Source organism: Autumnicola tepida, assembly GCF_031846485.1.
GTDB classification, from domain to species: Bacteria; Bacteroidota; Bacteroidia; order Flavobacteriales; family Flavobacteriaceae; genus Autumnicola; species Autumnicola tepida.
Genome location: NZ_JAVRHQ010000008.1, coordinates 115,344 through 156,213 on the forward strand (window position 1 = coordinate 115,344; position 40,870 = coordinate 156,213).

At 40.3% G+C, this 40,870-nt stretch carries 43 protein-coding genes and 1 tRNA gene (1 of these 44 running past the window's edge); 31 read left to right on the forward strand and 13 right to left on the reverse strand.

What is annotated here, in order from left to right:
- Both RM553_RS08585 and RM553_RS08590 read right to left on the reverse strand, forming a co-directional pair.
- Positions 1-404, reverse strand: partial view of a ferritin-like domain-containing protein gene (locus RM553_RS08585; protein WP_311534507.1) — the 5' end (the start) only. Its footprint begins 436 nt before the window's first position; the window shows 404 of its 840 coding nt (coding positions 1-404); the start codon lies at positions 402-404; the stop codon falls past the left edge of the window.
- Positions 405-441: 37 nt separating this feature from the next.
- Positions 442-1,278, reverse strand: coding sequence for a ferritin-like domain-containing protein (locus RM553_RS08590; RefSeq protein ID WP_311534508.1), 837 nt, complete (start codon positions 1,276-1,278; stop codon positions 442-444).
- A gap of 326 nt (positions 1,279-1,604) precedes the next feature.
- Here RM553_RS08590 and RM553_RS08595 point away from each other — a divergent pair, with 326 nt between their 5' ends.
- The 8 genes from RM553_RS08595 (at position 1,605) to RM553_RS08630 (ending at position 12,195) form a co-directional block, all read left to right on the forward strand.
- Entirely contained in the window at positions 1,605-3,410 is a 1,806-nt protein-coding gene (locus tag RM553_RS08595; RefSeq protein ID WP_311534551.1) for an OstA-like protein, read from the forward strand.
- Positions 3,407-4,588 carry an aspartate aminotransferase family protein gene (locus RM553_RS08600; protein WP_311534509.1) on the forward strand — a complete coding sequence of 394 codons (1,182 nt, stop codon included), beginning with the start codon at positions 3,407-3,409 and terminating at the stop codon, positions 4,586-4,588. Before RM553_RS08595 ends, RM553_RS08600 begins: the two co-directional genes overlap by 4 nt.
- A 104-nt stretch (positions 4,589-4,692) precedes the next feature.
- Positions 4,693-6,090 (forward strand): tetratricopeptide repeat protein, encoded by a 1,398-nt coding sequence (locus RM553_RS08605; RefSeq protein WP_311534510.1) that lies wholly within the window; start codon positions 4,693-4,695, stop codon positions 6,088-6,090.
- Positions 6,091-6,349: 259 nt separating this feature from the next.
- Complete coding sequence (locus RM553_RS08610) at positions 6,350-7,276, forward strand: DUF368 domain-containing protein (protein ID WP_311534511.1); 927 nt, start codon at positions 6,350-6,352, stop codon at positions 7,274-7,276.
- Positions 7,276-8,286 carry a DUF368 domain-containing protein gene (locus RM553_RS08615; protein WP_311534512.1) on the forward strand — a complete coding sequence of 337 codons (1,011 nt, stop codon included), beginning with the start codon at positions 7,276-7,278 and terminating at the stop codon, positions 8,284-8,286. The genes RM553_RS08610 and RM553_RS08615 overlap by 1 nt, the downstream gene beginning before the upstream one ends.
- On the forward strand, positions 8,283-9,014 hold the full coding sequence (locus RM553_RS08620; protein WP_311534513.1) for a shikimate dehydrogenase family protein: 732 nt from the start codon (positions 8,283-8,285) through the stop codon (positions 9,012-9,014). The genes RM553_RS08615 and RM553_RS08620 overlap by 4 nt, the downstream gene beginning before the upstream one ends.
- Before the next feature lie 111 nt (positions 9,015-9,125).
- On the forward strand, positions 9,126-11,558 hold the full coding sequence (locus RM553_RS08625; protein WP_311534514.1) for a DUF349 domain-containing protein: 2,433 nt from the start codon (positions 9,126-9,128) through the stop codon (positions 11,556-11,558).
- Positions 11,559-11,568: 10 nt separating this feature from the next.
- On the forward strand, positions 11,569-12,195 hold the full coding sequence (locus RM553_RS08630; protein WP_311534515.1) for a class I SAM-dependent methyltransferase: 627 nt from the start codon (positions 11,569-11,571) through the stop codon (positions 12,193-12,195).
- Positions 12,196-12,275: 80 nt separating this feature from the next.
- Here the strand turns inward: RM553_RS08630 and mazG are convergent, their stop codons facing one another.
- The 5 genes from mazG to RM553_RS08655 form a co-directional block, all read right to left on the reverse strand.
- Positions 12,276-13,049 carry a nucleoside triphosphate pyrophosphohydrolase gene (gene mazG / locus RM553_RS08635; protein WP_311534516.1) on the reverse strand — a complete coding sequence of 258 codons (774 nt, stop codon included), beginning with the start codon at positions 13,047-13,049 and terminating at the stop codon, positions 12,276-12,278.
- Positions 13,050-13,123: 74 nt separating this feature from the next.
- On the reverse strand, positions 13,124-13,522 hold the full coding sequence (locus RM553_RS08640; protein ID WP_311534517.1) for a lipocalin family protein: 399 nt from the start codon (positions 13,520-13,522) through the stop codon (positions 13,124-13,126).
- 165 nt (positions 13,523-13,687) lie between these two features.
- A tRNA-His gene (locus RM553_RS08645) sits at positions 13,688-13,763 on the reverse strand.
- A gap of 61 nt (positions 13,764-13,824) precedes the next feature.
- Positions 13,825-14,541: a bacillithiol biosynthesis deacetylase BshB1 gene (bshB1, locus tag RM553_RS08650; RefSeq protein WP_311534518.1), complete on the reverse strand. Its 717-nt coding sequence runs from the start codon at positions 14,539-14,541 to the stop codon at positions 13,825-13,827.
- Between the two features lie 21 nt (positions 14,542-14,562).
- Complete coding sequence (locus RM553_RS08655; protein ID WP_311534519.1) at positions 14,563-15,714, reverse strand: trans-sulfuration enzyme family protein; 1,152 nt, start codon at positions 15,712-15,714, stop codon at positions 14,563-14,565.
- Positions 15,715-15,885: 171 nt separating this feature from the next.
- On the opposite strand from RM553_RS08655, the gene RM553_RS08660 reads away from it, so the two are divergent.
- A complete protein-coding gene (locus RM553_RS08660; protein WP_311534520.1) occupies positions 15,886-16,263 on the forward strand; it encodes a PH domain-containing protein in 378 nt (125 codons plus the stop codon).
- A gap of 182 nt (positions 16,264-16,445) precedes the next feature.
- Here the strand turns inward: RM553_RS08660 and RM553_RS08665 are convergent, their stop codons facing one another.
- Genes RM553_RS08665 through treA form a run of 3 tightly spaced genes read right to left on the reverse strand, consistent with a single transcriptional unit; the run spans position 16,446 to position 18,476 of the window.
- A complete protein-coding gene (locus tag RM553_RS08665; RefSeq protein ID WP_311534521.1) occupies positions 16,446-16,580 on the reverse strand; it encodes a DUF1622 domain-containing protein in 135 nt (44 codons plus the stop codon).
- An 11-nt stretch (positions 16,581-16,591) separates the two neighbouring features.
- Positions 16,592-16,813: a DUF1622 domain-containing protein gene (locus RM553_RS08670; protein ID WP_311534522.1), complete on the reverse strand. Its 222-nt coding sequence runs from the start codon at positions 16,811-16,813 to the stop codon at positions 16,592-16,594.
- Positions 16,814-16,865: 52 nt separating this feature from the next.
- The gene (gene treA, locus RM553_RS08675; RefSeq protein WP_311534523.1) at positions 16,866-18,476 is read right to left on the reverse strand and encodes an alpha,alpha-trehalase TreA; all 1,611 of its coding nucleotides are present in this window, start codon (positions 18,474-18,476) and stop codon (positions 16,866-16,868) included.
- Between the two features lie 116 nt (positions 18,477-18,592).
- Here treA and RM553_RS08680 point away from each other — a divergent pair, with 116 nt between their 5' ends.
- The gene (locus tag RM553_RS08680) at positions 18,593-19,051 is read left to right on the forward strand and encodes a GNAT family N-acetyltransferase (RefSeq protein ID WP_311534524.1); all 459 of its coding nucleotides are present in this window, start codon (positions 18,593-18,595) and stop codon (positions 19,049-19,051) included.
- 137 nt (positions 19,052-19,188) lie between these two features.
- Positions 19,189-20,007, forward strand: coding sequence for an MBL fold metallo-hydrolase (locus tag RM553_RS08685; protein WP_311534525.1), 819 nt, complete (start codon positions 19,189-19,191; stop codon positions 20,005-20,007).
- A gap of 104 nt (positions 20,008-20,111) precedes the next feature.
- On the opposite strand, the gene RM553_RS08690 is transcribed toward RM553_RS08685, so the two are convergent.
- Positions 20,112-20,432: a hypothetical protein gene (locus RM553_RS08690; protein ID WP_311534526.1), complete on the reverse strand. Its 321-nt coding sequence runs from the start codon at positions 20,430-20,432 to the stop codon at positions 20,112-20,114.
- Positions 20,433-20,624: 192 nt separating this feature from the next.
- On the reverse strand, positions 20,625-21,818 hold the full coding sequence (gene sucC, locus RM553_RS08695) for an ADP-forming succinate--CoA ligase subunit beta (RefSeq protein WP_311534527.1): 1,194 nt from the start codon (positions 21,816-21,818) through the stop codon (positions 20,625-20,627).
- A 231-nt stretch (positions 21,819-22,049) separates the two neighbouring features.
- Between sucC and RM553_RS08700 the strand changes: the two genes are divergently transcribed.
- The 14 genes from RM553_RS08700 (at position 22,050) to RM553_RS08765 (ending at position 33,288) form a co-directional block, all read left to right on the forward strand.
- The gene (locus RM553_RS08700; protein WP_311534528.1) at positions 22,050-23,234 is read left to right on the forward strand and encodes an MFS transporter; all 1,185 of its coding nucleotides are present in this window, start codon (positions 22,050-22,052) and stop codon (positions 23,232-23,234) included.
- Positions 23,235-23,329: 95 nt separating this feature from the next.
- The gene (gene lysA / locus RM553_RS08705; protein WP_311534529.1) at positions 23,330-24,547 is read left to right on the forward strand and encodes a diaminopimelate decarboxylase; all 1,218 of its coding nucleotides are present in this window, start codon (positions 23,330-23,332) and stop codon (positions 24,545-24,547) included.
- Positions 24,548-24,709: 162 nt separating this feature from the next.
- Positions 24,710-25,606 carry a CHAD domain-containing protein gene (locus RM553_RS08710; RefSeq protein ID WP_311534530.1) on the forward strand — a complete coding sequence of 299 codons (897 nt, stop codon included), beginning with the start codon at positions 24,710-24,712 and terminating at the stop codon, positions 25,604-25,606.
- A gap of 143 nt (positions 25,607-25,749) precedes the next feature.
- Positions 25,750-26,298, forward strand: a complete 549-nt coding sequence (locus tag RM553_RS08715) for a 2'-5' RNA ligase family protein (protein ID WP_311534531.1) — start codon at positions 25,750-25,752, stop codon at positions 26,296-26,298.
- Positions 26,299-26,379: 81 nt separating this feature from the next.
- A complete protein-coding gene (locus RM553_RS08720; protein ID WP_311534532.1) occupies positions 26,380-27,162 on the forward strand; it encodes an NIPSNAP family protein in 783 nt (260 codons plus the stop codon).
- A gap of 8 nt (positions 27,163-27,170) precedes the next feature.
- Entirely contained in the window at positions 27,171-27,740 is a 570-nt protein-coding gene (locus tag RM553_RS08725) for a pentapeptide repeat-containing protein (protein WP_311534533.1), read from the forward strand.
- Between the two features lie 117 nt (positions 27,741-27,857).
- Positions 27,858-28,442 carry an NUDIX domain-containing protein gene (locus RM553_RS08730; protein ID WP_311534534.1) on the forward strand — a complete coding sequence of 195 codons (585 nt, stop codon included), beginning with the start codon at positions 27,858-27,860 and terminating at the stop codon, positions 28,440-28,442.
- 88 nt (positions 28,443-28,530) lie between these two features.
- A complete protein-coding gene (locus RM553_RS08735; RefSeq protein ID WP_311534535.1) occupies positions 28,531-29,607 on the forward strand; it encodes an AI-2E family transporter in 1,077 nt (358 codons plus the stop codon).
- Between the two features lie 82 nt (positions 29,608-29,689).
- Positions 29,690-30,580, forward strand: a complete 891-nt coding sequence (locus RM553_RS08740; protein WP_311534536.1) for a cation diffusion facilitator family transporter — start codon at positions 29,690-29,692, stop codon at positions 30,578-30,580.
- Between the two features lie 169 nt (positions 30,581-30,749).
- Positions 30,750-31,100, forward strand: a complete 351-nt coding sequence (locus RM553_RS08745) for a hypothetical protein (protein ID WP_311534537.1) — start codon at positions 30,750-30,752, stop codon at positions 31,098-31,100.
- A 17-nt stretch (positions 31,101-31,117) separates the two neighbouring features.
- Positions 31,118-31,531 carry a cupin domain-containing protein gene (locus tag RM553_RS08750; RefSeq protein WP_311534538.1) on the forward strand — a complete coding sequence of 138 codons (414 nt, stop codon included), beginning with the start codon at positions 31,118-31,120 and terminating at the stop codon, positions 31,529-31,531.
- A gap of 97 nt (positions 31,532-31,628) precedes the next feature.
- Entirely contained in the window at positions 31,629-32,108 is a 480-nt protein-coding gene (locus RM553_RS08755) for a DUF4168 domain-containing protein (protein WP_311534539.1), read from the forward strand.
- 164 nt (positions 32,109-32,272) lie between these two features.
- The gene (locus RM553_RS08760; protein ID WP_311534540.1) at positions 32,273-32,464 is read left to right on the forward strand and encodes a cold-shock protein; all 192 of its coding nucleotides are present in this window, start codon (positions 32,273-32,275) and stop codon (positions 32,462-32,464) included.
- Between the two features lie 257 nt (positions 32,465-32,721).
- A complete protein-coding gene (locus tag RM553_RS08765; RefSeq protein ID WP_311534541.1) occupies positions 32,722-33,288 on the forward strand; it encodes a hypothetical protein in 567 nt (188 codons plus the stop codon).
- A gap of 1 nt (position 33,289) precedes the next feature.
- Here the strand turns inward: RM553_RS08765 and RM553_RS08770 are convergent, their stop codons facing one another.
- Positions 33,290-34,816, reverse strand: a complete 1,527-nt coding sequence (locus tag RM553_RS08770; RefSeq protein ID WP_311534542.1) for a GH3 family acyl-acid amido synthetase — start codon at positions 34,814-34,816, stop codon at positions 33,290-33,292.
- 269 nt (positions 34,817-35,085) lie between these two features.
- Here RM553_RS08770 and RM553_RS08775 point away from each other — a divergent pair, with 269 nt between their 5' ends.
- The 6 genes from RM553_RS08775 to yidC all read left to right on the forward strand — a co-directional run bounded on the left by RM553_RS08775 (position 35,086) and on the right by yidC (position 40,847).
- Positions 35,086-35,673, forward strand: a complete 588-nt coding sequence (locus RM553_RS08775; RefSeq protein WP_311534543.1) for a carboxymuconolactone decarboxylase family protein — start codon at positions 35,086-35,088, stop codon at positions 35,671-35,673.
- A gap of 16 nt (positions 35,674-35,689) precedes the next feature.
- Positions 35,690-36,559, forward strand: coding sequence for a phytochrome family protein (locus RM553_RS08780; RefSeq protein WP_311534544.1), 870 nt, complete (start codon positions 35,690-35,692; stop codon positions 36,557-36,559).
- Positions 36,556-36,933: a response regulator gene (locus RM553_RS08785; RefSeq protein WP_311534545.1), complete on the forward strand. Its 378-nt coding sequence runs from the start codon at positions 36,556-36,558 to the stop codon at positions 36,931-36,933. Before RM553_RS08780 ends, RM553_RS08785 begins: the two co-directional genes overlap by 4 nt.
- Before the next feature lie 4 nt (positions 36,934-36,937).
- Positions 36,938-37,171: a DUF3820 family protein gene (locus RM553_RS08790; RefSeq protein ID WP_311534546.1), complete on the forward strand. Its 234-nt coding sequence runs from the start codon at positions 36,938-36,940 to the stop codon at positions 37,169-37,171.
- A gap of 127 nt (positions 37,172-37,298) precedes the next feature.
- The gene (pyrG, locus tag RM553_RS08795) at positions 37,299-38,939 is read left to right on the forward strand and encodes a CTP synthase (RefSeq protein WP_311534547.1); all 1,641 of its coding nucleotides are present in this window, start codon (positions 37,299-37,301) and stop codon (positions 38,937-38,939) included.
- A gap of 42 nt (positions 38,940-38,981) precedes the next feature.
- Positions 38,982-40,847: a membrane protein insertase YidC gene (gene yidC, locus RM553_RS08800; RefSeq protein WP_311534548.1), complete on the forward strand. Its 1,866-nt coding sequence runs from the start codon at positions 38,982-38,984 to the stop codon at positions 40,845-40,847.
- Positions 40,848-40,870 lie beyond the last annotated feature (23 nt).

Sequence of the window (40,870 nt, forward strand, 5' to 3'; positions counted from 1 at the left end):
GTAAAATCAAAAGTTGGTTCTGCAATAGCATCATCACCTAATGCACCCATTAAAAACTCCACATGATCGTCTTCATGTTTGGAAATTTGAGCAAAAACATCCCTGTGTTCATCTGGAATCAGACCGTCTGTATCTAAAGCCATACGATAGAAATTTCTTTCTAAATATTCCAGTGTAAGTGCAAAATTCAATACATTTGTTGGAGATGCCTGAAACATCGCACTACTCATTGCAGCAGTTGCTGCCTTTGTTTTGGAACTAGTAGCTGCCAAACCAAACGGAATAGAAGCGAGTGCTACATCTTTACCTATATTTTTAAATTGCTTAAAAGCATCCCTTCTGGAAGTATTTGCCGCGAGAGATTCTTTATCAGCTAAATTTTCTAAAAGCTTTATAAATTTCATAATTGTTTTTTAAAGTTAATAAATAATTAAATTGAGCTTATGGTAACTCATTCGCAGTAAAGTCTTCCTCAATAACATCAAGTCCTACAACAGCTGGTAAAATTTCTGAAGGATTTTGTGCTTTATCATAAGCTGGATCTCCCCCATCTCTTAATGCTACTAATACTTCATCCCTAGCAAACGCAGTGGTATTCGGTTCTAATAAATCAGCAATAGCAGAAGCATGTCTTGCTTCAACTGAAACAATTTTACCGGCAAGAAGTAAATATTCTGGAGTAGTAATTATACTACCTGCACCATTATATGCAGATACACCAGTATCTTCTAACAGCCGTGCTGTTTCAAGAACGGATTGTCTACTAGAAAAATCTACAGCTCCTGAAAAGTCAAAAGTAAGTTCAGGTAGCATCTGATCTTGTGTAATCGTTCCGTTATCCACTAAGCCCTGAATGGCAGTTTTAAAAAATTCTCGGTGAATCACCTCGTGATTTCTAATATCTGTTAATGTTTCTTCCTCAGATATACCATCTACATCCATAGCCCCAGAATAAAAATTAGCCACCACTTCAGTGTAGAAAGCCGCCTCCAATTGTTCTAAAGCATAAGCGTAGTTAAAAACACCTATATTTCCACTTCCAAGATCAAAAGCTGCAGGTTCTTCCGGCTCTTCTGGTTCTTCTGGTTCTTCTGGCTCCATTGGGTCAGGCTCCTGGCCTGCAGGATTAAAATCGTCATCCTCACTACAGGAATACATTAAAAAGCTGGAACCTGCAAAAGCAAGGCCGCCTAATTTTATAAATCTCCTCCGGGATTTAAATTTTCCGTTTTTTGGCGATTCCTCTTGAAAATCGACCTTTACAACTGGTTTCTTCATAATTAAAATTTTTAGTTCACGGTTAAACTTACGAAGTGAATCAGCAGAGAGATTTTAAACATGAGTTAATGTTTTACTAAAGCAATGGGAGGAATATTAAAATTTCCCAATTTTTAGAAATATTTGTCTTTTCTTCTGAAACTATTAACAAAAAATTATTGCTGATTATGAATTAATTCCAGCAATGGTCTGCTTCTTGATTTAGAAAATTATAGTGTCCTCTTTGCCTATTTTTGCACATCTGCTTTTTAAGGCGATTTTGACTATTTTTACAAAAAATTTTCCACTTGAAGAATCTTCTCTCCATTCTAGTACTCCTGCTTTTTATGAAATCGGCTTTTATTTATGCACAGGAAGCTAAACAAATTGATTATACCAGTGACCGGCAGGTTAAAAATGAAGAAAGATATCCCGGTGCGATTATTTTAAGTAAGGTGGAAGACCAGGTGCATTTCACCCACCAGGGGATTGAAGTATGGTGTGATAATGCGGTTTTTTACAATGAGGCTAATTTTTTTAAAGCCTTTGGGAATGTTAGGATGACCCAGGGCGACACCGTAAGCATGTCCAGCAAGTACGCTGAATATAACGGCACCACCCAATTTGCCTTTGCCAGCGGGGATGTGGTAATGAAAAGGCCACAAACAACTCTTCTTACCGATACTTTATTCTTTAACCGTATGAAGCAGCAGGCTTACTATCGCAGTGGCGGTAAGGTAATCGACACTGCTTACGTGCTTACCAGCCGTATTGGTACTTATTATATGAAAGACGACAAATATTCTTTCGTTTCCAAAGTAGTTATTACCAATCCTGAATATGAAATCACCTCCAGCCAGATGGATATGTATTCTGAAACAGGCCATGCCTATTTCTACGGCCCCACGGTAATACAAAGTGAAACCAGCACCGTTTACTGCGAACGCGGATTTTATGATACCCGTGCTGACGAAGGTTACTTTGTCAAAAATTCCAGAATAGACTATGAAAATCGTATAGTAGAAGGAGATAGCCTTTATTTTGACAGGAGCCGGAATTTTGCTTCTGCCACCAATAATATTAAGGTTACTGATACTATTAACCGCAGCGTGGTTACCGGCCATTATGCGGAAGTTTTCCGGGACAGGGATTCGGTTATTATTACAAAACGGCCTTTAGCAGCCACGCTGCAGGATCAGGATTCAGTTTTTATACATAGTGACACTTTGATGATTACCGGGAAACCTGAGAAACGGGTGATTCGCGGATTTTACGATGTACGTCTTTTCAAAAACGGGATGAGCGGAAAAAGTGATTCTATATATGTAGACCAGGAAACCGGGCTTACCAAACTGATCAATCTGAATTCCGGACCAGTAACCTCGGTGTCCAAACGCAGGAGTCCGGTTTTGTGGTCCGGGGAAAGCCAAATGACCGGAGACACCATTCATCTTAAAAGCAATCCGGAGACAGAGCAACTGGATTCGCTCCTGGTATTTAACAACGCCTTTCTTATCCAAAAAGACACCATAAAAGGATACAACCAGGTAAAAGGAATGGAGCTGGTTGGCCTTTTCCAGGATAACGAAATTTACCAGGTGGACATTAATAAGAATACTGAAACGCTGAATTACATGAGAAATGAAAATCAGGAACTTATTGGTATTAACCGTGCTGTTTCCAGTTCTATAAGAATAATGCTTAATAACAGGAAGATTGAAGACATCTATTACTTTACCAATCCGGATGGCGCCCTTACCCCGGAAGAAGAATTTCCGGTTAACGAGCGGGAATTAACAGGTTTCAACTGGCGGGGCGAGGAAAGATTAATGACAAAAGAAGATTTATTTGCCGGAAAACCCGCACCCGAATTAGTCAAAATTGAAGGAATTCCCCTTCCGGAGGAACAGGAGGAGTTTTTTGATGAACGGGAAGAAGACGATCTGCTGCTAAATGAAAATTCCAGGTTAAAACCGGAAGACCTGCAAAATGAAAAACCTCAGGATTCTACCGATGTATTACCTGAACAAGCACCACTTCAAAATCCACCAAATTCAGGAAATACTGCCCGGTCTGCCACGGACTCACTTCAGGTACCAGAACCCGCCACCACACTTCAGCAGAATAAACCACGAAAAGAAGACGAAGATTGAAAGACGACTTTCTTAGATACCAGGCGCAAACTACGCCGCACCCGCTTGCACTGGAAGTGCTTAAAGCAAAAGGATCCTATATATACACCACAGATGGCCGGAAGCACCTGGACTTTGTGGCAGGAGTCTCCGCCTGCTCCCTCGGGCACTGCCATCCAAAAGTGGTAAAAGCCGTTAAAGACCAGGCTGAAAGATATATGCATGTAATGGTGTACGGCGAATATGCGCAGGAGCCGGCAACAGAATTAAGCAGGCTTCTCGCCACTCACCTGCCGGGTAAACTTAGTAAAACCTATCTCACCAATTCGGGTACTGAAGCTATTGAAGGTTCTTTAAAACTTGCCAGGAGGGCGACCGGAAGATCTGAGATTATAGCCGCGAGAAACGCCTATCACGGAAACACAATGGGTTCGCTTAGCCTGATGAGCCTGGAAGAACGCATGGCCCCTTTCCGGCCCCTGCTGGGAGATATTTCTTTTCTGAATTTCAACAAAACTGAAGACCTGGAAAAAATTACGGAGCATACAGCGGCGGTTATTCTTGAAACTATTCAGGGTGGTGCCGGTTTTATTCTTCCGCAAAATAACTTTTTGAAAAAAGTAAAGCAGCGATGTTCAGAAGTTGGCGCCCTGCTGATTTTGGATGAAATCCAGCCCGGTTTCGGCAGGACCGGAAAACTCTTTGGATTTGAGAATTTTGATGTGGAACCAGACATTGTGGCATTGGGCAAAGGTATGGGTGGCGGAATGCCTATAGGCGCCTTTTCAGCATCAGAAGAACTTATGGACCTGCTCAGCGACAATCCAAAAATGGGACATATTACCACTTTTGGTGGAAATCCTGTAATTGCCGCAGCTGCATTGGCCACTTTAAAAGAGATCACAGAGACCAGTCTTATGCCTGCAACCCTTCAGAAAGAAAAATTATTCCGGGAGCTCCTTGTACATCCTCTTATTGAGGAAATCAGGGGCATGGGCCTTATGCTGGCAGCCATTATGAAATCTGAAGAAGTCGCCAATGAAGTCATTCTTCAGTGCAAAGAAAAAGGGCTAATTCTCTTTTGGCTTCTAATTGAAAAAAGAGCCATTCGTATCACTCCGCCATTAACCATTTCAGAAGAAGAAATCCGGGAAGGATGTGGCATTATTATTGACGTTCTAAAAAGGTTAAATCCTTAGCAAGCCCTGTTGATTAATTTGTTAACAACAATATCAAATTGCGCACGGAGAGCTGGTAATGATTTATAATTTTAATACTGTAGAAATCCCGTAATACCTTGTTTATGCAATTAAGCCATAACGAAGAAAACAATTTCTCGCTTACCCGCTTCGAATCAATGTTAAGAACAAATGATGTCCTCTTCTTCGACTCTAACGAGTTTGAGAACATTATCCATTATTATTTGGAGAACGGTAAAATTGCATTAGCAAAAAAAGCCGTGAAACTTGGGCTGGCGCAACACCCTACCTCTACTAACCTCAAATTATTTAAAGTTGAGATTTTAGTGTTTGAAGATAAACTGGATCTGGCCGATGGCCTTCTGGACGAATTACAGGAACTGGAGGCTTCCAATGAAGAAATTTATATTCAGAAAGCGCAAATTCTCTCCAAGAGGGACGAGCACCAAAAAGCTATTGATGTTCTGGAAAAAGCCCTTGAAATTACTTTAGATGATGCCGATGTGCATTCCCTTATAGGAATGGAATATCTTTTTCTGGAAGATTTTGAAAATGCCAAGTACAGCTTTATGAAATGCCTGGAGGCAGATGAAGAGGATTATTCGGCCTTGTATAATGTGATGTACTGCTTCGATTTTCTTGAACAAAAAGAAGAAGCCATCGCTTACCTAAACATGTACCTGAACAAAAATCCCTATTGCGAGGTAGCCTGGCACCAGGTAGGAAAGCAATATTTTGACCTTAAGGAATATAACAAGGCACTGGCAGCATTCGATTTTGCCATTATAAGCGACGATTATTTTGTGGGGGCTTATCTTGAAAAAGGCAAAGTCCTGGAAAAGCTTGGTAAGTATAACGAGGCTATAGAAAATTACAAGATCACCCTTAAACTTGATGACCCAACTTCTTTTGCGTATCTGCGCATTGGAAAATGTTACGAAAAACTGGGAGCAGATGACCTCGCGCTTAAAAATTACCGCAAGACCGTTCATGAAGACCCATTGCTGGATAAAGGATGGATAGCCATAACCGATTTTTACGTTAAAAAACTGAATTTTCAGAAGGCCCTTTACTATATAAACAAGGCGATTAATATTGATGAGGAAAACGTGCTTTACTGGAAGCGATACGCTAAAATCAACAGTCGGCTTAATTTTTATGAAGAAGCAGAGCAGGGCTATAAAAAGAGTCTGGAATTAGGCAATTATGAGCTCGAAACATGGATAAGAAGGTGTGATATTTTAATTGGATTGGGAGAGTTTGAAACCGCCGTGCAAAATCTGCTGCAGGCTATGGAATTTTATCCTGAAACAGCCGAAATCGAGTACAGGCTTTCCGGATTATATTTCTGTTTAAATGAAGCAGACAAAGCTTATTATCATCTTAAAAATGCCTTGAGAATAGACGCTGAATATTATATTATTATAGAAGAGCTTTTCCCGAAAATATTCAGAAGAAAGAGTGTGAAAGACCTCATTAATGCTTATGTAAAAACTTCATAAAAATGCAGCCTGGAATCTATTTTGAATTTTAATCTTGGAATAATAATTTACAATTAAGGATTTAAGCCTTTTTTGCACAAAACTTTTCTAAATTCAAATTTAACACTGCACCTTCTAATACTCCTGCAGGTCTGGATCAATATGAACAATTAGCATTATTTCCCTTGTAGTTTTCTGCTATAATGTCCATTTAAGCCTAAACTTTAAACTTTTTTAACCTTTAACTTTTTTACCTTTGGCTGAATTTTAAATTAAGGGCATGCAGCGAAGCTTCAGAGATTATTTTACCATCACTTTAAAAGGAATTGCCATGGGGGCTGCAGATGTGGTTCCCGGAGTTTCCGGAGGCACCATAGCTTTTATCTCCGGCATTTATGAAGAACTTATCGCTACTATTGGAGGTGTAAACCTGTCGCTGCTGAAGGTGTGGAGGACCGAGGGTTTTTCGAGCATGTGGAAGCAGCTTAACGGATCTTTCCTGGTCGCCCTGCTTTCCGGAATCCTTATTAGTGTATTTACCCTAATGCGCCTTACGAATTACCTGCTGGAAACCCATCCGGTGTTAATCTGGTCTTTCTTTTTTGGATTAGTACTCTCCAGCATTTGGTTTGTTGGTAAACAAATCCCAAAGTGGAATTTTAAAGTCGTCATTGCATTGCTTATAGGAGCCGGAGTCGCTTTTTACATTGTCTCTCTTCCGCCAATGGGTGGGAATTCAAGTTCACTATTCCTGTTTTTCGCGGGAGCTGTGGCAGTTTGTGCCATGATTTTGCCGGGAATTTCCGGAGCTTTTATCCTCCTGCTTTTAGGCGCCTACAAGACTGTGACAGAAGCAGCTCATGCTTTTGACATCAAAACTTTAGCCATTGTTGCCGTAGGCGCTGTTTTTGGATTATTGTCTTTCTCCAAACTTTTAAAATGGCTTTTCAATAATTATAGTACAATTACCCTGGCAGTACTAACTGGTTTTATTGCCGGGTCCCTAAATAAAATATGGCCCTGGAAAAAGGTGCTGGAAACGGCAACTTTTGGCGATAAGGAAATGGTGGTAAGGGAAAGTTCGGTTTTACCCTGGAATTTCCCGGGAGACCCGCAAATGCTTTTCGCTGTTGCGCTTATGGTTGCCGGTTTTGTTTTGATAATCGCCCTGGAACATTTTGCCACTCAAAAACCTTTAAGCGAATAATGCAGCAAACCAGGACCTTCACCGATAAATTTTTTTTGGTGCTCAAAGGCCTTGCCATGGGAGCAGCAAATAAAGTGCCCGGTGTTTCCGGCGGAGTGGTCGCTTTTGTTGCCGGTTTTTACGAGGAATTTATCTATTCCCTTCAAAAAGTAAATTTAAAAGCCTTTAAACTGCTTATTGGCGGAAGGTTTCGAAGCCTTTACCAATATATAAATGGTAAGTTCCTGGGGCTGCTAATCCTGGGAATGCTTATAAGTTACTTTAGCGTATCCAAACTATTGGATTACCTCATTGTTCATTTTGAATTGTACGTTTGGGCTTCCTTCTTCGGAATGATTATCGGCTCCATTTATTACATCAGCAAAGATTTTGAAGAATGGAGCAAAAGAAGCCTTGTTTTTTTGATTATTGGCATTACCCTTGGCGCGGCTATCAGTTTTCTTGAACCGGCAAAAGAAAATGACAATTTATGGTTCGTGTTTTTCTGCGGGATAATAAGCGTCTCGGGAATGACGCTTCCGGGATTTTCGGGCTCCTTTATTTTAATTCTGATGGGCAATTATGTACTGCTTCTGGTAGATTCTGTAAATGCCCTTTATGATACTATTGCCGATGTTTTGAGCCTGGACTTTTCTTTTCCCGATGAACGCCTGCGTCTTCTAAAGGTGCTCGTGGTATTCACACTGGGATCGTTGGCAGGGCTGGTTTCTCTCTCCCACCTTTTGGGTTATGTTTTAAAGCATTATAAAAAGGATACTTTTGCTGTAATAATAGGCTTTATTACCGGTTCCCTTGGAGTGGTATGGCCCTGGAAGGAAAAAATTTTTAAACGTGGCCCCCTGGGGAATGTACTGTTAGACAGCCGTGGTGATAAGATTATTGATAATTACGACCGCTATTTTCCTGATTTTGGCAATACTGAAACCTGGATCGCAATCCTCTTTATTTTAACCGGAATCGCTATTGTACTTGCACTGGCATGGTATGAAAAGAACAATTCAAAAATATGAAAGTATACGGGCTCCTTGGCAGAAATATTGACTACTCTTTTTCCAGAAGTTATTTTTCTGAAAAATTTCAGAAGGAAAATATCAATGCTGAATACCGCAATTTTGATATTGCCGAAATTGGCAAATTTCCTGATGTACTGAAGCAAAATAAACATTTGAAAGGCATGAATGTCACCATTCCCTACAAACAGGCGGTGATAAAATATCTGGATGGATTAGATGAAAATGCGGAAGAAATTGGCGCAGTGAATACTATTAAAATCGAAAGCAACGGAAAACTTACCGGCCACAATACAGATTTTTATGGCTTTAGCGAATCTCTGAAGCCTTTACTTAGAGCACATCATTCTCACGCGCTTATTCTTGGCACAGGCGGCGCCTCCAAAGCAGTAGCTTTTGCTTTAAAAAATCTCGGGATAACATTCCGCTACGTTTCACGAACTCCGGAAAAGGGACAGTTAATTTACGCTGATCTTTCCGAAGAAATTTTCAGGAAATATAGCATTGTGGTGAACAGCACTCCGCTGGGAACTTTTCCTAGTACTGAAGAGTGTCCCGATCTTCCCTATGAGAATTTCACAGAAAAACACCTGGCTTACGACCTGATTTACAATCCTTCTACCACAAAATTTATGGAACTGGCAGCCAAAAATGGAGCAAAGACTATAAACGGCTCAAAAATGCTTCGGCTACAGGCTGAAAAGGCATGGGAAATATGGAATTCCTGAGAGTAATTTTTTTAACATATCCTTACAAATAAACCCAATCTCTTGCCCAATTTTAGGGGAGTTGTTATCTTTCAGGCATAATAATTATCACGAACGCTAACATTGAAAGATATGTCTCAAGAAGAAAAGGATAAGGAACAAAAGGAATTTTCAGGTAACCCATCGAACACTCCTGAAAACACTTCAGATTCCGCAGGAAAAGATACTAAGGAAGGTACAGCCGCTAAGGCTTCAGGGCCTGTTGGTGAACCATCTTCTGAGGCTGCAAAAGATTCAGATAAAAAAGCTGAAAACCTGGAAGAAACGCTTAATCCGGCCAAACCCGATGCTATTGAGGCCGACCCTGCTTCAGAAGAAGAAAAAAGGGCGGCTGCAGAGAAAGTTTCAGCTTCCGCAGAAGAAGAAGTCCAGGAAAATGATACCGCTGCTGCCGTAGTGAAGGAGAATGAGAAACAGCAACTGCCAAGGGAGAACAATGAAGACAAATTCTCTGAAGGTGTTCATTATGAGAATGTGGAAAAGAAAACTTCAGCAGAAGACACTTCAGCAAAATCGGCAGAGAATGCCGGAGAGACGGAAGAAAAGCCTCATCCCGACAATGACACTGCCGGTGCTTTTGTTCAGGAGAATAAAAAACAAGAAGACATTTCTGCAAACAGCCGCTCCCGGGAGAAAGACGAAGACAGTAATGATGACGATGATGTGGACCATGTGGGTGGCGCCATACTTGATGAAAACAGGAAATCTTCAAAAACTCACCAGGAGGATGTAGACGAGGCGGTTGCCGAAGAAAGCGAAGACGAATGCGCCGGTGAGCGCCACGATATTGAAAAAAAGGACTACCATTCCATGAGCAAGGAGCAACTCGCCAATGAGCTTGAATCTTTGCTGAAAAAGGAAAAAGTACAGGCCATAAAAGAACACGTTATCGAGATCCGCACCGAATTTAATGCCAAATTCGATGAGGAGCTGGAAGAGAAGAAGGAAGATTTTCTGGCTGACGGGGGAAATATTATAGACTTCCACTACTCTACTCCTTTAAGCAAACGCTTTAACGATCTTTATTTTGATTACAAGGAAAAGCGAAACCGCTATTATAAGCAGTTAAAGCAGGATCTTAATCAAAACCTGAATAAGCGCCTGGAGATTATTGAAGAATTAAAAGGACTTATTGATGTTGAAGAAAACATCAATACCACGTACAAACATTTTAAAGATTTGCAGGATCGCTGGAAAACGGCCGGCGCCATTCCGCGGGATAAATACAACACGGTCTGGAACACCTATCACCACCACGTAGAGAATTTTTATGATTTCCTGCACCTTAACAGGGAATTCCGCGATCTGGATTTTAAGCACAACCTCGAGCAGAAATTAAAAGTTATAGACCGCGCCGAGGAACTGGCAGAAGAACAAGACATTAACCGCGCCTTCCGGGAGTTGCAAATGCTTCATAAAATGTGGAAGGAAGAACTTGGGCCGGTGGGCAAGGAATACCGGGAAGACATCTGGAGCCGGTTTAGTGATGCCACAAAGAAGATCCACGATAAACGCCAGGAGTATTTTAACCAGCTTGATGCGCAGTATGAAAAAAACTGGGAAACCAAGCAGGAAATTATTTCCAAAATAAGGGGAATTGCCGAACAGGATCTTGACAGCCACAATAAATGGCAACAAAAAATTAAAGAAATTGAAGCTTTAAGGGAGCAGTTTTTTAAAGCCGGAAAGGTGCCGCGCTCCAAAAATGAAGAGACCTGGAGTGAGTTTAAACAGACGGTTAGAAAGTTTAACCGTAAAAAGAATTCCTTTTACAAGGAACTGAAAAAGCAGCAGTACGATAACCTGGAAAAGAAGAAGGAGCTCATTAAAATCGCGGAAGACAATAAGGAAAGTGACGATTTTAAGACCGTAACCCCGTTAATGAAAAAAATCCAGGCAGACTGGAAAAAGATCGGGCATGTTCCCCGAAAGGACAGCGATAAGGTTTGGAAGCAGTTTAAAGCTGCCTGTAATCATTATTTTGACAGGCTGCACGCCAGCAGAAACGAAGAAAACAAAGAAGAATCTGAAGCTTTTGAACAGAAAAAAGAAATTTTGGATAAACTAAAGGCTTTGGAACTGAGTGGCAATAAAGAAGAAGATCTGGCGAAAATAAAAGAGCAGATTGCTGCCTGGAAGAAGTTGGGAAGAGTACCTTATAACAAGCGGTTTATAGAAGGCAAGTTTAATAAAATACTGGACCAGTTATTTGGCAAACTGGATGTGAACCACTCCAGGGCCGAGATGATGAAGTATGAAAACAAGCTGCAAAGCCTTAATGATGCCGATGATGAAAAGCAGATCAGGAATGAACATTATTTCCTCACCAAAAAAATTGAAGAAACAAAAGCTGAAATCCGCCAGCTGGAAAATAACCTCCAGTTTTTCTCCAATGTAGACGACAATAATCCACTCGTGCAGGAAGTTCATAAAAACATTAACGACCATAAAGCACAGTTGGAAGTCTGGAAAAAGAAATTAAAAAAGGTAAAAAACCTGTATTAAAAATTGTTAGATGCTTTGCAGTTTATGCAATGGGAGAACCAGGCCTTTCCACAAGTGGAAGGAAATAGAATACGCCCGCTGTAAAAACTGCAAAGCTGTTTTACTTCTCCCCCAATGTTACCTTCCTGCTGAAGACGAAAAAAACCGCTATCTCAGGCACAATAACGATGTTGCCGATCTGCATTACATCAGGTTTACCGCACCCATAACCAATGCTATCCTAGAAGATTTTCCCAAAGAAGCCAGCGGCCTTGATTACGGCTGCGGAACAGGGCCGGTTATTGCAAACCAGTTGCAAAGCAAAGAATATAATGTCGCCCTGTATGATTATTTCTTTAAGAATGACAAAAATCTACTGAAGCAGCAGTATGACTTTATTATTTGCTCTGAAGTTATGGAGCATTTTCATTATCCCGCGGCAGAATTCAGGGAACTGGCTGCCATGTTAAATCCCGGCGGAAAATTGTATTGTAAAACTTCCCTTTATTCTGAAGCTATAGATTTTGAAAACTGGTATTATAAAAATGATAATACCCACGTAATTTTTTATACCGAAGAAAGCCTGCAATGGATCAGGGAAAATATGGGTTTTGCTTCATTAAGAATTTCTGAAGACCTGATTGTTTTTAGAAAATAGTGATTTAACAGTTGTCGCTTTACAGGTTATGGCTTAAATTTCGGCTCCAAATCAAACTACAATCAGTGATACTCCAAACCTTAAACCTTTTTCGCTTCATTCCAGAACACGTCCATTTCTGCCAGCGTCATATCTTTTAAGGCCTTGTTTTTCTCTTTGGCTTTTTCTTCAAGATACTGAAAGCGTTTTATAAATTTCTTGTTCGTTCTTTCCAGCGCATTTTCAGGGTTTACCTTTAGAAAACGGGCATAATTAATCATCGAGAACAAAACATCCCCAAATTCGGCTTCTATTTCATCCCTGTTATTGGCGTTTACCTCATGCTGCAATTCTCCAAGCTCCTCCTGCAGTTTTTCAAAAACCTGCTGCGGCTCTTCCCAGTCAAATCCCACACCTGCCACCTTATCCTGGATCCTGTTGGCTTTTACCATTGCCGGTAAGGAGCGGGGAACACCTTCCAAAACACTCTTTTTCCCCTCTTTCAGCTTTAAATTTTCCCAGTTTTTCTTAACATCTTCTTCATTGGCAACTTTCACATCGCCATAGATATGCGGATGCCGGGAAATTAATTTTTCACAGATAGAATTCGCCACATCGGCAATATCAAAATCATTGGTTTCACTACCTATTTTAGCGTAAAACACAAGATGCAGCAATACATCGCCCAACTCTTTTTTCACTTCTTCCATATCCTTATCCAGGATAGCATCCCCAAGTTCGTAAGTTTCCTCTATGGTTAGATGGCGCAGGGATTCCATGGTTTGTTTACGGTCCCAGGGACACTGCTCCCTTAACTCCTCCATTATGGTTAAAAGTCGGTCAAATGCTTTCAGCTGTTCTTCTCTTGAATTCATGCTAAATCTTATTTAGCGTAAAAATAAGATTTTGAAGGGGAGAAAGAGAAAATAAGCATGAAGAAAATCGAGGTTTAATCTATCCTTTTGTATTTGTAAAGGCAGGCTTCTATACAGCCTATACCACCCAGGATCATAACCCTGGAACCCAATGTATCTACCCGCCAGCTTAGGTGTTCCTCCTCACAATCCAATTGTAAAATATTATCTTCAAGGGTAAATTCCCCTTCACTACAATTCTGGCGGCCGGAAGAACTGAATTTTCCATTATCAAAAAAGGTATAAATATTACCGTTTTTTACCGGTCTCCATTCAGTCTCACCCCCGGGACTAACATAGGATTCGGTAAGTTCCCAGGTTCCGGTAATGTTCTGAACATTTACATCCAAAACGGTAATTTCCTCTTCTTCTGAATTACAACCAAAGATCATTAGAAGTAAGGCGAGGCTGCTTAATTGTAATAGTACTTTCATGATTCCTGTTTTTAATTAGATACTTAAGGATTAGAAAGGTTGCGTTAGAAATTTATTTTTACGGCTTTTTATTATTCTTCCGACTTTCAGGAATGATCCATTGGGACTTCCGATGAATATACCGCCCAAAAAAAGCTCCCTGGTTTCCCAGGAAGCTTGTAAAAGGGGTGGAAGACCGGGTTCGAACCGGCGACCTCTGGAACCACAATCCAGCGCTCTAACCAGCTGAGCTACGACCACCATTTTAATTGCGGTTGCAAATGTAAGTTATTTATACATTTCCGCAAAGAAAAAATTCCATTTTAAATAAGGTCAAAAACAGAATCTACTGCCACATACCGCTCTGCAGTAAAGCCTTCGCCATGCTCTGTATTAATTATTCTTCCTAAATCCCGGGCGCGGTAATTTATGCTTTCCAGGAAGTTACTGCTGGAAATAGGTGTTTGAGGTTCTTTGCTTTCCGCGTCAAAAAATTGGGTTTTATAAGCTTTAACGGCTTCCATTTTTTTATCGATATAACCGGAAATATCAACAACAAAATCTGGTTCCAGATTCTTCCATTGTATGTAATGAAAAACGTGCTTTGGCCTCCATGCTTCCTGTTTCTTCTGGTCATGAATGGTCTCTATCTTGCGCAATCCACTCAAAAAGCAGGCATCGCTAACCAACTTGGCTCCTTTGCCATGATCTATATGCCGATCATCAACCGCATTGCAAAGTACAATCTCCGGTCTGTATCTTCTTAATATTTTAATTATCTCAAGTTGGTGAGAAGTGTTATTGATGAAGAAACCATCGCTAAATTCTAAATTATGCCTCATTTTAACCCCCAGGATTTTTGCAGCTTCCGCCGCTTCCCTGTCCCTGGTTTCTGCTGTACCCCGGGTACCCAATTCGCCGCGGGTGAGATCAAGAATTCCAACTTTTTTTCCCCTGTCCACTTCTTTTGCAATGGTGCCCGCACAACTCAGTTCCACATCATCAGGATGGGAGCCCACCGCTAAAATATCTAATTTCATTCCTTTTGCTTTTCCTTTTGCTTATTTTATCTGCCCGAGTGCCTGTTCAATATCATCTATTAGGTCTTCTTTTTCCTCAATTCCCAGGGAGAAACGCAACAATCCGTCACGAATTCCCTGCTTCTCCCTTTCCTCCGGCGTTAAAAGCCCATGCGAGGTTTTTGATGGAGAAAGAATGGTAGATTCCACTCCCGCAAGGCTCATTGATGATTTTATGAGCTTCAGTTTCTTCTGAAAAAGGTCGGCATCAAGGCCTTCTTTTAGTTCAAAAGATAACATCCCGCCAAATCCTTTCATTTGAGAAGCGGCGACCTTATGATCGGGATGCGATTCAAGGCCGGGATAATAAACTTTTGCTACGTCCTGGTGCTGATCTAGAAATTCAGCTAAACGCATGGCATTTTCATTTTGTGCTTTTACCCGAAGTCCCATAGTTTTCAGGCTTCGCTCCAGAAGCCAGACAGTATGATCGCTTAAACTTCCGCCGAAATTTTTGGCGAGCTGAAAGATCTTGTCGATATGCTCTTCCGAAGCTATTGCCGTCCCGGCCAAGATATCACTATGGCCACCCATATATTTTGTAGCAGAATGTAAAACCACATCAATTCCAAAATCTATAGGATTTTGATTTACGGGCGAGGCAAAAGTATTGTCAATCATACTTACCAGCCCGTGTTTTTTAGAAATTTCAGCAATAGCTTTAATATCGGTTACCGTAAGTAATGGATTGGAAGGCGTTTCAATATAGATCACCCTGGTATTTTCCTTTACTTCCTTTTCAAAAGAAGCAGGGGAATAATCTTCAGTAAACGTGTATTCAATCCCGAATTTATCAAACTCTTCCACCACCAGATTGCTCGTGCCGCCATACAAGGTGTTTTGAAATACAACGTGGTCTCCTTTATGTAAAAACGCCAAAAGGGCTGTACTAACCGCAGCCATTCCACTTCCAAAAATAAGGGCGGCCTCTCCATGTTCCAGGGCAGCCATTTTTTGTGCAAGGGCTACCTGGTTTGGAGTATTGAAGTATCGCGGGTAACGCTTTACCTCTACATCTTCAAAAGCATAGGAGGTAGACATGTAAAGCGGAGAAACCGCGCCTTTAAATTGCTCGTCCTTAAGTTCCCCTACATGCGTGCAAATGGTATTTATACCTTTATATTTTTCAGCCATTAAATAGTATTAATTCGTGATTTTTAAAATTTTTCCTAATGTAAAAAGAATAATCCTAAACTGCCCGCTTTGCCCGTACATAAAGGCTTAGTTTCAAATTATATTAACTAAAAAGAAAGCTTTCCTGCCCTTTTTCTTACATTTAAGCCAAATCAATTTTAACTTTAAACCATGAGTATACTTTCTTCCCTTTTAGGAAATGCCGGAGCTATAGATAAGGAAAAGCTGCAAGCCGATTACGGGAAACTTTTAATCCCTTCAGAAAATATTGAGGCCGGTTTTAAAATTATCCGAGACACCTTTATTTTTACCAATAAAAGACTCATACTTATTGATGTACAGGGAATTACCGGCAGAAAGACCGAATATTTTTCTGTGCTCTACAAAAGCATTACAAGATTTAGCGTGGAAACTGCGGGAAGTTTTGATCTGGATGCAGAATTGAAGATCTGGATTTCGGGGGAATCGACACCTTCTATCTCCAAGAAATTTGATAAAAAAGTGAATATCTACGAGGTTCAAAAGCTTTTAGCTGAATTTACCTTGTAATTTCTGAAGCTATGGACGCTGCCGGATAGAAATTGATACCACTGAAGTAAAATTATCTTATGAAAATGTACGATATAATTTTTTCCCACCCTTGCGATCCGCCTAACTTCAGAAAATAAAAAAAAGCTAAAAGACCGGTTAGGATCGCTCAGCCATTTTTTAACCGGCTTTTCTTCAAAAACTTACGAATCCTGATTCAGGCGCTTTTCAGAATCTTTTCGTTGCCAGGGGAATTTTCCTTCAATTTCAAGCTCAATAGATAAACTCAGGAAGGTCCTTATAAGTACAATTACTCCCAGGGCCAATACCCTGTTCATGGTGGGCTCGGTTACACGGTTGCGATAATATCCCCGGCAACAAGTATTTCCAGGCCAAGAAGGATACCTTTCCCCAGTTCCTGCCGAAGCAACCTGTACGAGCGTTGCCCTCCCTTTTGTAAGGAAAAGACAAATTTTCCCAATGCCAGTACTGTTCCCACGATTATAGAAATTATACCTGCAGCCTCAATAACTTTAGCAGTGTACTCAATATAAAGTTCTATATCATCCATAAAATAAATTTCAGCAAACTGAAGTTAAAAATTAAATGCAGGAATAGCCAATTTATTCGCTGGATAATTTCTGATATACACCATTGGTCCAGCCAAAACCATCCTGCGTGGGATATTCCCCACCACCACTTTTCCTGGTAAGATCTTCCACATTATATTTTTCCAGCATCTTATAGGTGCGGCCGTAAACGGCTTTATTTATTTCTAACCAACCAGTTTTAATTTTACTGGCAAGGCCGTTTTTGTTATAGTTTCGCAGTCCTTTTATGGTAATCCATTGCAAAGGAGCCCAGCCATTGGGTGCATCCCATTGCTGGCCGGTATGGTAAGGCGTAGTGACCACTCCTCCTGGCTTTAAAAACTCCTGTTCTACTTTGCCGGCAACTTTGGAAGCCTGCTCTGCAGTGGCAATTTCAAAAAATAAAGGATAAATTCCGGCCAGGGAAAGTACCTCGGTGTTTTTATGTCTGCGGAAGTTATAATCCATAAAAAATCCATCTTCTTTATTCCAGAAGTATTTCAGGATTAGAGCTTTTCGCCGCGCCGCCTTTTTTCTGAAATTTTCTGCTTCCGAAGAATTGCCGTTAATCCCATAGGCCTGTGCAATTGTTTTTTCCAGGTTATAAAGAAGCGAATTCAAATCTACGGGAAGAATTTTTGTGGTATGGATAGTATAGAGGTTAAAATTTCCCGCAGCATCCCTGTCCATCCACCGGCTGGAGAAATCCCAACCCGATTCTGCCCCGGCACGCAGGTTCCTATACACTTCTTCCTTTGTAAGATCTGGAAATTTAGCCACCGCTTCTTTTGCGGTTTTTACATCTTCACGGTAACTCTCCGGCCTTGGCTCTGGTTTATCATCCCAGTACCGATTCAAAAGATCACCTTCAGCTATAAGCACCACCCGCCTGTGTGCGGGATTGGATGCAGAAAGATCTGATGCACCGGCCATCCAGAATTCATATTCCCTTTTCATTTCCTCAAGATATTCCACATACACCTCCTCTCCTTCCTCTTCAGCTAAAACCTTTACCATCATTGCGAAAAATGGTGGCTGCGATCTGCCAAGGTAATAGGTGCGGTTCCCATTAGGAACAAAACCATAAGTGTTAATAAGAAAAGCAAAATTATCGACCATATTCCTAATGGTTCCCACCTCTTTATCCTGCTGCAACCCTAACATTGTAAAATAACTGTCCCAGTAATATATTTCACGAAAACGCCCACCGGGAACTATATATGAATTGGGCAAAGGAATTAGGGTTCCGGAAATTTCATCATCTGCAGGTCTCTTCAGCACTTCCCAAAGTTTTCTGATATGAGTGTTTATAGAGGAAGAATCTGTTTTATAAACAATTGCGCCGGTAACGGGAATATCAAAATTCCGCTTTACAAAAGCAGAAACCGATGCCGGGGTTTTATTTTGCAAATTTTCATATTCCTGCCTAATTTCCCTTACCTCTTTTAATGGCTGGGCATCCACAAAGGTCTTACTATCGGGAAATATTTCTTTATTCTGAACGTCATAAAACAAACCTCCATATAACTCTTCCGGTGGCAGGATGGTAGCTGAATTCTTTTCTACCGTATTAACTGAAGAACAAGCTGTGAGAAATGTGAGAAAAAAACAGGTAATATAGGCTGGGTTTCTTTTGTTTTTCATGAAAAAGGACTGTATTAATGGCTTTAATTATAAAATATTCCCTTTCTTCCGAATTTACCAATATTTCACCAGAAGTATCTTTAAATTTGCCCAAAAATTAAATTAATTGATACTCAATGGAAATCCTTTCTTATTCTCCTGAATATGCTGAAGATTTTAAAAATCTAAACCTGGAATGGCTTAAGAAATATTTTTGGGTAGAACCACATGACGAGGAAGTTTTGGGCCACCCGGACAAATATATTATAGCTCCCGGCGGAACTATCTTTTTTGTAAAAGATGAACATAAAATTGTTGCAACCGTAGCCTTCATGAAAATGGAGGAAGGTGTATATGAACTCACGAAAATGGCGGTAACACCTGTTTACCAGGGCAAAAAGCTTGGGCAGAAACTAATGGAGCATGGGCTGAAATTTGCCAAAAATGAAGGCTGGGACCAACTTATTATCTATTCTAACCGAAAGCTGGAAAACGCAATTTACATCTATAAAAAGTACGGCTTTAAAGAGATTCCCATAGAGGAAAACAATCCCTATGCGCGAGGCGACATTAAAATGAAGCTGAACCTTTCTTAAATCTTTATTAAACTAAATCTGCTTCAATTTGAGGTTATGTAACTTTATAGTTTAATTCGCTGTTTTTAAATGAATAACATCAAAGTTCAACCACAAGCTGCCGGAAAATTATAACCGGGGGCATAAAAGTAATCTGAATGAAAAAGATAATTACACTATTTAGCTTTGCAGCAATTCTGGCTGGCTGCAAGAATGAAGGAAACAAAGAAATGGAGGCAGAAAATACTGAAGTTAACGAAACTGCCGGGATGGAGCAGGAATCGGATACTGCCTTTGTAGACATTGAGCCAATTTCCCACGCCACAGCGGTTTTCCATTGGGGAGACGATGTATTTTATACCGATCCTGTTGGTGGGGCAGAAGCTTTTTCCGAAGCCGAAACTCCTGATTTTGTTTTAATCACCGATATCCACAGTGACCATATGGATGCGGAAACCTTACAGGCACTGGAACTGGATAGCATAAAGATTATTGTTCCGCAGGCCGTGAAAGACCAGTTGCCGGCTGAAATGAGCGAACAACTTCTTGTTATGGATAACGGCGAAACCATCGAACATATGGGCTATAGCATTACGGCTATCCCCATGTACAATTTACCCGAATCTGAAGATGCCATGCATGTGAAAGGCCGCGGGAATGGTTATGTTCTCGAGAAAAACGGAAAAAGCTTATATATCTCCGGGGATACCGAAGATACTCCTGAAATGCGAAACCTTGAAAATATAGATGTGGCCCTCGTGTCCATGAACCTGCCATACACCATGCCGGTAGACCAGGCTGCAGATGGGGTATTGGCCTTTGCTCCAAAAAAGGTATATCCTTATCACTACAGGGGCCAGGACGGACTTGCGGACGTGGATAAGTTTAAAGAGCTGGTAAATGAGCAAAATAAAGATATTGAAGTAGTCCTCCTGGACTGGTATCCGGATATGGCACCGGCGGGAGAAAATCAGTAATCTCCACCGCATTCTTCTGAAATAAAAAAAGCTGTCCGTTGATTGCGGGCAGCTTTTTTAATGCTTTTATGTTTCCTGATTGCAAATGACGATGAAGTGTTGGACTATTTTTTACCGGCAATTTTATTTTCTCCAGATTTGTCCAGCGGGGTTTCAGTTTTTCTATAGTTTAAGCGCATATTAAGGTAGTACCTTATTGCTTCATCCTCACAATTTTTGGTTAAGATCACCAGTTCATTCTTCTTATTAATGGTAAAAGTCGTGCTTGTGGCAACAGCTTCCTCTAATTCGAACGTATAATCTTTTACAAGCTGTTCTAATTCCAATTTCACCATTTGTCGATCATTCTTCGGGTCTACGCTCATTGCGGTTGCACTGCAAATGCTAAAAACAAGAGCGAACATCAATAAAACCGGATTTTTCATAATAAATAATTAAGAGGTTATATTATAAAGACAGCTTAACAATTTGATTGTTACAATATTACACCAGTAATTTCTTTTTTTAACAGTTTTAAATGCAGCAGCAAATAGCTACACCTCTCCTATTACTGAAACAAAAAAAGCTGCCCAACCGGACAGCTTTTTGCTTATAATAAAATTTTCTTCTTTTTTACCTTAGGAAAGTACTTCCTGTACCTTGTCAGCCGCTTCCTGGAATTCCACAGCACTGTGTACACCAAGTCCGCTTTCATCAATCAGTTTTTTGGCAACATCGGCATTTGTTCCCTGTAACCTTACAATAATTGGAACATTAATAGCGTCACCCATATTCTTATAGGCATCTACAATCCCCTGTGCCACACGGTCACAACGTACAATTCCTCCAAAGATATTTACAAGGATTGCTTCTACCTTCTCATCTTTCAGGATAAGGCGGAAAGCCTCTTCCACTCTCTTGGCATCTGCAGTACCTCCAACATCCAGGAAGTTGGCAGGTTCTCCCCCGGCTTGTTTAATAAGGTCCATTGTTGCCATGGCAAGCCCGGCACCATTTACCATACATCCAACATTCCCGTCAAGGTCAACATAGTTAAGGCCAACTCTTTTAGCTTCAACTTCAGTTGGGTTTTCTTCACGAATATCACGCATTTCAGCATAATCCTTATGGCGGAAAAGCGCATTATCATCTAAAGTTACCTTGGCATCCACAGCCATAATTTTATCATCACTGGTTTTAAGAACCGGGTTGATCTCAAAAAGAGAAGAATCAGATTTTTCAAATGCCTTGTATAGGGACATTACAAATTTTACCATTTCCTTAAATCCTGTTCCGCTAAGGCCAAGATTAAAAGCTATACGACGTGCCTGGAATGGCAACAATCCTACGGTTGGATCTATTTCTTCCGTAAAAATAAGATGAGGAGTTTCATCGGCCACAGTTTCAATATCCATCCCGCCTTCAGTAGAATACATGATCATATTTCTACCGGTGGCACGGTTTAACAATACAGACATGTAATATTCTTCTGGCTCGTTATCTCCAGGATAATAAACATCTTCAGCAACCAGTACCTGATGTACTTTTTTTCCTTCAGCAGTTGTCTGAGGAGTAACAAGGTTCATCCCAATAATATTCCCTGCAATTTCTTCAACCTCCTTCAGGTTCTTGGCAAGTTTCACACCGCCACCTTTACCACGTCCACCTGCATGCACCTGTGCTTTAATCACATGCCAGCCAGTCCCGGTTTGTTCGGTTAATTCTTTTGCAGCATTTACTGCCTCTTGTGCATTATGGGCTACGATACCTCTCTGGATACGCACTCCAAAGTTGTTTAGTATCTCTTTTCCTTGATATTCATGTATGTTCATAATCAGGTATTTCTTCTGTATTATTTATGCGGAACAAAAGTAACAAATACAATACTACTGTACCAATCTTTTTTGATTAAGTACGGCGCCAGTTGCAGATTTTATCTGCTTTTGCTGAAAAGGAAGTCTATTTCCCACCGGGCTGGCAGCTAAAAGGTTATCGTAGATTTTTAGTTGTAATTGCCTCAAACGGTGAATTCTGCTGTATTTTTGCCTTTTAATTTTTGAGAGATGAACAAAGCATTAATCGCATTAGCCATAGGAGGATTTGGAATTGGAATGACGGAATTCGTGATTATGGGAATTCTTCCAGAAATAGCTACCGCCCTGGAGATTACTATCCCGCAGGCGGGGCATTTTATTTCGGCTTACGCCCTTGGTGTGGTGGTGGGGGCGCCACTGCTAACAGGAATTGGCTCCAAGTGGCCTGCACATAAGGTATTGCTGTTTCTTATGCTCTGGTTTACGGTTTTCAACACGCTTTCTGCTTTTGCCAATTCTTACACCCTGCTCTTAATTTCCCGTTTCCTTTCTGGCTTGCCTCATGGGGCTTTCTTTGGGATTGGAGCCGTGGTGGCCGGGCAACTGGCAAAACCTGGTAAATCTGCCAAAGCCATCGCCACTATGTTTACAGGATTAACCGTTGCCAATGTTTTAGGAGTACCTTTTGGCACCTATCTGGGGCAAAACTTTAGCTGGAATGTTTCCTTTATAGCCGTTGGAGTGGTGGGTATTTTGGCGATACTGAGTATAAAATTCTGGATGCCTGAACTCTCCCGGCCTTCCTCCAACGGAATTGTAAAAGATTTAAAAGTGCTAAAAAAACTGGAGCTGTGGATGGTTATTTTACTCACCACCATTGGTACGGGAGGCTTTTTTGCCTGGTACAGTTATATCGCCCCGCTTATTACTGAAGTTGCCGGCCATCCTGAAGACGTGGTGAGCTACGCCATGATCCTGGCGGGAGTCGGTATGGTGGTTGGAAATCTGATAGGCGCTAAACTCGCCGAAAAATTCAGCCCAATATATTCTGTTTTGATTTCTCTTGTGCTAATGGTAATCGCGTTAATTGCCAATACTTACCTGGCTTCAGATAAAATGGGCGTACTTGTAATGACATTCATTATCGCCACAGTGGCTTTTAGCCTCTCCACTCCTATTCAAATGGCGGTGATCAATTCCGCAAAGGGATCAGAAATGTTGGGCTCTTCCCTTAACCAGAGCGCCTTTAACATGGGAAATGCCTCCGGCGCATACCTGGCAGGATTGCCTATTGCCTATGGCTACGGCTATACCTCGGCAGATTGGGTTGGCGCAGCTATGGCAGGTGCCGGTATTTTTATAGCGCTTGGGGTGATAAGAATTAGAAAGCAGAATGCACAAAAATTTGAATTGCGATCTGAACCGGCTTCGTAAAAATAACAATTTGTATAAATACGTTATTTTTGAAATTCAGCTTTGTAATTAATTGAAAATCTCCTGTATTTTTGCCACCTAATATTTCAGAATAGATGAACAATCAAGACCTGCTTAAAGTAGCCGAAGAATTTGGAAGTCCGGTATATGTATATGATGCCGAAAAAATAATTTCCCAGTATCAAAGATTAACCAGCGCTTTTAATGTTGAAAAGTTGCGTATTCATTACGCGGTAAAGGCGCTTTCGAATATTTCCATTCTTAAACTACTGAATTCCCTTGGCTGCGGCCTGGACACCGTTTCTATACAGGAAGTGAAACTTGGGTTAGAAGCAGGCGTAGATCCTTCGAACATTATTTATACACCCAATGGCGTTTCCCTTGAAGAAATTGAAGAAGTGATGCAACTGGGAGCACAAATTAACATAGATAACCTTTCTATTTTAGAACAATTTGGAACCAAACATCCTGAAACTCCCGTTTGTATAAGGATCAATCCGCATGTGATGGCGGGTGGAAATTCTAAGATTTCAGTAGGGCATATTGATTCCAAATTTGGCATTTCCATCCACCAGATGCCGCATTTGCAGCGAATTGTTCAAAATACCGGCATGAATATTAACGGTATCCACATGCATACCGGGAGTGATATTCTTGATATTGGCGTTTTTCTTTATGCTTCTGAAATTCTTTTTGATGCCGCGAAGCATTTTAAAGATCTTGAATTCATAGATTTTGGCAGCGGGTTTAAAGTACCTTATAAAGAAGGGGATATAGAAACAGATATTGAAGACCTTGGCCAACAGCTTACCAGCAGGTTTGAAAAATTCTGTAAGGAATACGGCCGCGAACTTACACTGGCTTTTGAACCAGGAAAATATTTAGTGAGCGAAGCTGGCAAATTTCTTGCGAAAGTGAATGTTATCAAGCAAACTACTTCTACTGTTTTCGCCGGAATTGACACTGGGTTCAACCATCTTATCCGTCCAATGTTTTACGGATCTCATCATGAAATTACCAATATTTCCAATCCCGATGCCAAGGCACGTTTTTACTCTGTGGTGGGATATATTTGCGAAACCGATACATTCGCCAGCAACAGGAGGATTTCTGAAATTACTGAAGGAGATATTCTTGCCTTCAGCAATGCCGGCGCCTATTGTTTCTCTATGGCCAGCAATTTTAATTCCCGTTACCGCCCTGCTGAAGTTTTATGGTATAAAGGAGAAGCCCATCTTATTAGGAAAAGGGAAACTTTTGAAGATCTTTTAAAACACCAGGTGCCGGTAGACTTGAGTGTGGAAAGCTTTTAAAATAAATATCAGATTAGCTTTTTCATTTTTGTAAGGAGTTATTACATGAGATATTTATCTTGAAAATATTTCTTCGGAATCCCCCATAAGCCTGGCTTTTTTAATAAAATCATAACCATTTCTGTGGCTTTAATTCGGTATATTAAAAGAAAATACCGAAACATGGACTATAAGCTTAATAAGCCGGAAGATCTTGAAGAAAATATAAGCAGGATAGCTTCAGAAGAAATTGATTTCTGCATCTCTTCCATTAAAAATTCCAATTTGCATGAAGCCGTTCATGAAATAAGGAAAAGTCTGAAAAAATTACGTGCGCTTGCCCGTCTTTTTCGGGATGAATTAGGTGAAAAGAAATATAAGGAGATCAACATCTTTTTTCGTGATTTAGGCCAGGAATTATCTCCCATCAGGGACCTTACCGCACACATGGAAACCATTGGGATTTTGCAGGAACGCTACGGTGATCACATCTACGTTAAGTTTTTCAATAGCGTTGTTCAGGAACTGGAAAAAGAGCGGGATGAACTGGAAAAAAAGCTTCGGGAAAAAAATTTCTTTTCAGAATATATTCTGCAACAGTTTGAAAATGCGCAGGAAAATTTTACCCAGTGGCCGGTAAAATCTGCAGATCTTGCCGTGGTGCTTCCCGGCCTTCAATTAACATATGAACGCGGAAGAGACGCGTTGGAAGATGCTTATGCCGAACCTGATGCCGCCAATTTCCATGAATGGCGAAAAAGGGCAAAATATCTCTGGCACCAAATCCAGTTACTGGAAGACCTTTGGCCAAAGTTTTTTCAAACCTGGGCAGAAGAAGTGCATACGCTCGCTAATTATCTGGGAGATGATCATGATCTAATGATTTTAAATGAAAAGCTAAAATCGCAGGATTTCCAGCTGAAAGATGAAAAGCAAATGGAAATGCTGCATGCTTTAATTAAAGAATATAGCGAATATTTACGTGCAGAGGCAGAATTACAGGGCGGGCTTGTGTATGCCGAAAAGCCGAAAGCTATAAAAAAACGAATGCTTAAATACATAAGGACTAACTGGAATTAAATTTTTCCTGAGATTGCTTCGGCCTGCCGGCCTCGCAATGCAAGAAAAGCAGCCATCGGCAAAAATAACAGGAAGCATGACTATCGATACCACTGTAAAAGGAAATGGCGCTGCTAATAATGACCCTATGCTAAGAAAACCTTATGAAAAAAAGTCATTTATACTTTGTCGCCATTGTGCCTGACGCTCAACTTGAAGAAAAAATCAGGAACCTAAAGCTTGAAATTAAGGAGAAATATAATTCGGCGAAGGCCTTAAAATTACCTGCCCATGTTACGCTTCAGATTCCCTTTAAAATAAAGGAAGAAGACGAGGCGAGCCTGTTGGAAGCGCTTCAAAAAATTACAGACAATAAAAAGGCTTTTAAAGTACAATTATCAGGGTTTGGCAGGTTTTCCACCCGTACGATTTTCATCAATGTTACTAACCCTGAGCCAGTTGCTTTGCTACATGAGAAAATACAGGAAGTACTGGAGGAAAGTTTCGGTTTGGGAGAACGTGAAAAAATCCGCAATATTCACCCGCATATTACTATAGCTACACGAGACCTCAACAGGCTGAACTTCCAAAAGGCATGGCCGCAATTCGAAAAAAGAAATTTTCAAGACACTTTTAACGCTGAGGGGTTTGTACTTTTTAAGCATAATGGAAGAAACTGGGAGATTCTCCAGAAGTTTAACTTCCCATACTAAAAGACAAAAAGCTCCTGCAGCTACCGGAATTTTGTAGCTTTACAATTAACATTATTCAATTTAGTCCATAATTCAGGAAAAATGAAAAAAATTATTTTCGGCCTTAGTGCTTTCGCTTTACTTTGCTGCTTTGTTCCTACAGTACAAGCCCAGGAACATCAATTTTATCAGCTAAAAATATATAGTCTTAAAACCGAAGAACAGGTACAAAGAACTGATGCTTTTTTAGAAAAAGCCTATTTACCTGCCCTGGCCGAACTCGGTATTGATAAAGTTGGTGTATTCAAACCAAAAGAGGAAAGTAAAATCGACAGTTTAAAGCATATTTATGTACTTCTCCCATTTAGTTCACTTGAGCAGTGGGAAAATCTGGAGACAAACCTGAATAAAAATCAAAATTACAGGCAGAGAGGGAGTGACTTCTTAAAATCTTCAGCAGATAATTCGCCTTATTCAAGGTTTCAGTCTATTCTTTTAAAGGCTTTCCAGGATCATCCGGTTATTCAAATGCCTTCTTTGGATGTGCCACGAAAGGAACGCGTTTACGAACTGAGAAGTTACCAGTCCCCCACCGGAAAATTTTTCAGGAACAAATTAAAAATGTTCAATGAAGGCGGAGAAGTAAGATTGTTTGATGAACTTGGCTTTAACGCGGTTTTTTATGGCGAGGTGATCTCTGGTCCGGAAATGCCGAATTTGATGTATATGACCACATTTGCCGACCAGGAAAGCAGGGATAAACACTGGGAGGCATTTTCCAGTGCTCTCGCCTGGAAAGCTTTAAGTGCCAAAGAAGAATATGCCGATAATGTTTCGCATATTGATATCACTTTTCTTTACCCAACCGATTATTCAGCATATTAATTTAAAAAATGCAAGAAACTTTTGCCCAGGATGAGGATTTTGAACAGCTAAATTACAGTAGCAATACTTTAAAAAAAGAGTATGAAAACTGCCATTTTAAAAACTGTAATTTTTCTAATGTATTATTGCCGGGAACTGTTTTTTCTGAATGCACTTTCCAGGACTGCGATTTTAGTACGGCGCAGTTACAGAAAACCGCTATAAGAGATTGCAGGTTTATCAATTGCAAAATGCTGGGGCTTCGCTTTGAAGAATGTGAAACCTTTTTGCTATCCTTCAGCTTTGAAAGCTGTGACCTTAGCTTTTCTTCTTTTTATCAATTAAAAATACCAAAGACCAGTTTCAAGAATTGTAAAATGGCGCAGGTGGAATTTTCCCGGGCAGATTGTTCCGGCTCAGATTTTTATGGAGTGGATTTTTCCAATGCCAGCTTTGGAAATACGAATTTAGAAAAAGCAGATTTCAGAAGCGCTTCCAGTTTTGCCATAGACCCGGAACAAAACCGCCTGGCTGGCGCAAAATTTTCCCAGGAAAACCTTTCAGGATTATTAACTAAATATAAACTTAAAGTTTATTGATTGTAGCATTTGCCTCTTTATTTTTACCGTTTGTGTTAGAAAGTCTAATATAACATGATTAACATTGTTGCCGTCTTTTCAGCAAAATTCCTGCTGAGCAACAAATTTTGAATACTTGTGAGCCAAAAAGTAAAACTAAAAAAAACCGAAGTCCTTTCTAACAGATGGGCACTGTTAAACGAAGTAACCTACGAATACCAAACCAGCCGGGGAGAATGGCAAACCCAGAACCGGGAAGCTTACGACCGCGGAGACGGCGCATGTATCCTGCTTTACAACAAATCCACCAAAAAAGTAATTCTCACCAGGCAGTTCAGGCTGCCCACCTACCTTAACAACAATCCCGGCGGAATGATGATAGAAGCCTGCGCCGGACTTTTGGACAAGGATTATCCCGAGGCCTGTATTATAAAAGAAACTGAGGAAGAAACCGGTTATCGCATTCCCAGGGCCAAAAAAATATTTGATTCTTACATGTCACCGGGCTCGGTTACAGAAATTATCCATTTTTTTGTCGGGGAATATTCTGAAGAAATGAAGGTGAGCGAAGGTGGCGGACTGCCCGAAGAACAGGAAGATATTGAAGTATTGGAAATGGATTTTGAAGAGGCATACTCCAAAATAGAAAAAGGGGAAATAAAGGATGGAAAAACTATCATGCTACTGCAGTACATGAAAATCCATAATCTTATCGCTAAATAAGTACAGAACAGCTTCTATGATGCTGCTTTAACTAAATCTTAAAGAAAAGAGGAAGGCAACTTTTGTATCTTCATGAAAAATACACCCAATGGTAAAAGCTAAGAACCTTCTTCTTTACATCACTTTAATTATACTTGGAACGTATTTTCTTTTTTCAGGACTTATAAAAGCCCAGTCATTTTTAGGGCCTTTTGTTACTGCCATTATTCTTGCCTTGCTTGTATTTCCCTTATCTGGGTGGATGGAGCAAAAAATTAGCCGAAGTGCTGCCTCGCTTATAAATGCGTTTTTCCTCTTCCTGGTTTCGCTGGCTTTTTTGGGCCTTCTCTCCTACCAGCTGGAAAGTTTTGTTGAAAAATGGCCAAAGATCAAAGAAACCATGAAACCTAAGATTGAACAGGTTAAGCAATTCGCTGTAAACAACACTCCTCTTAATGAAAGTGACCTGCAACTTTCCAGTAAAAAAAATGGTTCGGGAATGATTCCGGCAGTAAGCAGTTCTGGCCAGGTCCCGCAGAAAAAAGCGGCTACATTGTTATCAACAATTTCCGGAGCAGTAGGCAACTTTTTACTAACCTTTATTTATGTTTTCTTTCTGCTGAATTACAGGCGAAAATTTAAAAATTTCCTGTTACGCGTTTTCCCTGATGAAAAGCGGGATAAGGTCAACTCGGTTATTATCAAATCTGCCAAAGTAGCGCCTAAGTACCTTGTGGGGCGCCTGGTGCTAATCGCATTCCTGGCAATTCTTTACGCCATTGGATTGGGCATTTCGGGAGTGAATAATTTTATTCTGGTAAGTATAGTGGCGGCAATCCTGAGCCTTATCCCTTACCTGGGCAATATTATAGGTTTAGCCATGGCCATGGCCTTTGGTTATCTTACTTCGGGTGAAATTGGTGTTTTGGTAGGAATAATAATAACCTTTTCTGTAGCACAGTTCCTGGAAAGTTACGTGCTGGAACCTTACGTAGTTGGGGACCGTGTAGACCTTCATCCTTTTGTGGTAATTCTTGCAGTGGTAATTGGGAACCTGGTTTGGGGAATAATAGGGATGATCCTGGCCATCCCGGTAGTGGGGATCCTCACAGTGATTTTGTTACATATTGAAGCCCTGAAACCTTATGGCATCCTCCTGAGTAAAAGAAAATTTTCCAAAGACTAACCTGGTTAAAATTCCTTCCTGCCAGCTCTTTTCCTTCAATTGCGTAACTTGGGACCACTTTAGGATTCAGGAGAAAAAAGGAATGAACAGTAAAAAACAGGAAGCCATAAAAGCTACCTATTTCAGCATAATAGGCAATGCTTTGTTGGCTATTATTAAAGGAGTTACCGGTGTTTTCGGAAATTCTTATGCACTAATTGCAGATGCCATAGAATCTACCACCGATGTTTTTTCTTCCGGCCTGGTTTTATTTGGCATTCGCTATTCCACCAAGCCTGCAGATGAGAATCATCCCTACGGCCATGGAAAGGCAGAACCTTTAATCACCTTTGCCGTAGTGGGATTTTTACTTATTTCTGCCACGGTCATTGCCTACGAAAGTATTGTGAATATCCAGACGCCTCATAAAGTACCGGAAAAATATACGCTGATTGTGCTTGGAGCCATTGTTATTACCAAAGAACTTTTTTATCGTTTTGTTTCTAAAAAGGGAGACGAAACAAAAAGTACTTCTTTAAAAGCCGATGCCTGGCACCACCGCAGCGATGCCATTACTTCCCTTATGGCATTTATAGGTATTTCTATTGCCATTTTTATGGGCAAAGGCTATGAAACCGCCGATGACTGGGCGGCGTTACTGGCTTCAGGTTTTATTGTATATAATGCGTACCTCATCTTTAGGCCGGCACTCAGCGAAATAATGGATGAGCATGTGTATGACGATTTTATTGAAGAAATAAAAGGTATTTCCCACAACGTACCCGGGGTTGTAGGTATTGAAAAGTGTTTTGTGAGAAAAGCTGGTTTATTTTTCCATGTAGATCTACATCTTATTGTAAAAGGGGATATTACGGTAACCCAGGGCCATGACATTGCCCATACGCTGAAGAATGAATTACAGGAAAATTTCCCTGAAATTAACGATGTTCTTATTCATGTAGAACCAGATGACCCTTTCAGAAAAATCTCCTGAAAAGCTGTTTTTTTATTCTCTTCAGAATTATATTTTCAGCTTTTCAAAAAGGCTAACAGAATTTTACCAGAGTATTAAGACAGGATTTTCCAGATCTTTGATAGATTAAGTTTTTAATAAACCAGGGCCAAATTCTTTTTATGAAAAGAATGGCTTAAAATAAGCTATTATGAAGAAAATGCTGAAATTTACATTACTTATAATGCTACCTCTCCTCACCCTTAGCTGTAGTGATGATGATGACAATTTGAGTGATGAGCTCATCTATTACGATTTGATGATAAGTAATGATACCGAAAATGACATCATTATTTACCTGAATGCTACTTCAGACACCCGTGGTTTTGTGAACAACGGCAATATTGCTGCCGGGGAAAATCTACTTGTAACAGATCTGGAAGCCGATGTACTATACGAAATTCGTGCTGTGAATGCCGGTGGTGAACTCGAAGATTTCTTCATTGAAATGCAATTTGAAAATGACAATGAAGAGCAACAGAGCATAAGCATTGAAAATTAAATAAAATTATAATTTTAATGAATAAAGTAAATTTACAAGAGAAATTCAACAAGTTTCACGATCACTGGCATCCCAGGATAGCAGGTGAATTAAACGGGCAACAGGTGAAACTGGCCAAATTTAAAGGAGATTTTATCTGGCATAAACACGAGGAAGAAGACGAAATGTTCTTTGTGGTAAAAGGTTCTTTCAGGATGGAATTCCGCGATAAAACAGTAGAGGTCAAAGAAAATGAATTTTTGATTGTACCCAAAGGCGTTGAGCACAGGCCATCTGCAGAGGAAGAGGTTCATGTAATGCTCTTTGAACCTGCCAACACCCTGCATACCGGGGATCAAAATCAGAGCTTTCGCGGGATGACCAGGAATTTATATAATACTAATATAAAGCTTTTCGCTAAAATTTTTAACAGGGTTAATTTTTTCAGTTAATTCCGAGACAAAAATTCCAATCCCTTCCTTAATTATTTTTCATCCTCTTTTGAGTTTCTTATGTTTGGAAAATTAGATAAAAATCAAAATTAAAGATATGTTTAAATCAGGAAAAATTAAAGGTCTTTTAATGGCTATGTGCATGCTGTTTACTATAGGAGCTTTTGCACAAACACAGCCAATGCCGCAACAACAGAAGGTTGAAGTAGATGTGGATGATAGCGAACTCGCTAATTTTGCAGAGGCCTATCAGGAGATAAGAATGATCAACCAACAGGCCCAGCAAAAAATGATGGCCGTGGTAAAAGACGAAGGGCTGGAAATCCAGCAGTTCAATAAGATGTACCAGGCTTCTATGAATCCTAATACCGAAATGGAAGCTACAGCAGAGCAGAAAGAAAAATATGAATCTGCCGTAGAGACCATCGAAGGAATGCAGGGGCAATTTCAGGATCAAATGGAAAATGCCATTTCAGAAAAAGGTTTCACCATGGAAAGATATGAGAAACTGGCCATGGCTTTGCAAACCGATCAGGAAATGCAACAGAGACTACAGGAAATGCTGAGTGGACAGTAGGTTTCAGAAGAAAATAAAGAAATAGGATGAGCCGTCTAATATTGAATTAGGCGGCTTTTTTGATAGATACTTTTTGCTTGCAGATTTTTTTTTGATAAAAAAGAATTAATTTCCTCATAATCTTTTATTTATACCTACCTTTGCCTGAATTTAATTTTTATATAATGAATAAAGGTACTGTCAAATTCTTTAACGATACAAAAGGATTTGGATTTATTAAAGAAGAAGGAACAAGCAAAGAATACTTTGTACATGCTAACGGACTGATTGATGAAATCAGGGAAAATGACGAAGTGGTTTTTGATTTGGAAGAAGGAAGAAAAGGGTTGAATGCGGTGAATGTCAAACAGGCATAATTCCTATTTTATACTATATTCTAAGCCTTACATTGTAAGGCTTTTTTTATGCGCTAATTTTAATGGCTTAATAAAATTTCCCGGATTTTTATATTCAATTTAACTTAGCAGCTTTCACCAGCTTTGCCATTATCCTTAAATTTAGGAGCAACGCAAATCGCTAATTTAAATCATAAGAATTGAACCTGGCCCAAAGAATATACTTTTCCACATTCTCAATATTTTTTCTTTTATCTATCCAAGCATTTTCCCAACCTATGAACCAAAAAGACAGTCTTGAATTCAATAATAAAATTGTACCGGACGCTATTTGGAGAGAGGCTTACGTTGCCCTTTCCCATTATCCTGAATTAAAGAACACACCTATAGAATTCCGCTTTAAGAAGAATATTAAAAAATCCTTTATGCAGGCCCAGCCAAAAGTAGGCGATTTTTTAAAATCTAAAGGCAATCGTTCTTATTATGTAAATATGAGCGAGCGTTTCAATATTGAAGGAGAAGAATTTGATCTTACCAACGTTCCTTCAGATGTGCTTATTGGATGGATAGGTCATGAACTGGGCCATATTATGGACTATAAAGACCGGAGTGCCCTGGGAATGTTCTGGTTTGGAATTAAATATATTACCTCGAAAAGATATTTAAAGGAAGCGGAAAGGGTTGCTGATACTTATGCCGTAAATCACGGGCTTGGAGAATATATAATCGCAACGAAGGATTTTATTCTCAATCAGTCTGATCTTTCTGAAAAATATAAGAACCGTATTAAATCCCTCTATCTTTCCCAGGAGGAAATAATAGACCTGGTTGAGGAACTAAAGTAGTTTAACCTAACTGCTTTTTGACAAATTCTTCCCATTCGGCGAATTTTTCCTCGTTCATCACTTTTTCCATTTTCACCTGTCCGCCCTTCTTTTTATTGGCGCCACTCCATTCGGGAAACAATTCCGGTGGGACTTTAGTCACCTTCACTCCTTTTAAGGCTTTAGAACGTGCCACTTTATAATTCTTATTTGCATCTTTCAGCACTTCATCCAGGGCATTGGCCAGTTTTTCATCCTCAATATCCGCATCGGTCCCCAGGTACCAGGAATGGTAGAATTCCCCATCTATGCGGACTGCCGCAAGGGTAAATTCAGGAATTTTAATATCGAACTTCTCTTCCAGGTCTTTAACCGCATCATTCATTTTATTTACTGAAAGCTGCGAGCCCACCACATTTAAGAAGAATTTTGTCCTTCCGGTAATCCTAATTTCATGTTTCTCTACATCGGTGAACTTAATGGTATCGCCAATAACATATCTCCATGCCCCGGCAACGGTACTTATAAGCAATACATAGTCTTCTTCCTCCTTTACTTCAGAAAGAGAAATCACGGGAGCGTCATCTTTAATTGAACCATCTTGATTTATATATTCCGGTTTAAAAGGAACAAATTCAAAATAGACCCCATTATCCAGGATAAGTTTCATGGAGTTCGTATCCGGACGGTCCTGAAGCGCCAAGAAACCTTCTGAAGCCAGGTAAGTATCTATTACCTTAACCGGATGCTCCAGCAGGGCATTAAAACTTTTCTCATAAGGCTCAAAAGCCACGCCGCCAGAAGCGTACACTTTAAAATTGGGCCAGATCTCATGAATATTCTTAAGGCCGTGATATTCTATAATTTTCTTCAACATGAGTTCTGTCCAGGAAGGAATCCCGCTAATTGCCCCTATATCCCAGTCTTTAGCGGTTTCTGCAATTTTCTGAACCCGTTCATCCCATTCATCGATGCTGGCAATTTCCTCACCAGGTTTGTAATATCCCCTAAACCAGAAGGGAATATTGCTGGCGCTAATGCCGCTAATCTCTCCTTCTTTATGATCTCCTTCATCATGCAAATCTGTAGAACTGCCCAGCATCATTATTTCCTTCTCAAAGAAATCCGGCGGCAGGTCATAATTACTAAGGGCGCTTACCTGCTTTATCCCGGCGTTTCTTATGGATTCCACCATCTCCTGGGTAACCGGAATTCTTTTACTGGACTTCCCGGTAGTACCGGAGCTTAGCGCAAAATAAGGTGGTTTCCCAGGCCAGGTAACATCTTCCTGCCCTTCATGCAGCCTGCTCCACCATTCATTATTCAGCTTGTTATAGTCAAAGTAGGGCACTTTTTCAGCAAAAGCCTGTTCTATATTATCAGCTTCGAGGATTCCTGCAAAATTGTAAAATTTCCCGAAGGCAGTATCTTTTGCTTTCTTCAGCAATTTAACAAGTTCTTCCCGCTGTGCTTTTTGAGCATCAGGTTCAGAAACCAGATTGTCCCTGAGATCGATCAGGCTTTTTATTATAGAACCCATTATGGCCATAGCAGTCTACTTTTAATGATTTACTTCCGAAAATATCTAAAAGCGCATAAAGTGTCATCATATAGATCTTCAATTATAAAAGTTTTAACTAATCGATCTACAGCAACATTTTTTTACTAGCCCATAGCATTGAAAAGCTTAATAAAAATATTAAACAAAGCCTAAAAGTTTTATAGTATCTTAAAAATTAGCAAATTTTATCTTTATTTTGTTCCTGGAAAGGTTTTTCCTTTCTGGATAAACCCAATTTATCTATAAAATTAACCTACATGATTAAAGAAAACCCTACACTTGGAGGAAGGTACAAAATGGTATCTTATGAAGAAGCTTCACCGGCAGTAAAAGAAATCTACGACGACACTAAAAAGACACTGCAACTACCATTTGTCCTTAACTGGTTTAAATGCCAGGGCGATAATGCCACCCTTCTTAACGGCAACTGGGGCAAACTAAAAAGTACTTTAATGGAAGGCGAAGTTCCAAACGTACTTAAACAACTTATTATTTACAACGTTTCTAAAAAGAGAGGCTGCCAGTACTGCTCCCACGCCCACGGTATTTTTGCAGACAGCATGAGTTCCATGATTTCTGATGAGGAAGGCTTTAAGGCTACTGAGAATATTGATTCCCCGTCTATGCCGGTAAGTTATCGCACAGCCGTAAACGTGGTAACAAAAGCAGCTCTTAATCATGATGAAATTTCTGATGAAGATTTCCAGGAACTTCAGGATACGGGTTTTTCAGAAAGGGAAATCCAGGAACTTATGGCACAGGCAGATCTTGTGAACATGCTTAATACCATAGCCGATGTTTCCGGGATCAAGATAGATAACGAACTGCTGGAAACTATAGAATAATTTTTCCAGAGCTTGAATGGCCTCTATAAATAATAACGTTGCCCAGCATTACCGCATTACCTATGAGGCTTATTCAAAATTCGCCAATGGGATAAACCGCTGCGGGACGATTTCTGAAGTAATCGAAGACTTAAGGCTGCATCTTAAATACCTGCTGAATTTCCATGCGATCAGGATGCTGCTTCAGCAGGAAGATAAGTTTTTGTTCCTTTCAATTTTTAGAAATGACATTTCCTGCCGGTCTGTTCAGCAGGAATCGGTTTTGCGATATGAACAGCAACTATTAAAAGACGGTGTTCCCATAAAAACACCTGTTATTCCGAAGGAAATTCTAAGAAAGGATTTTCCTGCTGAAAATTTACAGAACCCTGAACTATGGGCATGGTCATTTCAGAAAAATGAGAGAAAGGTGCTGGTTTCCCTGGTTGCCGATGAACAAATGCCATTTGCCTACGGAGATGTTGAAATATTGAAAATGGTAACAGATTGCCTGGAAGCGAAATTCCAGGAAATCTATTTGAAAAATCAGCTTGCTGAAAAAAATGCTTCCCTGGGCGATGCTTATAAAACCATTAAAGAGCAGAATGGCAGGATTAGGGAAATTGTGGAAAACCAAAAAGAAATAATTGAAGAACGTACCCGCGAGATAGTTCAGAAAAATGAAAAATTACTACACATTTCTGCCCTTAACGCGCATAATGTGAAAGAACCCCTGTCCAGGATACAGGGGATTATTCAACTGCTCGAAGTTTTTGATGATAAAGCCTGTAGAGAGGAATTATTCCCAAAGTTGGTAACTTCAGTAGAAGAAATGGATGTGGTACTGAAAGAAGTAATTGAAATGGCTTCCCAGGAATTGGTGAAGCTGAAAGCTGAAAAAATATGAGCCCTATTTATCTAATTGACGATCAGCCTATAGCAAATTTTATAACCAAAAAATTATTGCAGATTGAAGGTTATGATCAAAATGTACAGGATTTCACAAATCCTGTTGAAGCCTTTAATGTGATAAAAGAAGAAGAAAAAGACGTCCTCATATTTTTAGACCTTAATATGCCGGAAATGAGTGGCTGGGATTTTCTGGACAAAATGAAAACTATGGGTCTTGCACACAGGACCATTATCTTAACTTCAAGCACCAGCGAACTCGACCACGAAAAAGCCAGGGAATATCCCTGGGTAATCGACTACGTGGTGAAGCCGTTAAATAAAGATAAGTTCATAGAGCTGGCCATGCATTTAAACCAGTCACAGGTTTAAAAAAATGCAGATAAAACCAGATCATAAAGCGCTTCTTGAACTCGCGCACGCGAAAATGTACTTTGGAAAATATAAAGATTACTATCTTTCTGACATTCCCGAATATTACCTGGTATGGTATAAACAAAAAGGATTTCCCGAAGGAAAGCTCGGCCAGCAGATGCAACAGGTGTATGAGCTGAAGCTAAATGGCATGGAAGGCATCCTTCGAAAAATAAGAAAAAACTACCCGTGTTAGGCTGTAATTTCAGCTTCCTCAATTCTTAAAAAAGTCTAAAATATTAGCGCCATATCTTGTACTCTTTTTCTTTTCTTATTTGTAATTTAGCGCCCTGAATAAAAAGAACGCAACAAATACTTCCAAAATGGCCGAAACCAAGTATATTTTTGTTACCGGCGGCGTATCTTCTTCTTTGGGAAAGGGGATTATTGCAGCTTCCTTGGCGAAACTTTTACAGGCGCGTGGCTTTAAAACCACTATTCAGAAACTGGATCCTTATATAAATGTTGACCCGGGAACTCTCAATCCTTACGAACATGGAGAATGTTACGTAACCGATGATGGCGCCGAAACAGATCTTGACCTTGGGCATTATGAACGCTTTTTAAATGTAAAAACTTCCCAGGCCAACAACGTGACTACCGGAAGAATTTACCAAAGCGTAATAGAAAAAGAACGCCGTGGCGAATTTCTTGGTAAAACCGTGCAGGTTGTTCCGCATATCACCAATGAAATCAAAGAACGAATTCAGATTCTTGGCAATAACGGGGATTACGATATCGTGATTACTGAAATTGGCGGTACCGTGGGCGACATTGAATCTTTGCCATATATAGAAGCGGTACGACAGCTTAAATGGGAGTTGGGAGACGATAATGCCCTGGTAATCCACCTTACTTTAGTGCCATTTCTATCTGCCGCGGGAGAACTTAAAACAAAACCCACACAGCACAGCGTAAAAACACTAATGGAAAGCGGGATAAAGGCCGATATCCTGGTATGCCGTACCGAACATGAACTTTCTGACGACATTAGGCGAAAACTGGCCATTTTTTGCAATGTAAGGCAGGAAGCGGTAATACAGTCTATAGATGCCGATACCATTTATGATGTGCCTAATATGATGCTGAAGGAAGGCCTGGACACCGTAACCCTGAAAAAGCTCAATTTGCCCGATGACTCCACTCCAAACCTGGAACACTGGAATAAATTTCTTGCCCGCCATAAAAATCCAAAAGCCGAAGTGCGTATAGGGCTAATCGGGAAGTATGTGGAGCTTCAGGATTCCTATAAATCCATCCTGGAGTCTTTTATTCATGCGGGAGCAGAGAACGAGGTAATGGTAAAGGTGGAAAGCATCCATTCTGAATTTATTAATGAAAACACTATTCAGCATAAAATTTCACACCTGGACGGGATACTTGTTGCCCCGGGATTTGGAGAACGTGGCATTGAAGGTAAGATAGACGCGGTAAGATTTGCACGGGAAAACAAACTTCCGTTTTTAGGAATTTGCCTGGGGATGCAAATGGCGGTAATAGAATTTGCCAGGAATGTACTACAACTTAATAAAGCCAACTCTACCGAGATGGATGCCCATACCAAACATCCTGTAATTGATATTATGGAAGAACAGAAGGACATTACTCACATGGGTGGTACTATGCGTCTTGGTGCCTGGGACTGTGATCTCGTGGAAGGATCCATAATTAAAGATGTTTACGGAAAAGATGAAATTAAAGAGAGGCACCGCCACCGTTATGAGTACAACAACAAATACCGGGAACAATTTGAAAAAGCCGGGATGGCAGCAACAGGGATAAATCCGGAGACCGGTCTTGTTGAAGTAATCGAGCTTAAAGAACACCCTTGGTTTGTAGGCGTACAATACCATCCTGAATATAAAAGTACCGTGGCAAGCCCCCATCCGTTATTTGTGGCATTTGTAAAAGCCGCACACGAACATTCAAAAACGAAAAGTGCCAAGTTGGCACAAAAATCATAATTGGTCATTTTTTTGACTAAAGCCAAGCTATAGCAATTTAGAATGGAAGAAAAGAAAATAGATATTCAATCCATAATTGGATTTTTACTGATTGGTGGAATCCTTTTGTGGATGTTGTACAACAATTCTGCGGAAGAAGCCCAAATTGAAGAAAAACAGGAATCGGAACAGGTTGAAGTAAATCAAGCGCAAAACGCACCTGCTCCTGAAGAAGAAGAAGAAATTACCTATACGGGGCAGGATTCCACAGCCCTGGCAGCAGCACAGCAGCGTTTAGGTGCTTTTGGGTATTCTGCAACTCTACCGTCGGCCACTCAAAACACCACCACCATTTCCAATGATGTGCTCGAAATAAAAGTGGATAATAAAGGTGGATATATTTCTGAAGCCAGGTTAAAGAATTTTAAAACTTTCGATTCTATTCCCGTTTATCTTATTAAAGATGGGAATGCTTCGTTTAACCTGAATTTCACAACCAGGGATGGCCGTACCCTGAATACCGAAAACCTCTATTTTGAACCGGAACTTTCCAAAAGCGGGGGAAATCAGGTGTTGTCTATGAAATTAAAGGTTTCAGCAGACGAATATCTGGAATACCGTTATGTGCTTCAGCCTGATGATTATATGATGGGCTTCAGCATAAGGTCACAGGGATTAGATGATGTTTTTGACAGTAATCAGAATATTAACCTTGACTGGAAAATAAAAGGTTACCGCCATTCCAAAAGCATCACCTACGAGAACCGCTATACGCAGCTTAACTACGGGTACGATGGCGATAATGACGGAGATCTTGGTCGTGGTTCCCTGGAAGAAGATGAAGAAGAAGATGTTTCCTGGGTGGCTTATAAACAACACTTTTTTACTTCTATTCTCTTAACCGATACACCTTTTGAAACCGCAAACTTCCGCTCAGAAAATCTTGTGGAAGATGAAGAAGTAGATACCCTTTACACTAAAGCTTTTGCTACCAGTGTTCCGCTGGAACTTCAGGGCGGCGAGCTCACTTATAACATGAACTGGTATTACGGGCCAACAGATTATAAGATCCTTGATGATTACGGCAGGAACCTGGATGAAATTGTACCCCTTGGCTGGGGAATCTTTGGGTGGATAAACAGGTATATTTTTATTCCTTTTTTCGCCTTTTTAAGCAGCTTCTTACCAAGTTACGGGCTGGCCATTATTGTAATGACCATAGTGGTGCGGATTATCCTCTCCCCCGTTACTTATAAATCTTACCTGTCTCAGGCTAAAATGCGGATCCTGCGCCCCGAGATAAACGAGATAAACGAGAAGTACAAGGATAACCCAATGAAAAAGCAGCAGGAAACCATGAAGCTGTACAGCAAGGCCGGTGCCAGCCCTATGAGCGGTTGTTTACCCGCTCTGATGCAGATTCCCGTTTTCTACGCGCTCTTCCAGTTTTTCCCGAGTGCCATTCAGCTAAGGCAAAAAAGCTTTTTATGGGCAGATGATCTTTCCAGCTACGATGTGATTGCCAATTTACCTTTTCACATCCCATTTTATGGAGATCACGTGAGCCTCTTCCCTATCCTGGCTTCCATCGCTATATTTATTTATATGACGATGACTACGGGGCAGAATATGCAGGCAAGTCAGCAGCCGGGAATGCCTAATATGAAGTTTATCATGTACCTGTCGCCTTTATTAATGCTTTTCTTCTTTAATAATTATGCCAGCGGACTTTCCCTGTATTACTTCGTCTCCAACCTTATTACCATTGGTATTATGCTGGTAATTAAAAATGTGATTGTAGATGATGAAAAGGTTCATGCAAAGATCCAGGCAAACAAACAGAAGCCTAAAAAGCAAAACCGTTTTACCCGCAAAATGCAGGAAATGATGGAGCAGGCAGAGGAACAGCAAAAACGAGGCAAAAAATAAATAATTTTTAATCCTGTAAAGTG

What these genes read in the sequence shown, in the direction of transcription:
- RM553_RS08590 (WP_311534508.1), bottom strand. Translation starts at nt 1,278, where the DNA reads ATGAAGAAACCAGTTGTAAAGGTCGATTTTCAAGAGGAATCGCCAAAA.
- RM553_RS08595 (WP_311534551.1), top strand. Translation starts at nt 1,605, where the DNA reads ATGAAATCGGCTTTTATTTATGCACAGGAAGCTAAACAAATTGATTAT.
- RM553_RS08605 (WP_311534510.1), top strand. Translation starts at nt 4,693, where the DNA reads ATGCAATTAAGCCATAACGAAGAAAACAATTTCTCGCTTACCCGCTTC.
- RM553_RS08610 (WP_311534511.1), top strand. Translation starts at nt 6,350, where the DNA reads ATGCAGCGAAGCTTCAGAGATTATTTTACCATCACTTTAAAAGGAATT.
- RM553_RS08615 (WP_311534512.1), top strand. Translation starts at nt 7,276, where the DNA reads ATGCAGCAAACCAGGACCTTCACCGATAAATTTTTTTTGGTGCTCAAA.
- RM553_RS08620 (WP_311534513.1), top strand. Translation starts at nt 8,283, where the DNA reads ATGAAAGTATACGGGCTCCTTGGCAGAAATATTGACTACTCTTTTTCC.
- RM553_RS08625 (WP_311534514.1), top strand. Translation starts at nt 9,126, where the DNA reads ATGTCTCAAGAAGAAAAGGATAAGGAACAAAAGGAATTTTCAGGTAAC.
- RM553_RS08630 (WP_311534515.1), top strand. Translation starts at nt 11,569, where the DNA reads ATGCTTTGCAGTTTATGCAATGGGAGAACCAGGCCTTTCCACAAGTGG.
- mazG (WP_311534516.1), bottom strand. Translation starts at nt 13,049, where the DNA reads ATGAATTCAAGAGAAGAACAGCTGAAAGCATTTGACCGACTTTTAACC.
- RM553_RS08640 (WP_311534517.1), bottom strand. Translation starts at nt 13,522, where the DNA reads ATGAAAGTACTATTACAATTAAGCAGCCTCGCCTTACTTCTAATGATC.
- bshB1 (WP_311534518.1), bottom strand. Translation starts at nt 14,541, where the DNA reads ATGAAATTAGATATTTTAGCGGTGGGCTCCCATCCTGATGATGTGGAA.
- RM553_RS08655 (WP_311534519.1), bottom strand. Translation starts at nt 15,714, where the DNA reads ATGGCTGAAAAATATAAAGGTATAAATACCATTTGCACGCATGTAGGG.
- RM553_RS08660 (WP_311534520.1), top strand. Translation starts at nt 15,886, where the DNA reads ATGAGTATACTTTCTTCCCTTTTAGGAAATGCCGGAGCTATAGATAAG.
- RM553_RS08665 (WP_311534521.1), bottom strand. Translation starts at nt 16,580, where the DNA reads ATGAACAGGGTATTGGCCCTGGGAGTAATTGTACTTATAAGGACCTTC.
- RM553_RS08670 (WP_311534522.1), bottom strand. Translation starts at nt 16,813, where the DNA reads ATGGATGATATAGAACTTTATATTGAGTACACTGCTAAAGTTATTGAG.
- treA (WP_311534523.1), bottom strand. Translation starts at nt 18,476, where the DNA reads ATGAAAAACAAAAGAAACCCAGCCTATATTACCTGTTTTTTTCTCACA.
- RM553_RS08680 (WP_311534524.1), top strand. Translation starts at nt 18,593, where the DNA reads ATGGAAATCCTTTCTTATTCTCCTGAATATGCTGAAGATTTTAAAAAT.
- RM553_RS08685 (WP_311534525.1), top strand. Translation starts at nt 19,189, where the DNA reads ATGAAAAAGATAATTACACTATTTAGCTTTGCAGCAATTCTGGCTGGC.
- RM553_RS08690 (WP_311534526.1), bottom strand. Translation starts at nt 20,432, where the DNA reads ATGAAAAATCCGGTTTTATTGATGTTCGCTCTTGTTTTTAGCATTTGC.
- sucC (WP_311534527.1), bottom strand. Translation starts at nt 21,818, where the DNA reads ATGAACATACATGAATATCAAGGAAAAGAGATACTAAACAACTTTGGA.
- RM553_RS08700 (WP_311534528.1), top strand. Translation starts at nt 22,050, where the DNA reads ATGAACAAAGCATTAATCGCATTAGCCATAGGAGGATTTGGAATTGGA.
- lysA (WP_311534529.1), top strand. Translation starts at nt 23,330, where the DNA reads ATGAACAATCAAGACCTGCTTAAAGTAGCCGAAGAATTTGGAAGTCCG.
- RM553_RS08710 (WP_311534530.1), top strand. Translation starts at nt 24,710, where the DNA reads ATGGACTATAAGCTTAATAAGCCGGAAGATCTTGAAGAAAATATAAGC.
- RM553_RS08715 (WP_311534531.1), top strand. Translation starts at nt 25,750, where the DNA reads ATGAAAAAAAGTCATTTATACTTTGTCGCCATTGTGCCTGACGCTCAA.
- RM553_RS08720 (WP_311534532.1), top strand. Translation starts at nt 26,380, where the DNA reads ATGAAAAAAATTATTTTCGGCCTTAGTGCTTTCGCTTTACTTTGCTGC.
- RM553_RS08725 (WP_311534533.1), top strand. Translation starts at nt 27,171, where the DNA reads ATGCAAGAAACTTTTGCCCAGGATGAGGATTTTGAACAGCTAAATTAC.
- RM553_RS08735 (WP_311534535.1), top strand. Translation starts at nt 28,531, where the DNA reads ATGGTAAAAGCTAAGAACCTTCTTCTTTACATCACTTTAATTATACTT.
- RM553_RS08740 (WP_311534536.1), top strand. Translation starts at nt 29,690, where the DNA reads ATGAACAGTAAAAAACAGGAAGCCATAAAAGCTACCTATTTCAGCATA.
- RM553_RS08745 (WP_311534537.1), top strand. Translation starts at nt 30,750, where the DNA reads ATGAAGAAAATGCTGAAATTTACATTACTTATAATGCTACCTCTCCTC.
- RM553_RS08750 (WP_311534538.1), top strand. Translation starts at nt 31,118, where the DNA reads ATGAATAAAGTAAATTTACAAGAGAAATTCAACAAGTTTCACGATCAC.
- RM553_RS08755 (WP_311534539.1), top strand. Translation starts at nt 31,629, where the DNA reads ATGTTTAAATCAGGAAAAATTAAAGGTCTTTTAATGGCTATGTGCATG.
- RM553_RS08760 (WP_311534540.1), top strand. Translation starts at nt 32,273, where the DNA reads ATGAATAAAGGTACTGTCAAATTCTTTAACGATACAAAAGGATTTGGA.
- RM553_RS08765 (WP_311534541.1), top strand. Translation starts at nt 32,722, where the DNA reads ATGAACCAAAAAGACAGTCTTGAATTCAATAATAAAATTGTACCGGAC.
- RM553_RS08770 (WP_311534542.1), bottom strand. Translation starts at nt 34,816, where the DNA reads ATGGCCATAATGGGTTCTATAATAAAAAGCCTGATCGATCTCAGGGAC.
- RM553_RS08775 (WP_311534543.1), top strand. Translation starts at nt 35,086, where the DNA reads ATGATTAAAGAAAACCCTACACTTGGAGGAAGGTACAAAATGGTATCT.
- RM553_RS08780 (WP_311534544.1), top strand. Translation starts at nt 35,690, where the DNA reads ATGGCCTCTATAAATAATAACGTTGCCCAGCATTACCGCATTACCTAT.
- RM553_RS08785 (WP_311534545.1), top strand. Translation starts at nt 36,556, where the DNA reads ATGAGCCCTATTTATCTAATTGACGATCAGCCTATAGCAAATTTTATA.
- RM553_RS08790 (WP_311534546.1), top strand. Translation starts at nt 36,938, where the DNA reads ATGCAGATAAAACCAGATCATAAAGCGCTTCTTGAACTCGCGCACGCG.
- pyrG (WP_311534547.1), top strand. Translation starts at nt 37,299, where the DNA reads ATGGCCGAAACCAAGTATATTTTTGTTACCGGCGGCGTATCTTCTTCT.
- yidC (WP_311534548.1), top strand. Translation starts at nt 38,982, where the DNA reads ATGGAAGAAAAGAAAATAGATATTCAATCCATAATTGGATTTTTACTG.